At 30.1% G+C, this 57,671-nt stretch carries 53 protein-coding genes and 1 pseudogene (2 of these 54 only partly in view); 24 read left to right on the top strand and 30 right to left on the bottom strand.

Annotation, left to right across the window (positions count from 1 at the left end; translation table 11 throughout):
* The 3 genes from JL193_RS08925 to JL193_RS08915 all read left to right on the top strand — a co-directional run.
* Positions 1 to 851: the end of a tetratricopeptide repeat protein gene (locus JL193_RS08925; RefSeq protein WP_207970477.1), read on the top strand. 961 nt of this gene lie to the left of the window's left edge; the window shows 851 of its 1,812 coding nt (coding positions 962-1,812); the start codon falls outside the window, past its left edge; it ends in the stop codon at positions 849 to 851.
* A gap of 178 nt (positions 852 to 1,029) precedes the next feature.
* A complete protein-coding gene (locus tag JL193_RS08920) occupies positions 1,030 to 1,356 on the top strand; it encodes a DUF4286 family protein (RefSeq protein WP_207970476.1) in 327 nt (108 codons plus the stop codon).
* A gap of 6 nt (positions 1,357 to 1,362) precedes the next feature.
* On the top strand, positions 1,363 to 1,578 hold the full coding sequence (locus JL193_RS08915) for a hypothetical protein (RefSeq protein WP_207970475.1): 216 nt from the start codon (positions 1,363 to 1,365) through the stop codon (positions 1,576 to 1,578).
* A 12-nt stretch (positions 1,579 to 1,590) separates the two neighbouring features.
* Here the strand turns inward: JL193_RS08915 and JL193_RS08910 are convergent, their stop codons facing one another.
* Genes JL193_RS08910 through JL193_RS08895 form a run of 4 tightly spaced genes read right to left on the bottom strand, consistent with a single transcriptional unit; the run spans position 1,591 to position 3,582 of the window.
* Positions 1,591 to 1,905 (bottom strand): hypothetical protein, encoded by a 315-nt coding sequence (locus JL193_RS08910; RefSeq protein WP_207970474.1) that lies wholly within the window; start codon positions 1,903 to 1,905, stop codon positions 1,591 to 1,593.
* Positions 1,898 to 2,518 (bottom strand): IS630 family transposase, encoded by a 621-nt coding sequence (locus tag JL193_RS08905; protein ID WP_243456886.1) that lies wholly within the window; start codon positions 2,516 to 2,518, stop codon positions 1,898 to 1,900. Before JL193_RS08905 ends, JL193_RS08910 begins: the two co-directional genes overlap by 8 nt.
* Positions 2,463 to 2,966: a helix-turn-helix domain-containing protein gene (locus tag JL193_RS08900; RefSeq protein WP_207970473.1), complete on the bottom strand. Its 504-nt coding sequence runs from the start codon at positions 2,964 to 2,966 to the stop codon at positions 2,463 to 2,465. The genes JL193_RS08905 and JL193_RS08900 overlap by 56 nt, the downstream gene beginning before the upstream one ends.
* 58 nt (positions 2,967 to 3,024) lie before the next feature.
* Positions 3,025 to 3,582 (bottom strand): hypothetical protein, encoded by a 558-nt coding sequence (locus JL193_RS08895; protein WP_207970472.1) that lies wholly within the window; start codon positions 3,580 to 3,582, stop codon positions 3,025 to 3,027.
* 85 nt (positions 3,583 to 3,667) lie between these two features.
* On the opposite strand from JL193_RS08895, the gene rsmA reads away from it, so the two are divergent.
* Together rsmA and mgtE are read left to right on the top strand one after the other, a co-directional pair.
* The gene (gene rsmA / locus JL193_RS08890) at positions 3,668 to 4,477 is read left to right on the top strand and encodes a 16S rRNA (adenine(1518)-N(6)/adenine(1519)-N(6))-dimethyltransferase RsmA (protein WP_207970471.1); all 810 of its coding nucleotides are present in this window, start codon (positions 3,668 to 3,670) and stop codon (positions 4,475 to 4,477) included.
* Positions 4,461 to 5,813 carry a magnesium transporter gene (gene mgtE / locus JL193_RS08885; protein WP_207970470.1) on the top strand — a complete coding sequence of 451 codons (1,353 nt, stop codon included), beginning with the start codon at positions 4,461 to 4,463 and terminating at the stop codon, positions 5,811 to 5,813. The genes rsmA and mgtE overlap by 17 nt, the downstream gene beginning before the upstream one ends.
* A gap of 304 nt (positions 5,814 to 6,117) precedes the next feature.
* Here mgtE and JL193_RS08880 read toward each other — a convergent pair whose 3' ends face one another.
* The 3 genes from JL193_RS08880 to JL193_RS08870 all read right to left on the bottom strand — a co-directional run bounded on the left by JL193_RS08880 (position 6,118) and on the right by JL193_RS08870 (position 9,533).
* On the bottom strand, positions 6,118 to 6,795 hold the full coding sequence (locus JL193_RS08880; RefSeq protein ID WP_207970469.1) for a response regulator transcription factor: 678 nt from the start codon (positions 6,793 to 6,795) through the stop codon (positions 6,118 to 6,120).
* Positions 6,780 to 8,546, bottom strand: coding sequence for a tetratricopeptide repeat-containing sensor histidine kinase (locus JL193_RS08875; protein WP_207970468.1), 1,767 nt, complete (start codon positions 8,544 to 8,546; stop codon positions 6,780 to 6,782). Before JL193_RS08875 ends, JL193_RS08880 begins: the two co-directional genes overlap by 16 nt.
* Positions 8,547 to 9,005: 459 nt before the next feature.
* On the bottom strand, positions 9,006 to 9,533 hold the full coding sequence (locus tag JL193_RS08870) for an RNA methyltransferase (protein WP_207970467.1): 528 nt from the start codon (positions 9,531 to 9,533) through the stop codon (positions 9,006 to 9,008).
* 266 nt (positions 9,534 to 9,799) lie between these two features.
* On the opposite strand from JL193_RS08870, the gene mutS reads away from it, so the two are divergent.
* A complete protein-coding gene (mutS, locus tag JL193_RS08865) occupies positions 9,800 to 12,409 on the top strand; it encodes a DNA mismatch repair protein MutS (protein ID WP_207970466.1) in 2,610 nt (869 codons plus the stop codon).
* Between the two features lie 228 nt (positions 12,410 to 12,637).
* On the opposite strand, the gene JL193_RS08860 is transcribed toward mutS, so the two are convergent.
* From JL193_RS08860 to JL193_RS08845, 4 genes and pseudogenes are all read right to left on the bottom strand, one after another.
* On the bottom strand, positions 12,638 to 15,286 hold the full coding sequence (locus JL193_RS08860; protein ID WP_207970465.1) for a carboxypeptidase-like regulatory domain-containing protein: 2,649 nt from the start codon (positions 15,284 to 15,286) through the stop codon (positions 12,638 to 12,640).
* 15 nt (positions 15,287 to 15,301) lie between these two features.
* Positions 15,302 to 15,880 (bottom strand): annotated as a pseudogene (locus JL193_RS08855) (GLPGLI family protein); the annotation flags it as partial.
* A gap of 223 nt (positions 15,881 to 16,103) precedes the next feature.
* A complete protein-coding gene (locus tag JL193_RS08850; RefSeq protein WP_207970463.1) occupies positions 16,104 to 16,301 on the bottom strand; it encodes a hypothetical protein in 198 nt (65 codons plus the stop codon).
* A gap of 339 nt (positions 16,302 to 16,640) precedes the next feature.
* A complete protein-coding gene (locus tag JL193_RS08845; RefSeq protein ID WP_207970462.1) occupies positions 16,641 to 16,946 on the bottom strand; it encodes a hypothetical protein in 306 nt (101 codons plus the stop codon).
* Positions 16,947 to 17,153: 207 nt separating this feature from the next.
* Between JL193_RS08845 and JL193_RS08840 the strand changes: the two genes are divergently transcribed.
* Together JL193_RS08840 and JL193_RS08835 are read left to right on the top strand one after the other, a co-directional pair.
* Positions 17,154 to 17,465, top strand: a complete 312-nt coding sequence (locus JL193_RS08840) for a transposase (protein ID WP_207970461.1) — start codon at positions 17,154 to 17,156, stop codon at positions 17,463 to 17,465.
* 8 nt (positions 17,466 to 17,473) lie between these two features.
* Complete coding sequence (locus tag JL193_RS08835) at positions 17,474 to 18,361, top strand: IS3 family transposase (RefSeq protein WP_207973345.1); 888 nt, start codon at positions 17,474 to 17,476, stop codon at positions 18,359 to 18,361.
* A 445-nt stretch (positions 18,362 to 18,806) separates the two neighbouring features.
* Here the strand turns inward: JL193_RS08835 and JL193_RS08830 are convergent, their stop codons facing one another.
* From JL193_RS08830 to JL193_RS08800, 7 genes are all read right to left on the bottom strand, one after another.
* Entirely contained in the window at positions 18,807 to 19,559 is a 753-nt protein-coding gene (locus JL193_RS08830; RefSeq protein ID WP_207970460.1) for a hypothetical protein, read from the bottom strand.
* Between the two features lie 657 nt (positions 19,560 to 20,216).
* Positions 20,217 to 20,612 (bottom strand): hypothetical protein, encoded by a 396-nt coding sequence (locus JL193_RS08825; RefSeq protein WP_207970459.1) that lies wholly within the window; start codon positions 20,610 to 20,612, stop codon positions 20,217 to 20,219.
* A gap of 16 nt (positions 20,613 to 20,628) precedes the next feature.
* Positions 20,629 to 22,194 (bottom strand): hypothetical protein, encoded by a 1,566-nt coding sequence (locus JL193_RS08820; protein ID WP_207970458.1) that lies wholly within the window; start codon positions 22,192 to 22,194, stop codon positions 20,629 to 20,631.
* A gap of 498 nt (positions 22,195 to 22,692) precedes the next feature.
* Positions 22,693 to 24,537 (bottom strand): PLP-dependent aminotransferase family protein, encoded by a 1,845-nt coding sequence (locus JL193_RS08815; protein WP_207970457.1) that lies wholly within the window; start codon positions 24,535 to 24,537, stop codon positions 22,693 to 22,695.
* Positions 24,538 to 24,630: 93 nt separating this feature from the next.
* Positions 24,631 to 25,524, bottom strand: a complete 894-nt coding sequence (locus JL193_RS08810; RefSeq protein ID WP_207970412.1) for an IS982 family transposase — start codon at positions 25,522 to 25,524, stop codon at positions 24,631 to 24,633.
* 225 nt (positions 25,525 to 25,749) lie between these two features.
* Positions 25,750 to 26,382 carry a hypothetical protein gene (locus tag JL193_RS08805; protein WP_207970456.1) on the bottom strand — a complete coding sequence of 211 codons (633 nt, stop codon included), beginning with the start codon at positions 26,380 to 26,382 and terminating at the stop codon, positions 25,750 to 25,752.
* 117 nt (positions 26,383 to 26,499) lie between these two features.
* Positions 26,500 to 27,285, bottom strand: a complete 786-nt coding sequence (locus JL193_RS08800; RefSeq protein ID WP_207970455.1) for an alpha/beta fold hydrolase — start codon at positions 27,283 to 27,285, stop codon at positions 26,500 to 26,502.
* A 127-nt stretch (positions 27,286 to 27,412) separates the two neighbouring features.
* On the opposite strand from JL193_RS08800, the gene JL193_RS08795 reads away from it, so the two are divergent.
* Both JL193_RS08795 and brnQ read left to right on the top strand, forming a co-directional pair.
* Positions 27,413 to 28,963 (top strand): serine hydrolase, encoded by a 1,551-nt coding sequence (locus JL193_RS08795; protein ID WP_207970454.1) that lies wholly within the window; start codon positions 27,413 to 27,415, stop codon positions 28,961 to 28,963.
* A 1-nt stretch (position 28,964) separates the two neighbouring features.
* Positions 28,965 to 30,245 (top strand): branched-chain amino acid transport system II carrier protein, encoded by a 1,281-nt coding sequence (gene brnQ, locus JL193_RS08790; RefSeq protein ID WP_207970453.1) that lies wholly within the window; start codon positions 28,965 to 28,967, stop codon positions 30,243 to 30,245.
* Here the strand turns inward: brnQ and JL193_RS08785 are convergent.
* Positions 30,234 to 30,716: a PIN domain-containing protein gene (locus JL193_RS08785; protein WP_207973427.1), complete on the bottom strand. Its 483-nt coding sequence runs from the start codon at positions 30,714 to 30,716 to the stop codon at positions 30,234 to 30,236. The two genes, brnQ and JL193_RS08785, sit on opposite strands and share 12 nt — an antisense overlap.
* Positions 30,706 to 31,485, bottom strand: a complete 780-nt coding sequence (locus tag JL193_RS08780) for a hypothetical protein (protein WP_207970452.1) — start codon at positions 31,483 to 31,485, stop codon at positions 30,706 to 30,708. Before JL193_RS08780 ends, JL193_RS08785 begins: the two co-directional genes overlap by 11 nt.
* 101 nt (positions 31,486 to 31,586) lie before the next feature.
* Here JL193_RS08780 and JL193_RS08775 point away from each other — a divergent pair, with 101 nt between their 5' ends.
* The 4 genes from JL193_RS08775 (at position 31,587) to JL193_RS08760 (ending at position 34,470) form a co-directional block, all read left to right on the top strand.
* On the top strand, positions 31,587 to 32,426 hold the full coding sequence (locus tag JL193_RS08775; protein ID WP_207970451.1) for a helix-turn-helix domain-containing protein: 840 nt from the start codon (positions 31,587 to 31,589) through the stop codon (positions 32,424 to 32,426).
* A gap of 358 nt (positions 32,427 to 32,784) precedes the next feature.
* Complete coding sequence (gene trxA, locus JL193_RS08770; RefSeq protein ID WP_207970450.1) at positions 32,785 to 33,099, top strand: thioredoxin; 315 nt, start codon at positions 32,785 to 32,787, stop codon at positions 33,097 to 33,099.
* Positions 33,100 to 33,502: 403 nt separating this feature from the next.
* On the top strand, positions 33,503 to 34,048 hold the full coding sequence (locus JL193_RS08765) for a carboxymuconolactone decarboxylase family protein (protein WP_207970449.1): 546 nt from the start codon (positions 33,503 to 33,505) through the stop codon (positions 34,046 to 34,048).
* 38 nt (positions 34,049 to 34,086) lie between these two features.
* Positions 34,087 to 34,470, top strand: a complete 384-nt coding sequence (locus tag JL193_RS08760) for a cupredoxin domain-containing protein (protein WP_207970448.1) — start codon at positions 34,087 to 34,089, stop codon at positions 34,468 to 34,470.
* Positions 34,471 to 34,559: 89 nt separating this feature from the next.
* Here the strand turns inward: JL193_RS08760 and JL193_RS08755 are convergent, their stop codons facing one another.
* The 4 genes from JL193_RS08755 to JL193_RS08740 form a co-directional block, all read right to left on the bottom strand.
* Positions 34,560 to 35,492, bottom strand: a complete 933-nt coding sequence (locus JL193_RS08755) for an Abi family protein (RefSeq protein ID WP_207970447.1) — start codon at positions 35,490 to 35,492, stop codon at positions 34,560 to 34,562.
* A gap of 264 nt (positions 35,493 to 35,756) precedes the next feature.
* Complete coding sequence (locus JL193_RS08750) at positions 35,757 to 36,353, bottom strand: hypothetical protein (protein WP_207970446.1); 597 nt, start codon at positions 36,351 to 36,353, stop codon at positions 35,757 to 35,759.
* Between the two features lie 11 nt (positions 36,354 to 36,364).
* Entirely contained in the window at positions 36,365 to 36,835 is a 471-nt protein-coding gene (locus JL193_RS08745) for a hypothetical protein (protein WP_207970445.1), read from the bottom strand.
* Positions 36,836 to 36,961: 126 nt separating this feature from the next.
* Positions 36,962 to 37,528 (bottom strand): YceI family protein, encoded by a 567-nt coding sequence (locus JL193_RS08740; RefSeq protein ID WP_207970444.1) that lies wholly within the window; start codon positions 37,526 to 37,528, stop codon positions 36,962 to 36,964.
* 205 nt (positions 37,529 to 37,733) lie between these two features.
* Between JL193_RS08740 and JL193_RS08735 the strand changes: the two genes are divergently transcribed.
* From JL193_RS08735 to JL193_RS08725, 3 genes are all read left to right on the top strand, one after another.
* Positions 37,734 to 38,294, top strand: a complete 561-nt coding sequence (locus tag JL193_RS08735; protein WP_207970443.1) for a hypothetical protein — start codon at positions 37,734 to 37,736, stop codon at positions 38,292 to 38,294.
* Between the two features lie 20 nt (positions 38,295 to 38,314).
* Positions 38,315 to 38,608, top strand: coding sequence for a winged helix-turn-helix domain-containing protein (locus JL193_RS08730; protein WP_207970442.1), 294 nt, complete (start codon positions 38,315 to 38,317; stop codon positions 38,606 to 38,608).
* Between the two features lie 338 nt (positions 38,609 to 38,946).
* Positions 38,947 to 39,732 carry an alpha/beta fold hydrolase gene (locus tag JL193_RS08725; RefSeq protein WP_207970441.1) on the top strand — a complete coding sequence of 262 codons (786 nt, stop codon included), beginning with the start codon at positions 38,947 to 38,949 and terminating at the stop codon, positions 39,730 to 39,732.
* Here JL193_RS08725 and JL193_RS08720 read toward each other — a convergent pair.
* The 4 genes from JL193_RS08720 to JL193_RS17175 all read right to left on the bottom strand — a co-directional run bounded on the left by JL193_RS08720 (position 39,729) and on the right by JL193_RS17175 (position 42,413).
* Complete coding sequence (locus JL193_RS08720; protein WP_207970440.1) at positions 39,729 to 40,817, bottom strand: acyltransferase family protein; 1,089 nt, start codon at positions 40,815 to 40,817, stop codon at positions 39,729 to 39,731. The genes JL193_RS08725 and JL193_RS08720 overlap by 4 nt on opposite strands.
* A gap of 126 nt (positions 40,818 to 40,943) precedes the next feature.
* Positions 40,944 to 41,657 (bottom strand): LytR/AlgR family response regulator transcription factor, encoded by a 714-nt coding sequence (locus JL193_RS08715; protein ID WP_207970439.1) that lies wholly within the window; start codon positions 41,655 to 41,657, stop codon positions 40,944 to 40,946.
* 106 nt (positions 41,658 to 41,763) lie between these two features.
* Entirely contained in the window at positions 41,764 to 42,222 is a 459-nt protein-coding gene (locus JL193_RS17180; protein WP_243456894.1) for a sensor histidine kinase, read from the bottom strand.
* Entirely contained in the window at positions 42,177 to 42,413 is a 237-nt protein-coding gene (locus tag JL193_RS17175) for a histidine kinase (protein ID WP_243456711.1), read from the bottom strand. The genes JL193_RS17180 and JL193_RS17175 overlap by 46 nt, the downstream gene beginning before the upstream one ends.
* A gap of 480 nt (positions 42,414 to 42,893) precedes the next feature.
* On the opposite strand from JL193_RS17175, the gene JL193_RS08705 reads away from it, so the two are divergent.
* The 6 genes from JL193_RS08705 to JL193_RS08680 all read left to right on the top strand — a co-directional run bounded on the left by JL193_RS08705 (position 42,894) and on the right by JL193_RS08680 (position 52,323).
* Positions 42,894 to 43,787, top strand: a complete 894-nt coding sequence (locus tag JL193_RS08705) for an IS982 family transposase (RefSeq protein ID WP_207970412.1) — start codon at positions 42,894 to 42,896, stop codon at positions 43,785 to 43,787.
* 131 nt (positions 43,788 to 43,918) lie between these two features.
* Positions 43,919 to 47,011 (top strand): SusC/RagA family TonB-linked outer membrane protein, encoded by a 3,093-nt coding sequence (locus tag JL193_RS08700; RefSeq protein ID WP_207970438.1) that lies wholly within the window; start codon positions 43,919 to 43,921, stop codon positions 47,009 to 47,011.
* 11 nt (positions 47,012 to 47,022) lie between these two features.
* Positions 47,023 to 48,687: a SusD/RagB family nutrient-binding outer membrane lipoprotein gene (locus tag JL193_RS08695; RefSeq protein ID WP_207970437.1), complete on the top strand. Its 1,665-nt coding sequence runs from the start codon at positions 47,023 to 47,025 to the stop codon at positions 48,685 to 48,687.
* Positions 48,688 to 48,838: 151 nt separating this feature from the next.
* The gene (locus JL193_RS08690; RefSeq protein ID WP_207970436.1) at positions 48,839 to 50,872 is read left to right on the top strand and encodes a beta-N-acetylhexosaminidase; all 2,034 of its coding nucleotides are present in this window, start codon (positions 48,839 to 48,841) and stop codon (positions 50,870 to 50,872) included.
* A 2-nt stretch (positions 50,873 to 50,874) separates the two neighbouring features.
* Positions 50,875 to 51,762 (top strand): SMP-30/gluconolactonase/LRE family protein, encoded by an 888-nt coding sequence (locus JL193_RS08685; protein ID WP_207970435.1) that lies wholly within the window; start codon positions 50,875 to 50,877, stop codon positions 51,760 to 51,762.
* Between the two features lie 183 nt (positions 51,763 to 51,945).
* Positions 51,946 to 52,323: a DoxX family membrane protein gene (locus tag JL193_RS08680; RefSeq protein ID WP_207970434.1), complete on the top strand. Its 378-nt coding sequence runs from the start codon at positions 51,946 to 51,948 to the stop codon at positions 52,321 to 52,323.
* Between the two features lie 77 nt (positions 52,324 to 52,400).
* On the opposite strand, the gene JL193_RS08675 is transcribed toward JL193_RS08680, so the two are convergent.
* Together JL193_RS08675 and JL193_RS08670 are read right to left on the bottom strand one after the other, a co-directional pair.
* The gene (locus tag JL193_RS08675; RefSeq protein ID WP_207970433.1) at positions 52,401 to 53,693 is read right to left on the bottom strand and encodes an aminopeptidase P family protein; all 1,293 of its coding nucleotides are present in this window, start codon (positions 53,691 to 53,693) and stop codon (positions 52,401 to 52,403) included.
* Between the two features lie 209 nt (positions 53,694 to 53,902).
* Positions 53,903 to 55,240, bottom strand: coding sequence for a DEAD/DEAH box helicase (locus JL193_RS08670; RefSeq protein WP_207970432.1), 1,338 nt, complete (start codon positions 55,238 to 55,240; stop codon positions 53,903 to 53,905).
* 315 nt (positions 55,241 to 55,555) lie between these two features.
* On the opposite strand from JL193_RS08670, the gene JL193_RS08665 reads away from it, so the two are divergent.
* Positions 55,556 to 57,671, top strand: the 5' portion of a protein-coding gene (locus JL193_RS08665; RefSeq protein WP_207970431.1) for a VPS10 domain-containing protein. The gene runs 713 nt beyond the window's last position; only the first 2,116 of its 2,829 coding nucleotides appear in the window; it begins with the start codon at positions 55,556 to 55,558; its stop codon lies off the right edge, out of view.

Below are 57,671 nucleotides of genomic sequence, written 5' to 3'. Positions count from 1 at the left end.
AAGCGTTATTTCAATCTCTTTTTAAAGAATTTGGTAAAAACACTTCTACCATAAAATTACAAGTAGCCTATGCCGATTTTTTAACATTTTCTGCCAACAAACCAGAAGAAGCAAAAAAAGTTTTACAAGAAGCAATTGGGTATGCTAGTTCTAAATTCGACAAAGCAAGAATTAAATTAAAATTAGGCGACGTTTTAGTATTTACAGGTAAATTCAACAAAGCATTAATTTATTTTTCACAAATTCAAACACAGTTAAAAAACCACGAATTGGCGCAAGAAGCTCGTTTTAAAGTGGCGCAAACCAGTTATTTTAAAGGCGATTTTACCTGGGCAAAAGCACAATTAAAAGTTTTAAAAGGTTCTACCACACAGTTAATTGCCAATGATGCTGTAGATTTATTTTTAATAATTTCCGATAACGAACCTTTAGATTCTATTCCTTCTGGATTAAAAGAATATGCGCAAGCGGAATTGTTAGCCTATCAAAACAAAGACAACGAAGCGATAAAAGTCTTAAATTCTGTCTTAGAAAACCAAACTTTAAAAGAATTAAATGGCGGTTTTTTACCAATTACAAATAACATATATTTTAAGATTGCGAAACTGCAGATAAAACAAAAGAAATACGAAGAAGCCATTTTAAATTTTGCCAAAATTATAGCAACAGACAATCAAGGTTTTTTAACAGATGATGTTTATTACGAAATGGCAGAATTGTACAATTTTCTAGGAAATACAGAGAAAGCACAGGAGTATTATCAAAAAATAATTTTCGAACAGCCTTCTAGTATTTATTTGGTAGAAGCTAGGAAAAAATATAGAAAATTAAGAGGAGACAAAGTTCAATAACTCTCTGCAAGGTTTAATAGTTTCCTGCAAGGTTTTTAAAACCTTTTAGGTATTAAATAATTACCTTCTTGTAGGTATCAAACTACTATCTTGTAGATAATAACAACATTAAATATACACCTAAAAGGTCTTGGAAACCTTGCAGGAAAAGCTAAAAAAAAAACAAATCTAAACAAAAATGTACATATACAACGTAACAATAAATATCGATGAAAGTGTTCACGAAGAGTGGTTAACTTGGATGGAAACACACATTTTAGAGGTTTTAAATACAGGTAAATTTATATCTGCGAAACTTACCGAAGTTTTGGTTAACGAAGAAATGGGCGGAAAAACCTATTCTGTACAATATACTGCAAATACGAGAGAAGATTTAGACAATTACTATCAATTCGATGCAGATAAATTACGAAAAAAAGGTTTAAAATTTGCTGATAAAATGGTTGCTTTTAGAACAGAATTGCGTGTGGTAAATGAATTTTATCCTACAGTTACAAGTAATTAGAGCCAAATGAATTTAATTAAAGAACTTTTAGAATTCAAAAAGAAAAATAAATTTCAGTTATCAGACTGGAATAATAGAGGTTTAAATTTTTCTAAAAATTATATTATCGAAAAAATAACTGAAACAATTGACTCATTTTTATCTGAACTTATAAAGATTTTAAAAACCAATTCTGTAAACTTCAAAAACCAATTTTTAATCTTACTCAATGGAATTCATTAAGAAAAACAGCAACTAAAAACTTGCCCCAACACCCATCGAAAAAGCTTTTATTTTAGAAACACCAATCTTAAAATGCTCGTAACCAGAAGAAATATGGTAGTTTTTAAGATGATATTTTAAGAGCACTTTTGTTTTATGAACCTCTTTGTAATTGATAACTGCCCATTTATGCGAAAAATCGACACTAATTGGTTTTGCGATAAATAATTCTGCACCAAAACCCAATCCAAAACGAGTTTCGTTTACATCACTTCCTGCATGCATCATTCCCAAACCGAACCAAGCATCAAAACGTTGTGTTCGAACTCTGTAATACCATTTAAACATTAAAAACGTTATAAAAAGATTTTAGATAAAATTCATATCCGGTTATAGACTTAATGGTCTTATTATCCATTTGATAAACTAGGTGCTCTATTTTGGATTCTAGTATATCTAAAGTGTCATAAATTTTCATTGCAATTTTACTTTTAAGGTATTGCCAAACTTTTTCAGCTGGATTTAGTTCAGGGCAATATGCAGGGATAGGTAATAAGATAATATTATCAGGCAATTTTACATCTTTAGTAGAGTGGAAAGCTGCATTGTCAATAATTACAATTTTTAGTTCCAAAGGATTACAGGCACTTAAGTCTCTTAAATACTCAATAAAAAAGTCTTTACACACAGTATCTGTTAGCATGCAGAAACTCTCACCTGTAATGGGTGAAAAACTTCCCCATAGCCATTTACTCTGATAACTATGTTTGTACTTTGCTATAGGTTTAACGCCTTTAGCTGTAATGACTCTTTTTTGTTTGGTGATTAATCCAAAACGAGATTCATCTTGAAAAAATAAATTGACCGATTCAAAGTTATTTTTATTTAGTTTTGTTCTAAATAATTTAAAAGTGTTTTCTAGGTTTTTTAAAAACCATTTCGGCTTTCGGGTCTTTTTTATAATGTGACTTTCTTGATACTTTTAGCTTAGACTTATGTTTTCGCCTACAATGTGCATAAAGTGCACCATAATTTATCATCTCTGATAAATCTTCGGCTATATGAGCTTGTAACTCTATATAGGAAGTTATGGTGGTATCGCTGTTAGATAATGTCTTGGAGATATAGGCTTTTGCTCTATCAGAAATATGAACGGTATTATTACCTCCGCTATGTATTTCTAATAAATTTGAAAGGCCTCCTGTTTCATAGTCTTTAATCCAATTGCCTATGGTGGTTGGACGTCTGCCAAGCTTCTTTGCGATTGCATTACGATAGATATACTTCCCGGACTTTATGTAGTATAACATTTTTAAACGATCTCTTCGTAATTCTGTAGTGGTAGACTCATATAGTTTTCGCAATTCAACAGATTCTTCTTTAATCGATAAGGTAATTTTCTTTGGCATATTGAAAGATAATAAATTTTACCCCGAAAGATAATAAATATTATCTTGAATTCAAAGTTTAAATGGTATAATACTTTAATAAAGCCGAATATAAAGAAAATGAATCTCGGTTTCCGTTTACGTTCTCAAAAAGATATAAATAATCTACATCCAAAGCAAAACGTTTTAAAAATCGGAAATTTACCCCAAAATTATTTCCATATAAATTTTTACTTTCTCGCACAAAATTGTTGGTAATATCGAAACGAGTAATGTTGTAATTGGTAGAATCTGTATAAATAAAATTACCATATCTAGCTTCTTTATACGGGTAATTAGAAATTTCTGCATCGTGCATTCTTCCATTTATTTCCCATGGAGATTCGATTAAAACACCATAAAAAGTGTAGGCTGCAATGCCCCAAACGATACTTGCAAAAAGGTTTCTAGCAGGGTTGTCGTCGTTAATATTACTTCTTCTTGAAGCAGATTTTTTTGAAGTAACCGTGCCAGAATTTCTAGAAGATGTAGAGGTTTTAATACTTTCTTTCCCTTTTTTTAACTTTCCTTCTTGAGAAAAAGTGGTTATTTGAAAGCTGAAAAGTAGAACGATAATTAGCAGTAAATTTTTATTCATTTTGGTTGATTTTAATCATACAACGAACCAAAAATTATGCCGAATTTTAACTGTACATTTGTGGTAGAAGTAAAAAACGAGCAAAATGTCTGTAAAAGCAAAAAAACATTTAGGTCAGCATTTCTTAACAGATGAAACAATTGCAAAAAACATTGCAGATGCGTTAACAGAAAATGGGTATAAAAATGTCTTGGAAATTGGTCCAGGAATGGGTGTTTTAACCAAATACTTATTGCAGAAAAAACCAAAAATTACGGTTTTAGAATTAGATCGAGAATCTGTTGGGTATTTAAAAAATGTTTTTCCTGTAGAACACCTCAACTTAGATACTTCCAAAGAAAAATTCGAAATTATAGAAGGCGATTTTTTAAAGAAAAACCTCTCGGAAATTTTTAATAAAAAACAAGTCGCAATTATTGGAAATTTCCCTTATAACATTTCTACACAAATTGTTTTTAAAGCCATAGAAAACAGAGAATTTGTACCTGAATTTGCAGGCATGTTTCAAAAAGAAGTTGCCAAAAGAATTGCAGAAAAAAAAGGTTCTAAAGTGTACGGAATTTTATCTGTTTTAACACAAGCTTTTTTTAATGTCGAATATCTTTTTACAGTACCACCAACCGTTTTTAACCCACCACCCAAGGTAGATTCTGGTGTAATTCGCCTTATTAGAAAAAAAGATTATTCGCTTCCTGTGAACGAAAAATTGTTTTTTAGAGTTGTAAAAACAGCCTTTAATCAACGCAGAAAAATGCTGCGTTCTAGTTTAAAATCTTTTAATCTTTCGGATTCTTTAAAAGAAGAACCTATATTTGCGAAACGTCCAGAACAATTATCTGTACAAGACTTTATCTCACTCACGCAAAAATTAGCAGAAAATGAACTTAGAAATTAACAACGAATTTCTAGACAAACTAACAGAACTTATTGCTTCTAAAAGCGATAAAGAAATTTCTGCGCTGTTTGCTGAAGTCCATTTTGCAGACATTGCAGAGGTGCTAGACGAGTTAGATTTCGACGAAGCCATTTACATTATTAAGCTTTTAGACAGCGAAAAAACATCCGAAATTCTTACAGAATTAGACGAAGATACGCGTGAGAAAATTCTCGAAAACTTATCTGCACAAGAAATTGCAGACGAAATTGGAGAAATGGACACAGATGATGCTGCAGATATTATTGGAGAACTTTCTGTAGAACGCCAAAGACGTGTAATTAATGCGTTAGAAGACGACGATTTAGCTGCAGATATTAAAGAATTATTGTCTTACGACGATAATACTGCTGGTGCTTTAATGGCAAAAGAATTGGTAAAAGTGTACGAAACTTGGACTGTTGCAGGTTGTATGCGAAGAATTCGCGGCCAAGCAAAAGAAGTAACCCGAGTACATTCTATTTACGTAGTAGATAAAGAAGAAAAATTAGTGGGCAGACTGTCTTTAAAAGACTTAATTACCTCTAAATCTGACCAAAAAATAGCCGATATTTTAAAGCCAAAAGTAGATGCTGTAAATGTGCATGAAGACGATGAAGAAGTGGCAAAAATTATGGCAAAATACGATTTAGAAGCCATTCCTGTGGTAGATGATAATAACGTTTTGTTGGGTAGAATTACGATTGATGATATTGTAGATGTTATTAGAGACGAAGCCGATAAAGATTACCAAATGGCAGCAGGTTTTTCGCAAGATGTAGAAGTAAATGATTCTATTTTAGAAATTACAAAAGCACGACTACCTTGGTTAATTTTAGCATTGTTTGGTGGTTTTATCTCAGTTTCGGTTTTAGGAAGTTTCGATAGTGCTATGGACCAATACCCAGAATTGTTTTTTTTTACACCATTAATTGCTGCAATGGCTGGGAATGTTGGTGTACAATCTTCTGCAATTATTGTGCAAGGTTTGGCTAATGATAGCTTAAAAGGCTCACTTTTTAAAAGATTGTTAAAAGAAATTTTACAAGGGCTATTAAATGGCTTTGTTTTGGCAGCCTTACTAATGTCTGCAGGAATGTTATTTTTAGGCTTTAAAATAGATTTAGGAATTACTGTTGCAGCTTCTTTAATTTCTGTAATTGTAATTGCTTCGATTATTGGAACATTTATTCCTATTATTTTGGCGAGAAGAGGTATAGATCCTGCCTTGGCAACAGGTCCTTTTATTACAACCAGTAACGATATTTTAGGAATTCTAATTTACTTTTCTATTGCAAAATTAATTTTAGGGTTTTAATGTTTTCTAAAACATAAAAAACCTTTCTGTTTTCACAGAAAGGTTTTTCCCTTTTCTATCAATTTTAGATATAAGCCCCTAATCTCATATCTGCAATTAATCCCTTTTTTAGTTATTAAATTAATAATATCTACACTACAAATGTACGTTTGCTTTTAAAAAGAAGACTGTGTAAAACCGTAAATAAAAATGTGGATTTCCGCAAAACAGCTATTTTTATACATCTATACCGCTTACAAATTGAATTTACCGTAATAAAACGTCTTTTTTTATTTACAGTAAATCTAAAAACAAAATGGTATTATCAATCTATTATGCCTAATTCTTTTGCTTTTAAAACCAAATCTGTGTTATTATTTGCATTTAGGTCTGTTCTTAAATTTGCCAATTTTGTTTCAATAGAACGCTGTTTTAATAAAGCTCCATCGCTTTTTGTAATAATGCCTTCTAAATTACTAATTTTTGCATGATTGGGAAGTTCCTTTAGTATTTGAAGAGCAACATCGTCCATTTGAATTTGAATGATATTTCTGCGCATTATTTTTTGATGAATTTCGTGTGTATAATAGTAATCGTTTGCTAACATTTTATTTATGGCAAAACCAATTTCTATAGCATCGCACTTGCTTTTTAATAAATATGCATTGGGGTTTAAATTGCGAATTACATTAAACACTCTATTGGTTTCTGTATGGCCTGTAATTACAGCAATTTTTAGATCAAACTCGTTATTTCTAATGGCTTTAATCAATTCTTCTCCACCATCTAAATTGGTTTCTTCGGTAGAATTATCGAAACTTAAATCTGTAAGAAGAATATGAAAAGGATTCGTTTTTTGATGTGTTTTTATCAATTGAAAAGCCTTATCACAATTATTGGCAGTAACAACATCGAAGTCTCCTACTTCTTTTAGCGAACATAAAATACCCTGTATTACTAATTGATGATCATCTACAATTAAAATTCTTATACGCTCTTCCATTTTTTAGGGGTTTCTATTGTGGTGGTAGTACCTTTATTTTCTATACTTTCAATAGAGAAAGTACCCTGAATTTCTTCTATGCGTTCTTGCATATTTTTAATACCAATTCCTGTTTTTTTCTCTAAGGTATTAAAACCTTTTCCGTTATCTGAAATAATTAATATAATTGTTTTTTTGGTATCGCTAAAACGAATGTTTATTTTTGTTGCTTCTGCATATTTTCTTGTATTTTGAATACTTTCTCTAATGGCTAAATATAAAGTTCTTTTAATAGAATTATTTATTTCTTTCCAAGAGATATCGTCTATATTTTTTACTGAAATTTTAAAATCGATCTCAAAATAATCTGCAATTAGGTTTATTATTTGATTTTTAAAAGAAACCTCCTCGAAACTTTCACTACTTAGTTGGTGCGATAAATTTCTTACGTTTTCTTTAATAACCTCTAAATTTTTTGCAGCTTCTTGTTGGTTTGCTTTTGCTAATTTTAAATGTAACATTCTTATGTCTCCAGCAACCTCGTCATGCAAAGATTTTGCTATTTGCTGGCGTTCTTTTTCTCGTGCTTCTACTTGTTGTAATTTGGCTTCGAAAAGCAGTTTTCTTCTTCTTATTTTGGTTATTGTAATTATAAAAAGAATCAAAAGAAAACTTCCTAATGCTACTAACCAGCCAATAATTTTTTGTTGCTTTTCGCTTTCTAAAGCCAACTGTTTTCGTTCGTTTTCTAATTTTAAATTTGAGTTCTCTTTTTCTTTTTTATCGGTCTCGTATCTAATTTTTGCAAACTGATTTTTCATCAATCTTTCTCTATTGTATAGACTGTCATTTAATTGAATATATGCTTGTAAATATTTTTTTGAAGTTTCTCCTTTTGTTAACTCAGATAATAATTTTAATGCTTCTAAAGTTCTAGTATTTTCATTAGACTGTTTCGAATATTTTAATCCCTTATTTGCATAAAACAATGCTTTCTCTTTATTCCCTTTATCTTTATAGTAAAAAGCTAATAAATTATTAGTAATGCTAATACCTTTTATATGTTTTGCTTTTTCTCTTATACTTAAAACTTTTTTATAATTGTACAATAAGTTTTTTTCATTATTTAATTTATAGTTGTTTAGTGTCATGTTTTCTAAAATAAAAGCATAGCTCAATGAAAACTTTTCTTTAATACGATCTATTTTTAGCGCTTTTTTTAAAAAAAAATTCGACTTTTTATAGTTTTTTTTCATTTGATATATTAAAGCTACATTATTATAATAGTTCAATTTAGACTTAATTACTCTATCATTAACTTCACATTTATTCAAATAATTTAAGCTTAAGTTAAAATAATTCAAAGCTTCTTCATATTCATTTCTTCTTTTAGCAATAAGACCTAAATTATTATACAAGTCTGCCTTTATTCTATTTAAATTAGATTTTTCTAAATATTTTAAAGAGGTTATTGTTGTAGTTTCTGCGCCTAACAAATCTTTTTCATTCATTTGAATAACAGCAAAATTTAACATTCTTCTTCCAGCTGTAATAGTATCGCCAAGCTTTAGCAAAAAGTTTTTAGAAGTATTATAATGGTAATATGCACTATCTGGAACCTCTTTGTATTTATAATAAGTGGCTAAATAGAAATGAAATTTTTGTATGCGGCTTAAATCGTTTGATGCCTCTACATTTTTCTTTGCAATAAAACAGTACTTTTTAAGAGAATCTAACTTTTTTTGTCTAAAATACATTAATGCAATTTGCATGTTTGCATCAAATTTTAAACTATCATTTAAATTTTTTGAAAAAACAACTAATTTTTTTGCATACTTTTCTTTTACTTTTAGTGAAAGTTGTTTATTTTTTATTTTTTTGATATAAAAATGAAGCGAGTCTTTATTTTTCTCTATTCTCTCTTGAGAAAAAAAGGAAACAGAAATACATAAAGAAAGAAGAAAATATTTTTTTTTCAAAAAAATAGTACTTAAAATTTAAAAGCCTTAATAGAGAATAATTAAGGCCTTTACTAATAATAAATATTTTTTATTTACTCTGGATCATCCCCTCCAGTTCCTTCTTCTCCAGTTGTCTCTCCCTCAGTGACTTCTCCACCAGGATTTAAACTCATTTCGAACTCTTCTAAATTGTTTTCTTGTAAATTCATTTTTAAAATCTTTAATGTTTAACTCTCCAAAATAAGAAATTTTTTATAGTAAACCATATTTTTATTGTATTTTTTGAAACAAATCCCATAAAACAACACCTGTGGTAACAGAAATATTTAAAGAATGTTTGGTGCCTAATTGTGGTATTTCTATACACAAATTAGATGCATTTACCACCTCTTGTTGCACCCCTTTTACTTCATTTCCCATTACAATTGCATATTTTTCGCCTTTTTTAGGCTGAAAATCATTCAGTTTTGTGCTGTTTTCTGCTTGTTCAATAGACAAAACTTTTACACTTTCTGCTTTCAATTTTTTAACTAATTCTAAAGTATCTTTAGCATATTCCCAATCTACAGATTCAGTAGCACCCAAAGCTGTTTTATGAATATCTTTATTGGGAGGTGTTGCAGAAATACCACATAAATAGATTTTTTCAATCAAAAAAGCATCTGAAGTTCTAAACACAGAACCAATGTTATTTAAGCTTCTAACATTGTCTAAAACTACAATTAAAGGTGTTTTTTTAACAGATTTGAATTCATCAACCGTAATTCTATTTAATTCGTTGTTCTTTAATTTCCTCATATTTCTATCTAAATATAGAATTTGGCTAAAGCCAATTTATTGTTAATTCTCTTAACAATGGGTTGAAACCCATTGCAGTTGATATGCTACGTTGCTCTGAATCCAGTTGAATTAAATCCTGCTTTAGCTAGATGTTCATAATTATAAACATCTAAATGACTTTAGCCAAATCTAACTTTATTTTGTGGATAAGTTCACTGCAAACTGCTACTGAAAACTGCTTACTATTTTTATCTTCGCAAAACTAACTGAAAATTTCTAAAAAATTGGCAAAACCAAAAGCAAAAAAGGTAACCCCTTTAATGAAACAGTACAATGCTATCAAGAATAAATATCCTGATGCGATGTTGCTTTTTCGCGTGGGAGATTTTTACGAAACTTTTGGTGAAGATGCGATAAAAGCAGCAGGTGTTTTAGGAATTACCTTAACAAAAAGAGGTGCAGGAAGCGACTCTGAAACAGCTTTGGCAGGTTTTCCACATCATTCTTTAAACACCTATTTACCAAAATTGGTAAAAGCGGGAATGCGCGTGGCCATTTGCGATCAGTTAGAAGACCCAAAAATGACCAAAACCATCGTAAAACGTGGTGTTACAGAATTGGTTACACCTGGAGTTTCTTTAAATGACGAGGTTTTACAAACCAAAACCAATAACTTTTTAGCGGCAGTTCATTTTAATAAAAAACAACTCGGAATTTCCTTTTTAGATGTTTCTACAGGCGAATATTTAGTAGCAGAAGGAAATGCGGAATACATCGATAAATTGTTACAAAACTTCTCGCCAAGTGAAGTTTTGGTTCAAAAACAACACAAACAGCAATTTTTAGAGTTGTTTGAAAACAAATATTATACGTTTTATTTAGACGATTGGGTTTTTCAAACAGAGTATGCCAACGAAACTCTTCAAAATCATTTCGAGGTAAAAAACTTGAAAGGTTTTGGTGTTCAAGATTTAAAAAACGGAATTATTGCTGCTGGAGCTGTGTTATATTATTTATCGGAAACACAACACAATCAGTTAAAACACATTCAAAAAATTAGCAGAATTGCAGAAGACAATTATGTTTGGATGGATCGTTTTACAGTTCGTAATTTAGAGTTGTATAATCCGAATTCTGTAAACGCAGTTACACTTTTAGATGTTATTGACAAAACCATTTCGCCAATGGGAGGAAGGTTGTTAAAACGTTGGTTGGCATTGCCTTTAAAAAATATCGACGAGATTAAAAACAGGCATGAATTGGTAAAGTTTTTTATCAATTCTAATGATTTTTCGAAAACAGTAACCTATCAACTAAAACAAATATCTGACTTAGAACGATTGATTTCTAAAGTAGCCACAGGCAAAGCTTCGCCAAGAGAAATTGTGTTGTTAAAAGATTCTTTAAAAGCCATTTTACCGATAAAAACGGCATCACAAAAAAGTAAAAATAAAGCAGTTAAAGAACTCGGAAATCAATTACATACTTGCGAAGTTTTAATTGAAAAAATTACCGAAACTTTGTTTGATGATGCTCCTGTAAACATCAATAAAGGAAATGCAATTGCTTCTGGCGTGCACAAAGAATTAGACGATTTACGTGCCATTTCTAGTTCTGGGAAAGAATATTTAGACAATATGTTGGCTCGTGAAACAGAACGCACAGGAATCAATAGTTTAAAAATTGCGTTTAACAACGTTTTTGGGTATTATATCGAAGTGAGAAATACGCATAAAGACAAAGTTCCTGATACATGGATTCGTAAGCAAACCTTGGTAAATGCAGAGCGTTACATTACCGAAGAATTAAAAGAATACGAAACGAAAATTTTAGGAGCAGAAGAAAAAATTCAGGTTTTAGAACAAGAAATTTTTTCTAAATTATTGCAATATGTCATCGGTTTTGTACAAAAAGTGCAAGAAAATGCACAAATTATTGCAAAAATTGATTGTTTACTCTCATTTTCTGTTTTAGCGATTGATAACAATTATGTGCGCCCTATTATGGATGAAAGCACCGATTTGGAAATAAAAAATGGACGTCATCCTGTTATTGAAAAACAGTTGCCAATCGACCAAACATATATTGCAAACGATGTTGTTTTGAATAGAAATCAGCAACAAATAATTATGATTACTGGTCCTAATATGTCTGGTAAGTCTGCCATTTTAAGACAAACAGCTTTAATTGTTTTACTCGCACAAATGGGAAGTTATGTGCCTGCACAAAATGCAAAAATTGGGATTATAGACAAAATTTTTACCAGAGTTGGTGCCAGTGATAATATTTCTATGGGCGAATCTACTTTTATGGTAGAAATGAATGAAACGGCTTCTATTTTGAATAATGTTTCAGACAGAAGTTTAATTTTATTGGATGAAATTGGACGAGGAACTTCTACCTATGATGGTATTTCGATTGCTTGGGCAATAGCAGAATTTTTGCACGAACACCCAACCAAAGCAAAAACACTGTTTGCTACCCATTATCACGAACTTAATGAAATGACGGCTACTTTCGAGCGTATTAAAAACTTTAATGTGTCTGTAAAAGAATTGGAAGACAACATTATTTTCTTGCGTAAGCTTGTTTCTGGCGGTTCTAACCACAGTTTTGGTATTCATGTAGCAAAATTGGCAGGAATGCCAAATATGGTAATTCGTAAAGCAAATAAAATATTGGCACAGTTAGAGAAAAATAATAAAAATGCAGAAGTAAAAGATGTTTTAAAACAAACGCAACACGAAGAAATGCAGTTGAGCTTTTTTCAGTTAGACGATCCTTTGTTAGAAAATATTCGTGATGAAATTTTATCAACAAATATTGACACTTTAACGCCTATTGAAGCGTTGATGAAGTTGAATGAGATTAAACGAATGTTGGTGAAGAAATAGCAAGAAAGTGTCTTATTCAAACGTTTAAACCTTATAACTTGAGTTCGATATAATATTCATACTATCTATTTAAAAACCAATATATTGTCATTTCGAACGAAACGCAGTGTAGTTGAGAAATCTTACCTTTAGCCTAAGATTTCTCCATTAGGTCGAAATGACAGTTATTTTAAAAAAAGAAAAACCCATAACTATTTGATAAACAGTATTTTTTAAATCGAACTCACGTTATAAATTATAACCAATCGAAAACATAAATACTCTCGGCAATATATAAGTTTTTGTGTCAGAAATCAAATAGTCTGTAAAACTATTGCTTTGTCTAAATTTAGTGTTGAATATATTTTGTGCTATAATTTTATATGACCAGGCACTGTCTTGTTTTTTATAAGACAATGTTCCATTCGCAATTTCATAGATATTTTTTTGCCCTAAAGTTTTGTTCTGATAATTACTACGACTATAATCGAAATTAAAAATAAAACCTTTGAGAAAGTCATAATCTATACTAACAAAAGGCTCTAAGGTTGCAAATTTAGAATTATTGTTGCTAGAAATAAATTTACCTATTTCTCTTTTTAAACCTATTTCTAAAGTTGGAAAATTATCAAACAAAGTTTCAATACCAACTTTATAATTGTAGTTGTTATTTTTATTAATTTGAATACTATTGTTTATTTCTTGTTTGTATATAGAATTATTAAATCCAACATTAAATTTGTATTTTATTTCTTTAATTCGTTTTTCTAATCTGATATTTCCGTTAATACTTTCTGAAGGATTATTAAATAATTTGACAGTTAAAAATTGATTGATGTTATCAAAATTTACTACATTTCTAATCCCTCTAATTTGTTTTGTGTAATTTAAACTTGCATTTAACAAAACACCTCTGTATAAACTAAATTTTCTATAATAAATTCTTGCATTATGAAATAAATTATTTTCTAAATTTTCATTTCCTCTAAAAACGGAATTGTAAGATTGTAAGTAAAAACGATTTGCAAATTTACTAGCATCAGAAAAAGAAGTTTTTAGATTATAATTGAACTGTATTTTTTTAGATTTTGTAAATTCTATTTTGGCTAAAAAATCTGGTAAAACTACCCATTTGTTTTTTGATAGGTTCGTTTGTTGGTTCGTTTTCCAATGATAGTTGTGTGCATAAAAACCTTGTTTAAATGTGAAAATACCTGTTCTAAATTTATAATGGATTCCTAAAAATAAATCGTTTAATTTAAAATTTAAGTCGTTACCAAATTCGCTAATAGAAAAATTATTGATATTCCCATTATCTAGTTCTTGGCTCTCCTTTGTCAAAAAGCTTTCATTTAAAAACATATTACCTAAAGTTGTATAAATATGATTGTTATTATTTAATTCCCAAAAATGTTTAAAAACAGCATCTATATTTTGTTTTTTGGTATTTTTTATTTGATTTATTTTAAAAGTTTCTTGTTCTTTTTCTATTGGAATTAAGTTGTTGAATATAGGGTCTTTTGTTTGCCAAAAATGATTCCTATTATTTTTATTGTAAACGTAATTTAAAACTGTAGAAAAAGTATGTTTGCTCGATTGTCTTTTGTGCCATTCTATATTTTGATTTATGTAAGTAGATTTTAGATTTCGATCAGTTGTAATTGTATTTGTGTTTGTATTGATTAACGATGTTATTGCATTTTGACTATAATTATTAGTTCTTTTAAATTGTGTTTTAATATGCCATTTTTCTAAATTATTAGGTGTATATTCTATATTAAAATTACCAATTCCTAATAAATTATCTGCATCCGTTTTGTTTGTTTTTTCTTCATTAAAGTTTGTGTATTCATTTAAATTCTCAATAAAACTACTCGTATTTGTGTTTGAAAAAATTGCGTATCCAGAAATATCTAATTTTGAATTTGTAGTTTTAGTAATATTTAAAGCTCCAAAATTTTGTTTGCTACTCTGTAAGTCGGCACTTTCTAAAAATTGAGAAAAATCTTGTCCAGTAAAATCAAAGTTTCCTTTAAACACTGCATTTACTCCACCAGAAAAATTTAGATAATCTTTAAAAGTAAACGTCTTTTCGTTAATATTATTCGTATTACCTATAAAATTAATATTTGTTTTTGGTGAGTAATAAAATAGATTTGCGTTCGTTTTATAAAAATCTTGATTTCCTTTCCCTGTCTCTACATCTCCAAAAATAAATTGTTTTTTATCTTCTTTTAGTTTGATATTCATTGCCATCTCATCGGAGTCTGATACGTTTTTTAAAAAGGCAATTTCATTATAATTATCAATTACTTCTACATTTCCAACAGCATCTGCTGGTATATTCTCTACTGCAAGTTTAGAATTACCGCCAAAAAATTTTTTACCATCTACCAACATTTGAGTTATTTTTTTACCTTGTACAGTAACATTTCCTTTTTTATCAACTTCAACTCCGGGTAATTTTTTTAGAACATTTTTTAGTTTTCGTTCTGAACCATCTACAAATTTTTCTGTTTTATAGGTAGTTGTATCTCCTTTAATCATTACAGGCATTTCTATAATAATTTCATCTAATTGTTCCGAGGATTGTTGTAAAATAAAATCTTTTTTAGTGTTTTTTGATGCAATAAATTCAAAGTTATTAGTTATGTAACCTATATAAGAAATATTTACAGTTAAGGTATCTCCTTTTTTTAGTTTTAATTTATAATAACCTTCTTCGTCAGTAATAGCAAATTTTAAATTTTTAGAAACGTCTTTAGGCTTTGCTAATACATTTGCATAAGGTAAAGGGTTTTGTAAACTGTCTTTTACAAAACCACTTAAAGTTATTTCTTGTGAACTTATTTTTAAGGTAATTAAAAAATAAAATATAAATTTTAATAATTTCTTCATTAAGTAAAATTGAATTTATCTATTTTTTCTATAATCTAAAACTATTTTTTTTATAGTTTCATTATATTTCTTTAAAGATAATTTTTTACCTTCTGTTGGTTTATTAATTTCAATTTTTTTATTTAAATTCAATTTTATTTTATCTACTGTAAAAGTTAGACGTCCTTCTTGTAGTTCTAAAATCAATCCAGGTAAATTACTAAATTCTTTGGGGCCAAATTTGTAAGGAATATCTAAAGTGTACCAAGCTGTAATTTTTTTGTTAATAATACCTCTTTTATTTTCTACTTTTTTGATAGTAGTTGCTTTATAGCAAATATAATTACCTATTTTCTTTTTTTCTTGTGTTAAAATCCATTCTATCTTTGGATATGATATTAAAAATTTATTACCAAAAGATTCTTTTTGATTTAGAATTTCATTTGTATTAATATTACTGTAATATATCCCTTTTCCTGATAGGGTTTCAGTCATATTTATTCCTTTATCAAAATCATTATTTAATTTTTCTTTTTTATAGAAAAAGGACTCGTTATTCTTTATTTTTAAAACGAAGAATACATCTTTTGAATTTTCAATAACTTTCAACATCTTTCTTTTAACGACATCAGATGTGTTTTTTTAATGATTTATTTAAATTGGTATTTAGAGAAGCTTTATAGGTTATCTCGCTAAAAAACATTTTATCTTGAGAATAAATATTATTTAATTGTGATAAGATGATTCCTATTAGTATAAATTTTTTCATTTTTTTAGTTTTAAATATTAAAGCCGACGTAACTAAATTTAATTGCGTCGGCTTATGTTAAATTAAATGTTACAAGTTATCCATACAATAAAGGAACCAATTATGTTCTTCCTCATAACTTAATTGAAATAATTTTCCTGCTACAGTTGCAAAAGTATCACATTCATCGAAATCACCAACAACTACTTCTTTTTCAATTGTAGAACTTGCATTTATCATTGTTCCTGTTGCAAAAACAAGAGCTAAAGTTAAAAATATTTTTTTCATAATTTTTAGTTTTTATGAAATTAACCAACTTTAAAAAAGTTGGGGTGGGAATTATTCCCGTTTTTGGTATTCATTCAATTTCTACATTTTGTTTACTCCTCTCGGTTCAATCTCTTTTAAGTGAGTGGCTTTAGTCATTTCATACTTAATGACTTTTTTTTCTGAACCGATAATTTTCTTCGTAATGTTTCTCTCAAATGGCTACGAACTCGTTTTGTATATGAAAAGTAGCAGGATAAAAATGCTTTTACTTTTAGTTTATAAATTAAAATAGCAGAGAAGCATAGACTTAGAAGTTTACACTTAAGTGCTGTTTTTTATATACCTTGTCGTGTGCTTTTAATAATAAAAAGCAAAGTGTGTGTTTATTGCAAAAGTTGAAATATTATAACCAGTTCCATTATTTGGTAAACTAAAATTTTGATCGTAATAATTAATAGGTACTTTACCTAATTCGACATCTTTTTCTGCTTCAATAGTTAAAGTTGTACTTGATGTTCTTGTAACAGAATTATTAAAATCTGCACCCGCTTCAAAAGCCTTTCCTAATTTTAATTTATTAGATATTTTAGTTGAATTGGTTATAGTTATTGAATTCGTTGTGCTCTGTTTTACTATACGATTATCATGTTCGTATATAGCCATGCTTATTGCATCTCCATAAGAATTTCCATCCCATGTACTTGAAGGGGTTAGTAGTAAAAATCTAGCTTGAGAATATATCTGTTCTGTAGAAGTTTCAACAGGAATGTCAAAATATTTTGGAATACTTTTAATATAGTAGTCTAATATACTTTAGCCCCTTATTAATTCGGAGTGATATTTTAAATTTCAAATAAATATATTTGAGATATGAAATACAAGAAATGGACATTAGCACAGAAGTTAGAAATACTATCAGTTTCAGAAGAAATCGGCATTGTTGAAGCCTGCCGAAAATACAGTGTAAGCACAGGTACTTTCTACAGTTGGCGGAAAAAGTTTGAGCACAAAGGTGAAGCTGGTTTAAAAGTTACCTATGACACTAAAAGCAAAGAACTTAAAGAAGCCGAACAAGAAAATCGTGTTTTAAGAAAATTACTAAGCGATAGAGAAATAGAACTTGAAGTGCAACGAGAACTTTTAAAAAAAAAGTTTGGAACGTCCGATCCAAGAAAGATCTAGTAGACGCTATATATAAAAAACATAAAATTAGCAAGAGTAAGATTATCAAAATGGTAGGTATTGTGTCAAGTAGCTATTATAGAAAGCCTAGTGGTGGTAAAAAAGGAAATAAGCCAACTAAAGAGACCTTTCACAAGACTAAAGGCCTGGTATTGCAGGATGACGTAGTTGCAGCTATTAAAGAGGTTTTAAAGGATGAATTTATAGATTGTGGCTATAGATTAATGACCAGTTATTTAAATAGAGACGGCTATACTATAAACCATAAAAAGCTATATAGAATTATGAAGGAAGAAGGTCTGTTGAAGCTTGACAATAGGATAGATAGAAGTGGTTCTGGACGTAAATTTGTAAAGTTTAGAAAGGTTTATACTTCTAGACCTTTGGAGTGTTTAGAGATGGATATAAAGATGGTTTGGATACCAAGTGTAGGTAAAAACGCTTATTTACTCTCGGTTATTGACGTTCACACACGTAGAATATTGAAAGACTATTTTTCCTTTAATATCAAACAAAATCACGTAATAGCGCTATTATCTGCATTGTTTGAAGATTGTGATTATCCCAATAATGTAGTTATTAGGAGTGATAATGGCAGTCAATTTATAGCAAAAAAAGTGCGTGAATATTTAGGATTAATCGGAGTACAACAAGAATTTACACACATTGCGACTCCAGAAGAGAATGCACATATTGAAGCATACCACGGAATATTAAAAAAAGAAGTATTCAAAAGGTTCGATTATCAATATTTTGGAGAAATAGAGCAAATACTAAAACGCTACGTGAAATTTTACAATAATAGAAGGATCCATGGTCTATTAGGACGAATAACTCCAATGGAAAAATGGAGTCAAGATAAACACCTTATTAGAAGAAATAAATTAACAGCTTAATTAATAATCGAAATTTAAAAGATTACTCTTGTTTTATAGGGGTCAAAACATAATAACCATACATGTTTTCCTCTAAAACTCACATTTTTTGAGTCTGTTGGTTTACCCCAATGAAATTGTGTTTCAAAAAAATCATCGAATGTACCTGATATGACAAGTTTCCAATCAGTAGGCGGACAAACTTGAGTTTTATCTAAATCACCGCACATAGAAGCTACAGAAAAGTTATAATGTAACACTATTTCATCTTCTCCACCTGGTTGATTATTAGTTGCGAGTAAAGTAGCATAATTTGCAAATTTAAAACCTTCAATAACATTTTTCTCCGTAACACAATCTCTTTCATAAACTTTATTACAATTTAAAGAACTATTTCCACCACTATTAATTAAATCTACTCCACATAATTTTGCATTTAATAAATCTTCATTTAAAGATATTTTATCTACGAAGTCATATTCGGAATTGCTATAAGTAATATATTCTTCTCTTTTAAACTCTGTACATCCTGCAAGTGGGGAAAATGATCATTAATTAAATTGTCATTCCAAATCGTCTCTTTACTATTCTTTTTTAAAGGAAGTAGTTTTTCACTTTCTTTTATTTGAATAGGAATGTAGTCTGCTAAAGTAGTAGCATTGTTAACTTTTTTCATTTTCTGCTGATTAAAATAAAAAGAGCTTTTGGTATTTAACCCTGGGTAAATAGAAAATTCTAAACCATCATAAGTCGAAACATTTTCAAAAATTATATTTGCCCAATCAGGGATTTTAATTACTAAATTAGGAATAACATTTTCAATTTGTTTTATCAAATTATACTTTTCACTATTTATTTGAAATTCGCTCAAAATAAGATTTTCTAGCGTTTTTCCATTTTCAAAAACTAGATTTTTATTTTGAATGTAAAGTAGTTCTTTTGCTTTCTTATCGTTGATAAGATGCTTAATAATTGTTTCTCTAAAGTCTTGAGAATTAATTAAAAGATTATTTAATGCCTCTCCTACAGCAATTTTTACTTTGTCTTGAACTTCATAATTGTTTAGATTGTAATTGAATTCTTGCGAAACCAATTTAAAATTATTGTTAGATTGGTTTTCCATTGGTATATTTTCTTTTTCACAACTCATAAATAAAACTGTAATTAAAAAAATAATGGTTACATTTTTCATTTCATTAATATTAAATATTTTACGCATTCAATTTTTTAGGAGTATTAAACACTTGCAATTTTGCCTTCTTTTTCAAAGAAACTCTGTTTTTTGGACAATTCATATTTTTTAACTCTTTTATTTTTTCTTCCAAGCAGAGTTCTTTCTTAGATATGGTTCTACTTCGTTTTAATAGCTACCAACCTGTTTTTTACGCATATAAATATTTTGGTTCCTTAATATTTTATCCTTTCGATTTTAAGAGTTAAGTTCGTTAAAGTATTTTTAATGGTTTTTAGCTTTACTATAATTTTTCCGCTATTAATTTTATGATATAAATATAAACCATAAAAAAGTACTTGTCAATCCCTGAAGACCGTATATTTTTTGCCTCCCTGAATTCAGGGAGGCTTATCCCTGAGCTCAGGGATAGCGAGTTTTTAATTATCTGATTATAAGTTATTTACAGCAATCGTTTTTTCAACCTAAATTATAATCAAAAAATGGTTTTAAAAACATTAAAAATTGTAAAAAGGCCGATTTTTGTTTTAAAGTGAAAAATTGTACCGGGTTTGTGAAGATATTTTAATACCAATTGAAAAGCTTTGGAATTGCCTAGTTTTATTGGTAAAAAAACAGCAGAAAAGTACAGGTTTTGTGATTTGTACTTTTCTGCTGTTTTTTTATGTGCGGTTTTGGTTTGTGTTATTTTTTTTCAATCCAAACAAAATCAACTATGCTGTCAAGGTTAACATCAATAAATGCAATATTATTATAAATATAAACATTTCCGAAATCACCAATCTCTTGAGATTCTTTTGATAATGTAATTTTACTTTCAGAAAAATCATTTTTCTTTTTAATTAGATTAATATCTGTACCAACTCCATATCCGTCATTAGTTTTATATCTTTTACTTTTACAAATTATTGATGTGATTTTATTATTATCATCAGTTTTAATGTCAAAGTTTTTTAAGTCGTATTTGTTGTCCAATTTATTTCCCAAAATAAATTCCCCAATTTTATTACTTGTTATCATATATTTTTGTTTTGAGCATGATATTAAAAGAAGCATACAAAATATTTTTATTATTTTCATAAACATAATGTTATTTTTAATTACAATTTCCTTTACTAGCAGGGGCACTACCACCAGATTTGTTATAAGTTAAGTTGTTGTTAGACATATTTCTAATATCCTGACCTAAATTACCTGGATTACTACCTCCACCACCTAGCCAAGTTCCGTTTGTATCAGGTAAACTCATACCTTGTGTATTACAAATTTGAATTGCTGCATCTGTACAATTCATAGAATTTAGATTATATGTAGGCATTCCTAAACTTTTAATACTATTTATAAGACTTTGGAATTCGTTTAAATTTAAGTTTATTTTTGCACTTACATCAAAACTATGCCCACCATCATCTACCCAAGCACCATTTTTTTGAGGATTCCTTGGAGAAACTCCTGACGCCGGATAAAATCCAAAAGTTTGTGTCGTATTAACACCATTTTCAGACATATTTAATGAAATAAAAGTATGACCTACATTTATGTCAGGATTTAAAAGAGTGCCATCGTTAGTCCATGTGTCTGTTTTATTTGGAATAGGCTGGTCTACGTATATAGTTAGGCTAAAAGAGGAACTTGATTTTGCATTTTCAAAGCATTTCAAATATTTATTTAAGTCAATAGTTTTCGAAGGAGTTTCAATTACAATAAAATCTTCATCTGTCCATTCAAATTCTTCCTCATCCACACAAAGCCCATCGTTGTTTTTAGTATATCCCTCAGGACACTTTCCGTTTTCATCAGGTTCAATAGGAGCCGCCATAAGAATTGCAGCAGCAGCAGAAGTTACTTGACTAGAAGATAAACTAGAGCTGCCACCTCCACCAATAGTACCTGTAGATGTTGCTCCATTAATGTAACTACCATAGCTTATACTTCCAGGACCATATGTGTAATACCAATTATAGCTATCACTATGGCCTGCTCCAGTACTACTACTTCCTCCACCTTCAGCAGTTATAACAACTTCGTTTAAAACACCACCTTCAAAATCATTTAAAACATCTGTATTCCAACAATCTCCTTCTTCAGTTATGTTGTGTTGTTGAATAAAAAAAAGAGGGAAAAAACTAGCTTTTTGAATTTGTGGTTTTACAACAAAACGTTTTGTGAAAATTCCATTTTCAACTCGATATCCATCAATGAACTTACCTTCTAAATCATTGAAATATATTCTTCCATTGATGAGATTACCTTTTTGATCAACTTCATCTTTCCAGATCGTAAAAATTACATTTCTAATATGGTTGTTAACATTAATAAAATATAGTTGACTAGAATATTGACCATTTCTATTTATTTGAGAATTAGCAGTAGTCAATTGAGCATTGGTATAGGCAATTTCATTATATTCTAGGGTGTTCCAATCAGGAGTAACTTCAAATTTATTTTCTGTACTTTTTGAATAATTCTTTTTTTGTTTAATTTTTTCTTTTTTAGCATTAAAATGTGCAATTGCATCTTTAAAGGATACAGTTTTTACGTTATTTAAATCGATATTTTCTGGTTCGTATGAATTATTCTCTAAAGTACAATTCCATAAGAATAAGGTAGCTACGAATAGAAAAAGTCCGAGTTTGATAAAGTTGATTTTTCTGTTTTTCATATGGGTTAAATTTAAAAATTAATATTCACATGTCTATTAAAAGCGAAATATTTTAGGGAATCTTTAAGCTTTAAATTTAGAGGGTAGTTAATACTTTATTGTTTCTACAATGAATTATGGTATAAATATAAACCATAAAAAAGTACTTGTCAATCCCTGAAGACCGTATATTTTTTGCCTCCCTGAATTCAGGGATGCTTATCCCTGAGCTCAGGGATAGCAGGCTTTTAATTACCTGATTACAAGTTGTTTATAAAATCGTTTTTTCAGCATAAATTATAATCAAAAAATGGTTTTAAAAATACCAAGAATTGTAAAAAGGCAGATTTTTGTTTTAAAGTGAAAAATTGATTAAGGTTTGTGAAGATATTTTAATACCAATTGAAAAGCTTTGGAATTGCCTAGTTTTATTGGTAAAGAAACAGCAGAAAAGTACAGGTTTTGTGGTTTGTACTTTTCTGTTGTTTTTCAAGAAAAAAATTAATTTGCGTAGATTTTTTAAATCGCTTCTACAAACTTTAAAAACACTTTTTTATGATGCTCTAAATCTAAATCTGGAGAAAGCGAAACTCTTGCAATATAATCTTTATCGCCTTCTTTAGTGGTTCCTTGTGTTGAGGTTGCAGGAATGGTCCAATAACAACCTTTTAACTGACCATAACTTACACAATACTTACTCTCATTAGGGATTTCAGTAATCATTAAATGGATTAATTTATGATTCAATTTTCTTTTATATGCTTCTTTTTCTTCAGCAGAATTTCCTTTTGTTGGTAAATCTAAAGAAAAAACAGAAGGGGTAAAACCTTGTTTTGCCAGTGTCGAGGAAACAAAATTTATTTTTGCTGCTGGTAATGTTTTGTGAATAAAATTTACAAATTCGCGCGTATTTTTATAAGCAGCTGCAATTCGTTGGTTCATGGAAGGCAGTTGTTTTGCCAAGATTTCCATTTGAAAATTTGTAGCTTCGTTATCACAAAGTTTTAGGTGGATTTCTATTTTCTCTATTAAATTGGCAGTTTTATTATTACCAACCATATAACCAGCAGTACAATTTCCGCCACTCGGAAATTTAGATCCACTTGCATAAGAAATTGTTTTAACTGTAGAAAGAATTTCGCCTTCGCCTAAAAAATGAACATTTGGGCAAAATGTTTGGTCTAAAATAAAAACAGGATCCATGGCAATTTCGCCATTTGCAGTTTTACGCTCTTTGCTTAAAGCATCTTTTAATTCGATTAAATCTGGAACTTCCACTCGTGGATTTGTAGGAATTTCTGCAATAATATACGGAATCGCATCTTCGTAGGCAATTTTTTCTAAAACGGTGTGTACGCTTTGTACCATATCATTATCGCCATCAACAGGTAAATCTACAATTTCTATATTTGCATTACAAGCAGCAACACGCCTTGCTTGGTCGTTTGTGCCTCCATAACAATTTGGCGGAACTATAAATTTAATGGCTTTTTTAGGATAATTTTCTTGTGCATGATGTACCAAACCCATCATAATTGCGTATTGAACAGACAAACCGCTTGAACCCACCAAAGGTTTTAAAGTGGTTTCTGTAATTTTTTTGATGGAATTTAAAACACTTTTTTTATTCGTTTCAAAATCATTATTTTTCTTTTTAAAAGAAGTATTTTCTACGAACGCTTCCAAAGCAATTAAGCAATCAAAAGGCGTCATTGCAATGGTTTCTCTTCTTCTTACATGTTGAATATCGGAAATGTAAGACTCGTTTTCTTCTCCATTTATCAATAAAATACTGCCCAAATTTTTATAAATATGGATGTGAAAATCGATGTTTGAATGTAGATTTTGCAAAGAAATTTTATTTTGTTCTTCAATAAAAATGGTACTTCCATCGAATTTAGAAATAGCTGAAACGTTTTCTACTTTTTTCAATTGAAATTGATACCCATAAACACTTTTTAAAATTTTAGTATTAAAAGATGCTGGTAACTTGTTAGAATACAAAATTCGAGTTTTTTTATTCGCCAATAAATTGGTTCTTAAAATTGCCAAAATAGGCATGGTTTCAGATGAAAAACTAATGATGTTTTCAAAATTTAACTTGTGTAAATTTCCAATAACCCATTCTAAAACACAAGATAAAGGATGCCCTAATCGAATATAATCGTACGCAGTTGGCAATTCTTCTAATGCAGATAATTTAAAATTATTATGGTCGAATAAAGCTTCAAATTGGTGCGTAAATTCGGTTTTTGCCAATTCTTCATTATAAATATCTAACCTGTGTGTTGTTAGGTTTAGCCAATCTTTTGGCATATTTTCTAACACGTTTTTTATGTAATTCTGTAATTTACTATTATGCATAATTTTTATCTTCTAAAGATCGATTTGCAAGATACATTAATTAGAGTTTTTCCTTGTATTTGTAGTCTTAAAAACCGATTAACCTGAGTTCGATTAATAAATTGTCAACTGATTAGACTTTACAGTCTGATATTTTATAGCAGGTTTTTTTGGTAAAAAGCTATATGCAATAAGACCTGCGATTATGTTTGACAAGAAATTAGTAAAACTTCTATGTCTAGAATGTTCAATTTGACAAATATTTTTGAGTTCGTCATTTACGGTTTCAATAACAGAGCGTTTACGCAGTAAAATTTTATCACTCATTGTCATTAAAGAATTCTTCATATTGTTTTTAATATGAGTAATTAAATGCAATCCATCAGCAAAAAGTAACTGCATTAAATCTTTTCCAACATAACCTTTGTCCGCATATAACTTACCATAAATTTTATCTAAAAAAGACTTCTTTTTTAATGGCGTTCTATCATCAACATTAGCTTGGGTTATGCAGAAGTTTAGGATTTCACCTTTATCATTTATAACGATATGCAATTTAAAGCCATGGAACCATCCTATAGTGGATTTTCCAGTGGTTGCAATGCCTTTAAATACTTTATTATTCTTAATTCGTTTGGGGCTGCAAACTCTAACAGGTGTAGAATCTACAAAAGAAATACCCGTAGAATTACCTAAACAACATGTCTTTAAAAATAAAGTCATTGGCATGAGGTTTTGCTGCATGAGTTCTGTAAATCTATTGTATGAAACTGTAGCTGGGAAATCATCTTGCATATGCTTTTGCAAGTAATACACGTAAAAGTGTTTAAAGGTCCTAAAACCACTAAGCTGAAACAAAATGGTAATGGTAATTACCTCGCTATTTGACATAACACTGGGACGTTTTGATGGATTGCCTAAAAGGTGTTTACTGACTATTTGGTCATATTCTTTACAAAATTCATCAACAAGACAGAAAATTTCAGTAATTTTAGAGTAGATTATCATAGATAGATTTTTAGATTAATAAATTGAAATTCAATACTTTAATTTACTGAAAATCTATCTTTTTTACTAGAAAAAAATGCCTAAATTTTAATCGAACTCAGGTGATTAATTATTTTTGTGTTGGTCGTAAAAAAGAGGCTAAAATTAATTGTAAACAAAAATGCAGGGTTCTTTATTACCAAGAAACCTGCATTTTTTAAAAGTATTTTGAATATTTAAGACTTACTAACAACAATTAAATATTACAACTGCTCTTTTTTCTTTTTTAGAATAGATGTAAAAATCGTGCATTTCGTTAGAAAGTTTAAAGTCGTAAATAGGCAAATTACTTTTTTTAGAGTCTAGAAAAGTATTATAATTTAAAAATTCGCTTTTAGATGCTTTAGAGATTAAATCGCTTGTTTCTGCTTTAAAAATTCTATTAGAATCAAGGTTGTTTTTTACATTTTCTTTAATATGATTTATAACATCTTTGTAAGATTTCATGTTTTCTAAAGCATAGGTAGAAACAAACATTTCGGTTGCAAATTTACGTTTTAAAATGGTATTGCCTTCTGCATCTTTTATGGTAAGACTACTTTCTGTTTCGCTAATTTTTCCTTTAGGAATCGTTATTGTAAACTGGTCTTTTGTGTTTAAATTCGAAAAATTATAAGCTTTCGTTTCTGTGAAATCGGTTTCGAAAACTGTATTTTTATAATCGGTAGAATTTTTTAATAGTGATTCCGAAGAATCTTCTATTTTTTTCTCGATTTTTTTCTGATTCTTTGTACCAGCGTTTTCGAGCTTATTTTTTTTCTTATCATTTCCACAGCCTACAAATATTAAGAATGATAATGCACAGATAAATTTATTCATTTTTTTTTGATTTTTATATTTACTAAAATTTACTTCCTTTTAAAGGATAAAATGTTTTCTTATCCTTTAGAAAGAAGGTAATCAAAATTAATCGTTTTTTACCATAAAATAGTAAGTTTAACAAAGTTTTATAAAAATCTTTAAAGCATTTATTAACGCAGTTTTATTTTCAATATGGCTCATATGACCATCAGAAAAAACAATAATTTCTGCATTTGTTTTTTCAGCTTCAGCTAAAGACATTTCAAAATCTAAAACAGGATCTTTTTTTCCGGCAATTATCAACTTTTTAAAATCGTTTTCAACTAAAACATGATTTCTGTTTGGACGAATTCTCATACCTTCTTGTGCTGCAATATAACCTTGAATTGGCGTTTGCAATGCTTCATGTAAAGCCGATCTCATTTCTTCTTTAAATTCGGTTCTACTTTCTTCGCCAAACAAATTCAAAAAAGACATTCTTACCATATTTGTAAAGTTATGCTGAATCATTTTATTGGCCCGCAAACGTAATTTTTTGCGTTCATCATCATCTTCATTAGAGGTAGAATTCATCAAACACAAACCTTTTACTTTCTGCGGATTTTTTTCTGCAAAAGCCATCGCTACATAACCACCTAAAGAATGCCCAATTAAGATACATTTTCGAATTCTTAAATGTTTTAAAACGGCTGCTACAGTTTCTGCAAACAATTCCATAGCATGCACATACCCTAAACAATCTGTTTTTCCATGACCTAATAAATCAATGGTAATTACTCTATTTCTTTTAGAAATTTCAGGAATAATGTCTTTCCACATGGTAGAATTCTCCAAAAAACCATGAATAAGCACAACTGCTTTTCCTTTTCCTTGGTCAGAAAAAGAAATATTTGCGTTTTTAAAGGTAATATTTTGATTCATTATTATTTACGATTAAACCCCTAAAGGAGGTTGGCATTATTAAAACATATTTAATTCAAAAAAATATTTATTCCGTGAAATATACCTAAAATATGTATATTTCACGTTTAAAAATAATTCTACAATCATGAAATTTATAAAAAGATTCATTTTCGCTTTTCTGTTATCGTCAACCTTTCTTACTGCCCAAATAAAAGATAAAAAACTAGACAAATTAATTCAAGAAACTCTCACTACTTTCGATGTTCCTGGTATTTCTGTCGGAATTTTAAAAGATGGCGAAATTGTGTATGCCAAAGGTTTTGGCGTACGTTCTTTAACCACAAAAAAAGACATGAACGAAAATACTTTGGTTGGAGTTGCCTCTAACAGTAAAGGTTTTACGTGTTTTGCATTGGCGATGATGGTAGATGCAGGCAAATTAAATTGGGATGATAAAGTAAGAAAACACATTCCAGAATTTCAATTATATGATGCTTGGGTAACTCAAGAATTTACGGTTAGAGATTTGGTTACACACAGAAGTGGAATGGCTTTAGGTGCAGGAGATTTAATGTTTTTTCCTGAAGGAAACGATTTTACAGTTACAGATGTGATTGACAATGTAAAACACTTAAAACCAGAAAGTTCCTTTCGAAGTAAATTTGCTTATAACAACAATATGTTTATTATTGCTGGTGAAGTTTTAAAACGTGTAAGTGGGCTTTCTTGGGAAGAATTTATCGAACAAAAAATAATGAAACCTGTTGGAATGAACAACAGTAAAGCTTCTTACAACAGAGTTACAAACCGCACCAATATTATTGATGCACACACAAGAACTGAAGGAAAAGTAGTTCAAATTCCTCATGATTGGAGCGAAACAGCAAATGCTGCAGGAGGAATTGTAAGTAACGTAAAAGACATGCTTACTTGGGCAAAATTTTTAATGAATGATGCTGTTACAGAAGATGGAAAACGCTTGTTAAGTTCGAAGCAATTTCACGAACTTTGGCAATTGCAAACACCTTTAAAAGTGGGTAAAAACGACTGGTACGATTCCAATTTTAGAGGGTATGGTTTGGGTTGGTTTTTAACAGATGTAAAAGGCGGATACAAACAAGTCTATCACACAGGTGGTTTGTTAGGTACTGTAACACAATTTACGATGATTCCAGATTTAAATTTAGGAATTATAGTACTTACAAATCAAATGAATGGAAACGCATTTAACACCATTACAAATACCATAAAAGACAGTTATTTAGGCTATGAAGATAGAAATTGGCTACAAACCTATGGAAATAAAAATGCCCAATATTTAAAATACAACGATAGTATAAAAGCAAGTGTTTACAACAAAGTTGCTTTGGCTAAAACGAATAAAAGTTTACCAAAACCAAGCCAAATTGTGGGTACTTATAACGATGCTTGGTTTGGCGATGTAATCATTTCTTTTGATGGAACTACATACACCATAAAAAGCAAAAGATCTACAGATATTATTGGCGAATTATTACCTTATAATTACACAACCTACGTTGCAAAATGGAACAATAGAAGTTTTGATGCCGATGTTTTTGTAAATTTTATGTTTGATGAAAAAGGCAATGCAAAAAGTGCAACGATGAAGTTTATAGCACCAATTACCGATTTTAGTTTCGACTTTGAACATTTAAACCTAAAAAAAGTAAACTAATTTGAACCAAACAAAAGAAATTTGGATTGCCGGTTTTGCGCTTTTCTCGCTTTTTTTTGGCGCAGGAAACTTAATTTTACCTCCATCTCTAGGTGCAAATTCTGGTTCAGATTGGTGGATTGTTGTGTTGGGTTTTGCATTAACAGCAGTTGCCATTCCTATTTTGGCCATTTTTGCGCATGCAAAATTACAAGGTACTTTGTACGATTTTGGTAAAAAGGTTTCGCCACTTTTTAGCACTGTTTATTGTTTCTTTATTTATATAATTTCAATCGCAATTCCATCACCAAGAACAGCAGCAGTTACACACGAAATAACTGTGCAACCGTTTTTTGAAACTACACCACTTTTAACAAGTGTAATTTACTTTGTATTAGTCTTTATTTTTGCCATTAACAGGTCGAAAGTAATAGGTTTAATAGGTAAGTTTTTAACGCCAATTATTGTGTTGATTTTACTGATAATTATCGGAATTGCCTTTTTTACATCATCAGAAACTGTAAATTCTTCTACTTTTAAAACTCCTTTTGTAGAAGGAATTTTAGAAGGATACCAAACGTTTGATGCGATTGGTGGCGTTGTTGTAGGAGCCGTAATTATTATCTCTTTAAACTATAGTAGCCATACCACTTTCGATGCCAAAAGAAAACTCATTAGAAAAGCAGGTTTTATTGCAGGAGCAGGCTTATTACTAATTTACGGAGGTTTAATTTTAAGCGGATCTTTATTTTCATTTACATTTGCAAAAGAAGCTTCCAGAACTGAAATTTTATCGAGTTTAAGCACGCAAACTTTAGGACATTTAGGAACTACTTTTTTAAGTGTTTTGGTGGCTTTGGCTTGTTTTACAACAGCAGTTGGTATTGTAACAGGAACCGCAGATTACATCAAAGGAATATCTAACGATTCTAAAAAAGCGTATATTATTACAGCTGCAGTTGCTTCTATAATCGGTATTATTGTGGGAAGTTATCAGGTAGATTTTATCATTACATTAGCAGTACCAGCATTAATGTTTTTATATCCAATAACCATTGTGTTGATTTTACTAAACATGGTTCCAAACAAATATGCCTCGAAACTTGTTTTTAGAGGTGTTGTTTTAATAACATTTATTTTTAGTATTCCAGATTTTTTAGGATTTGTAGTTCCAAGAGAAAATTTAGTGGGCATTAAAAATATAATTCCATTGGCAAATTCTAATTTGGGTTGGGTGTTGCCTGCTATTTTGGTGTTTTTTGGATTGAATTTGAGGAGAAAAAAGGAAATGTTACAAATCTAAAATTCCAAAAGTTTCTGTGTAAGGAATATCTATACTAATTATATCAAATTTTGGTTGTATTCCATTTTTTAATAAAGCCAAAGTTTTCTTTGAACGAACATCAGAAGTAACAAAATGAGTGATTGTTTTATCAAAATCAGCTTGAGCAAAAAGTTTTGAATCGTTTGGAATTATCGCTCTTGGAGATAATGATTGTTCACTAACTCTATTTTCTCTAAAAAGAATCTTTGCAAATTCTCCAGTTTTTTCCGCTACTTTTAAATTGAAAGCAAGAATTTGAATGTTTTTTAAAGGTAAATCTTCAATTTTTCCAAGAACACAATACTCTGCAATTGTAATTGTTGAAACTTTTAAAACGATTTCATTTTCTAAGAAATATCTATAATATTCGACCGCATTTTTGTGAAGAAAATCTTCATCGTTTAATAAACGGATAAAGAAACTTGTATCAAGTAATACACTATGCCTCATATCCACCTCTTAAATTGCTCAGCCATTCATCTGTATTAATATTATTCCAACTTTTTTTAGCTTTATTAATTAATGAATTCAAATATTCAATATCAAATTTTGGTTGATAATCTATTAACTCTAATAAAGTAAGTCTTTTCGTGTCAATTTCTCCAGTTTCAATATTTTGTTTTCCTTTTGCTCTAACACCAAATCTTTTGAAAAGTAAGTTTTCTTCTTTTTCTTTTAAGAATGCTTCTCCAGTTTCTATTGTAAGATAACCATAGTCTTTGGTGTCTAAATGAATATTTATTTTATTTTTCCCTCCAGCATCTTTTAAAATTCCATAAAAGTAGAATTCTGCATCGACCCAAATATTTTCTGTTCTAAAGAATTTAGTAGAAGGGTTTATTGTTAATTCATAAGTTTCATTTAAAGAGGTTTTTATTTGAAATTCATAGTCTTTTTGAAGAGATAAATTTTGAATGTTCTCAATAGCTCTTGCTGTTTTTATTTCTAAAAAATCAATAGATTTATTTGTTTGAATCTGGGTTAAAATTGCACTAAACCCAATAACAGTTTGAATAGAGGTTTTAAATATATGTTTTACAGAACCTTCTTTAATATCGTATGTAATTAATGGTCTATCTTTTTTATTATTTGGGTACAATAAATCATCAACATTTTGCAAAATTGCTACAATATGCTTAATGTCATAATTATCGGGTTTTAAACCTTGATTTCCAGATTTTCCAACAACACGAATTTCTATGTCTCCTATTTTCTCCACAATCCAAAGATACAATTTATTTCATTTTCAAAATTATCATTTTTGCCAAAACGTTAAAGGTTTTATTTATTTTTACGACCAACAAATAAAAAAATTACAATTTGGCAGTTCAAGACATTATAAAATATTCGTTTAAAAACACTTTTTCATTAAGTAGCGTTCAGTTCGATAAGGCATGTACCATAGATCATAACGAGCAAGTAAATGCCTATACAATTTATTGGATTCAAGAAGGAAAAGGAACCTATAATATCGATTTTAAACAATATACTTTCGACGATAATGTGTTGTTTTTTCTCTCTCCAAATCAGGTTTTTACAGTCGATTCCGAAAAAATTAAAACCGCTTACAAACTTACCTTTGTACGAGATTTTTATTGCATACAAACACACGACAAAGAAGTAGCTTGTAACGGAATTCTCTTTAACAATATTTATGAAACTCCGTTTGTAAAACCTTGCGAAAAAGACACTAAAAAACTCAACTTTATTTTAGAGAGTTTGGTAGAAGAATTTCAGCAAAACGAAACGGCACAATACGATATGTTGCAGGCGTATTTAAAGCAATTTATCATTCACGCAGTTCGTGTAAAAAAGGAAAATCACGTTATCAAAGAAGACACAGAAACAAGGCTTTTTAAAGATTTTAGTTTGTTGGTAGAGCAAAATTTTAAAAAACTACACTCTGTAACAGATTATGCGAATAGGTTAGGAATTTCGCCAAAATCTGTTACAAAACACTTTCAGAAATTGGGTACAAAAACCCCTTCAGAATTTATTAAAAACCGCATTTTATTAGAAGCAAAACGCCTGCTAATTTATACCGATAAAACCGTAAAAGAAATCGCTTTCGAGCTCGGTTTTAACGATCCTGCCTATTTTACGCGCTTTTTTACCAAGGCAATTTCCAAGTCTCCACTTCAATTTAAAAAAGAATATTAATACTTAACTCGTTTTCGTATCTATTCTAAATTTGTAGGGCGTGCCTTTTTTCAGAAAAAGAAAAAAGTCAGGCTTTCCACTATATCTTTTTTATACCATTTTCTCGTTACGATTTTTCGTCCCTCAAAATCACTCGAACTGGTATAAAAAAGGATGCCGTTTCAATCCTTCACGCGTGCATTTTTGCCAACGATATTTCCTTGTCCAAATAGAAAGAACCTTTGTCCATTTTTAAAGACCAATGTTGGTTGCATCTTTGTAGTGTTAAAAAAGCTAAGCACGTTTTAGTATTCAACAAAACAAACAAATCGTTTTAAGAAAACCTTAAAAGAATCTTAAAATATAAAAAACAAAAAAGATGGAAACACAATTAGAACAAAACAATTTTACAAATGTTATCGAAAATAACAGCAACGTATTATTAGATTTTTATGCAGAGTGGTGTGGTCCTTGCCAAACCTTATTGCCAACGATTCACAAATTAGCAGACGAATTAAAAGACGAGGTGATCATTCAAAAAGTAAATGTAGATAAGCACCAAGAATTTGCCGCAAAATTCGGTATTAGAAACATACCAACCTTAATTTTCTTTAAAGACGGGCAAGCAACAGACAGGCACACAGGTTTAATTACCGAAAGAAATTTAAGAGATAAAATTAACAGTTTAAAATAAGTTTCTTTAAGCTGTCCAAAGCAAAGGAACTTTTGTCCATTTTTAAAAGTTAACATTGGTTGCATCTTTGCAGTATCAAAAAGTAATAACAGTAAAAACACAAGAATTATGAAAACACAAGAAAACACACAATGCCCAAACTGCTGGGGTTACCAAATGTACGACGAGCAAAACCCAGAGCAACAAGTTTGCACTTGCAAATAGCAATTTGTCATTTCGAATGAAACGCAGTGGAATTGAGAAATCTCGATTTTAATAAAAAAGATTTCTCCACAAGGTCGAAATGACAAAAGAATAAATAAAAAAACAATAGTAACAAGATGCTGAAACAAGTTTAGCATAAAATAAATAAAGTTTAACACAAATAAAAAGAGGCTGAACTCAATTCGGCACAAAGAAAATTATGAGCACATTTAACATACCAACAAAAAACGAAGTATCAGAAAACAATCAAGCAATTTTTAATCAGTTAGAAAAAGGATTAGGTTTTGTACCTAACTTATATGCAACCTTCGCACACAGCGAAACTGCTTTGGCTAACTTTTTAGCAATTGGAAACGGTAAAACAAGCTTTTCTGCAAAAGAAAAAGAAGTAATTAATTTGGCTGTAAGCCAAGTAAACGAATGCGTATATTGTTTATCTGCGCACACTGCAATTGGTAAAATGAATGGTTTTACAGAAGACCAAATTTTAGAATTAAGAGCAGGAAGAGCTTCTTTCGACCCAAAATTAGACGCTTTGGCAAAATTTGCAAGAAACATCGCTTTAAATAAAGGTGCCACAGAGGCTGCAGTTTTAGAAAACTTTTTCGAGCAAGGGTACACAAAAGGAAACGTTGCAGATGCAGTTATTTTAGTAGGAGAAATTACCATTACAAACTATTTCCATAGAACAACAGAAGTAGCTGTAGATTTTCCAGTAGCAGATGTTGAAGTAGCAACAATTTAATAAATAAAAATTTTTAAAATAACAAATAAGTAACAATTATGAAAAAAATAATCGCAATTTTAGTATTAGTTTTAGGTTTCGCATTTACTGGAAATGCACAAGTAGTAAAGAATGACGCTGTAAAAACAGTTTCATTAGAGCAAACAAAAGGAGAGTTTACACAAAAGCAAATTACCTTATCTGAAGGAACCTATGTCTTTAAAGTATCGAACAACAATGCTGCTTCAGAAGTAGGGTTGGTTTTAATTGAAGATGGTAAAGATGGAAAAAACCCAGAAAACCATATTAAAAACGCATATGTTTCTCAAATGGTTAAGCATGGTAAAACAGAATCTTCTAAAGAAGTAACATTAAAAAAAGGAACCTATAAATATTTTTGTCCTTTTAATAAAACACCACAATATACTTTAGTAGTAGAGTAGTTTTTAAATTTAGTTAGTTAGTAAGTTAGTTAGTAAAAAAGACGAGCAGAAATGTTCGTCTTTTTTTCTAAATTTTATTGCTTTATGTTTTAAACCCAAATAGGCTCATCTTGCCAATTTTCAGGAAAACCTAAAGCTTTTTTATCAACAAAAGGATATTTAATAAATAATGTATTTAACTTTTCTTTAAATTTATGTTTTGGGTGTATTGTGTTTGATAAATACAAAATCATTGTTAAAATAAAATACGAACGGTCATTTATTCTCCAAGTTTTACCTGACTGATTTGGATTTGGAAGTTGATGAATATTTATAAACTTATTTGATGGGGTTAAAGGAATTTGAGGTTGAATACTCATTCTCTTATTCCAAAGTCTCGAATGATGAGCACAAATATTTCTAACATAAGTTAATGTATGAAGCCAAGATTCAAAGGTTGAAACATCTAAACCATAATAATTTGCAACATTTCTTTTAGCTCTTTTAGGCTTAAGATTCTTGTATAAACTAGATAATGTACCCAAAGATGAGATTTCTAAAATCATCCAACTTGGGGGAAGTGTATTAGAGTAGTTCTTATTAAACGCCTTAATAAATTCTTCATCAGATCGGTTTTTTTCACTTCTTAATTTTTTTAAGGTAATACTTAATTTTTCAGAGTTAATAAATAAATTAGCGTTAGAATACCAAAAAGGACCATTTGAATGTGAAAGAATATAAATCATTTTTGCTCTGATTGAAACTTCAATTTTTTCAATTTCTAATGATATTAGTTTTCTAAACTCTCTATCAAAACAGTATAATTTAAAGGCTTTATTAAAAGAAGAGTCAATTTTAAATCTATGTGCATTCTTTGGGGTCTCTAACATTGGATACCAATATGCACTCAATCTATAGTAACTTAAATTTTCAAGTAGATGTAAAGCCTTTATCTCATTTTCTATTATAAGTCCTCTATCTTTTAACTGTTGAAGTTGTTCTGAATATGTTAAAGAAGGCTTTTGGTAAGGAATCCTTGGCATAAAAACTCTTATAAACAAAAAAAGTCCACCTTAAGCGCCCTGTTCAAATGGGAAGGGAGGTGGACACGTTGCCACAAAGATACAAATCTTTCTATAAGAATGAAGAATTTTAAATAAATTTAACACTCGTAAAATGAATCTCTGATTTATTTTACAAGTGTTAAGCTTTTGTGAATGAAAAAGTTAGTTTGTGCAAAATTAAAGGTCAATAGGTATAAAAGTCAATAGGTATAAGTTTTATAAAATAGAATTTATCAACAAATGTTAACTTTCACAAAATCCATTTATCAACTCAATTTTATCTAAAGTATGCCAAACTTTATGTTTAAATTCTTTTGGAGAAAATTTGAATAAAATAACTGTTTTTTGAGTTTTTTTACAAAAATGACTTTCAATTTTTACGTTTAAGACCAACCTTTTATTGGTTGCAAAACGGTCGTAGGTAATTACTTTTCCTTGAAAAAATGTGGTTATATTTTTTTTATTAATTTTTTGAATCGTTGCAGAAGCTTTTTGGTTGAGGGTATGGTCTTTTCGAACATTATTTAAACCATCGAAATATTTTTCTAAATCTTGTTTTAATTGTTTTGCAGTAATTTTTTCATTAAAAGAAATCGACCAAACATAGGTATAGGACCAAAAAAAAGTGTGTTGTGGAGTTCGCCAGCCTTTTGGCGGAAAACGAACTTCTGCAGTTCCTGTATAATGGATGCTTTTTGCAAAAGGAATTGGAAAGGGAAATATTTCTTGCCCCCAAGAATCGTCTAATTGTATTAAATTTTTGGTTTCAGTTTCTTGCGAAAAAATAGATAAAGAACAAAATAATAGAATTAAAATAACTGCAATAATTTTAGGTTTCATTTTAATAAATTTTAATTACACGTATTATTTTTAAGGGTTATTTTATCTAAATCTTCCCAAGTTTTATGATAAAATGCCTTTGGAGCCATTTTAAAAAGAGGCATATAATTATTCGTTTTTGTACAATAGAAAACTTTAATTTTTACGTGCAAAGTAATTACCTTTTTGGTGGTAAAAGCATCATAGGTTTTTACAGTTCCAGTAAAATTTAATTTTCCTTTTTCTAATTTTTTCTCTACAATTAAAACTTCTGTTTTTGGAATGGTAATGGTTTCATTTTCATTCACGACTTTCATTAAACCATTAAAATAATGTTTAAGGTTTTCTTCAAAAAAAAGGATGGTTGGCTTTTTCTTTAAGCGAATGTCCCAAGCAAAAACAAGCTTCCAAAAACCATCGCTATCGATAGTCTCCCAACCTTTTGCAAATCGGATGTCTTCAACTCCTTCGTAATTTATTTCAGGAGCAAACCAAAAAGGCATTTTAATAATTTATTTACCCCAAGTTTTATCTGTTTGTAATAAATTTACGTCATTTTTAGCTTCTTGTGAAGATGCAGAAAAATGGAAACAGCATGTCAAAAATACAAGTATTGCTTTTTTCATTGCTTATAGTTTTATAAAAACCTCAAAACCAATGGCATCAGAAATTGCGCTGTCTTTTACCTTACTTTGATAATTAACTCCCCATTTTGTTCTATCAATTTTAAAACGCGTTTTTAGTTCTTTTTCTTTGTAATTAAAATGGGCATCAAAATAAATGGGTTTTGTAATTCCTTTTAAAGTTAAATCTGCATATATTCTTCCATTGTTGTTTTTCCAATATTCTACTTTTTTTATTTGTAAGGTTGCTGTAGGATGTTTTTCTACTTCAAAAAAATCTTCATTTTTTAAATGATCTATTAAATTGTCTTTTCCAACTTGTTCTTCGATATCAGAGTTTGTCATAGAATTCATGTCAATAATAAATTCGCCACCAGTAATAATATCGTTTTCTTTGATAAAATACCCTTCTTTAAAGTCGATAAAACCATCATGTCCTCCAAAATAAAAAGTATATTCTCCAATCCATTTGATGGTACTTTTTTGAAGATCGATGGGTAATTTTTCTTGCGCAATAGAAAAGTTGATAGACAAAATTGTGATTGCAATAAATAGAATGTTTTTTTTCATCATTTAATATTTAAGATTCCTGCTGGAGTTTATCTTGAGCGATAGTCGTAAGGCAGGAAAGAGATTATAAGTATTTTGAGACTTTCTCAAAACCATTTTTTATTTTTGGTAAAACTATTTCTAGATCAGAAAAAAAGTGTCAAAAAAATGTAAAAGAAGTGCAAACAGTTGCAAAAATTGATAAAAATGTAGGTTATTTGTACTACTTATGAAGCAAAAGAAAGGTTTACCAATTTTATTTTGGGCAATTGTTGTTTGTGGTTTTTGGAGTTTTACAAGTCCTCAAGAAAACGAAACAGATTTTACTGAACGTGCAAAAATCGCATTAAGGGAAGTTGGGCATCAATTATTACTAGCAAATAAAGATTCGCTTTCTTTAATTTTACCAATCAAAAAAATAGAGGCTTTTAAATATCAAATTTCTTTCGAAAAACCACTTTCTTTCGAACCAAGTACATTAGTAAAAATTATAAAAGAGGTTTTTAAAAAGACTCATTTCCATAAAAATTACAGAGTAGAAGTTGTCGAAACTTCTTTAAAAGAAGTAGTTTATAGTTACGAGATAAATATCGAAGAAGAGAAAACAATAATACCTTGTGCAGGAAGATTTTTACCAGAAAAAGAGTATAAAATTGAAGTCAAATTTTTGGATATAGAAACTTCTTCTAACTATATGTGGTGGTACATTCTTATTCCTTTGATTTTAGGAATTCTTTATAGAAGATTTTTTTTAGATAAAAACCTTCAGAAAATAAAGAATCGGTATTAGAAAATGGAACGCATTTAGGCATGTTTCAGTTTTTTCCAGAGCAACATAAATTGGTTAAAAAATCAGCAGAAATTAGCTTGTCTAAAAAAGAATGTGAGCTGTTAAAAATCTTTGTGGCGAATTCTAATAAAGTTATAAAACGCGAAGAACTCACTAAAAAAGTGTGGGAAGACAATGGTGTTTTTGTCGGTAGAAGTTTAGACACGTATGTTTCTAAACTCCGAAAAATTTTAAAAGAAGACGAATCTATAAAGTTGATAAACGTACATGGAGTTGGTTATAAATTGGAAATGAAGCTGTCTCGAAAGTATTAAAATTTGTCATTTCGACTGTAATGGATTTGTCATTTCGACTGTAATGGAGAAATCTTATTTATTGAATTTTATATTTTTCGACAATTTCGTTAGCTACTTTCAATCAAAAATATATTTTAATTTTAGTAATGCTCAAAAATACAGTTAAATTTACTTTTGCAACAGCTTTAATGGTTATTTTTTCTTTGTTTTTAAAAGAGTTAACGCCAATCTTACATAGGCAAGAATTAAAAATGTCTTTTTCATAATTTTTATTTTAGGCCGATAAACAAATGTGGCTAAAAAACACGCTAAAATTTAAAAGTCTTATTTTTACAAATTAAATTTAAGAGAAAAGTTTGTTAAACTACTATTCATATCTTCATAAAACATCCACAGAATGGGTAACTTTTGTACATGGTGCAGGAGGTAGTAGTTCTATTTGGTACAAACAAATTCGTGATTTTAAAAAGCATTTTAACGTTTTAATTCTCGATTTGCGAGGTCATGGAAATAGCAAACCCAAGCTAAAAGATACATTTAACCCTAAATATACATTCGATTCTATTACCAACGATATTGTTGAAGTAATTGAACATTTAAAAATTAAAAAATCGCATTTTATAGGCATTTCTTTAGGAACTATTTTAATAAGAAACCTTGCCGAAAAAAAGCCAGATTTGGTAAAAAGTATGATTATGGGTGGCGCAATTATCAAGTTGAATTTTCGCTCTCAAGTACTAATGAAAGTGGGTAATATTTTTAAATCTGTGGTGCCTTATATGCTTTTATACAAACTCTTCGCATTTATTATTATGCCGAAGAAAAATCATAAAAAATCGAGGTTATTGTTTGTAAACGAGGCTAAGAAATTGTATCAGAAAGAGTTTTTACGTTGGTTTAAATTAACATCAGAAATAAATCCGCTTTTGCGATTTTTTAGAACAAAAGATATTAAGATTCCTACATTGTATGTAATGGGTTCAGAAGATCATTTGTTTTTGCCTTCCATTAAAAATATTGTTTCTAAGCATGTTACTTCTTCTCTATTTGTAATAAACAATTGCGGTCATGTAGTAAATGTAGAACAACCAGAAACGTTTAACAAACAAACCATTGGTTTTATTACTACTTTGCCTGTTTAAACTTTTATAAAAATTTTCTTTTTAAAAAGAATATAACCTAAAAGCACATAAAAAGCTACTACTGTAATGGCGTATAATAAAGACGAAAACTCGGCACTAAAAAAAGATTGAACGTAAATATTTTGAAACAGAAAAGAATGTATATTTTCTGTTTCGCCAACGCTGGTTAAATAGAATGTTTTAGAAATAAAGCTAGAGAGAAAGTAAATTGTAATTGCATTCATACCCACATATTTAAAGATACGACCAAATTTTATGCTTTTAATATCTACCAAATAATAAATTATAGCTAATATTAAACTTGCCCAACCACTTGTAACTAAAACAAAAGAACTACTCCAAATGGCTTTGTTTATTGGAAACCAAAAATTTAAAGTGTAGCCTAAAATTAAAAATGCTAAAGAAATAAGAAGTAGTGGTTGTACGTTTTTTAGCTGATCTAAAAGTGTTCCAATTAAAATACCTATAAGGCAAGAAGCAATAGATGGAATGCTGCTTATAAGCCCTTCTGGATCGTAATCTGGTTGCCACATATGTTTGCCTAAAACATTAGCATCTAAATACATTGCCCAATTATTTGCTGCTCTGTTAAAAGTAGGTAAGGTGCCATCTGGAAGCGGAATAAAACCTAACAAAAACCAATAGATTATAAGAATGGCAACAGTAATACCCGCTAAAACTCTCCAGTTAAAATGAAGATATAAAATTGCTGAAACAAAGAAAACAATTCCAATTCGTTGTAAAACACCTAAAAAACGAAGGGTTTCAAAATCTTTAAAGAAGGGGAAATAGGGAATAAAAATGTTTAAAAACAACCCTAAACCAATTAATTTAAAAGATCTTATGGCAATTTTTTTGTAAACATTTTTGGTAGGAGTTTTGTGCTTGTAAGCAAAGTAAATAGAGATTCCTACAATAAATAAAAAGAAAGGAAATATTAAATCTGTTGGGGTTAATCCATGCCATTTTGCATGTAATAATGGAGGGTAAACTGCACTCCAAGTTCCTGGAGTGTTTACTAAAATCATTGCGCAGATGGTAATACCCCTTAAAATATCTACAGATTCAATTCTTTTTTTTACCATATTGTGTACCACTTATATAAACGAAATGTAGCATTTAACTTTGTAAACATTAAATTAATTCTACGAGCAACAGCAAATAGATGCTAAACAAAACGATAAAGAAGATAAAAGTATTTTGTGCTCACTTTACTCTGTTTTTAGAATCATTTTTTTTGCATAATTTACATATTTTCTTCCGATAGGAATTCGTTTCGTGTTTATTTCAATTAAATTACCTTCAACAGATTTTACTTTATCAATGGCAATCGTAAAAGAACGGTGAATTCTTAAAAAGCGATCTTGTGGCAACTCTTCTGTAATACTGGTTAAAGATTTGTGTACCAAATAATTACCTATAGTTGTAAATACTTTTATATAATCTTTTAGGCTTTCGATATATAAAATGTCATCAAACTTAATTTTTACCAGTTTTTTTTCAACCTTTAAAAAAATGTAAGAATCGTTATGTGGCTCTTCTTCACTTATTTTAAGTCCTTTTTGAAGTTGCACTTTTTTTGTAATTTTATTAATTGTTTTTAAAAACCGACTAAATGGAATGGGTTTTACTAAATAATCTAAAACATTTAAATCGTAACTTTCTACTGCGTATTCTCTGTAGGCAGTTGTAATAATTACCTGAATATCTGGGTTTAAGGTTTTTGCAAAATCTAAACCAGACATTTTAGGCATATTAATATCTAGAAACAAAACATCAACCGCTTTGTTTTGTAAGGCAGGTAAAGCTTCGATAGGATTATTAAAAGTGGCTAAAATTTCAAAGTTTTGAAACTCTTTTAAGTGACTTTCTACGACTTTAATGGCAAGGGGTTCGTCATCTATAATTATACAGTTTATTTTCATGTGAACAGATGTTATAGTTGTATGGTTAAATTTACCATATATTTACCGTCTTTTTTTAATTTAGTGAATGTATATTTATTTTTAAAAAGAAGCTCTAATCTTCTTTTTACGTTTTTGTTTCCAATTCCGTGTTTCTTTGTTTTTTTACAGCAGTGTTGTAGTTGTTTGAAACAGAAAATTTTAATAAGTTATTGGGTGTTAATTCAAATTCAATTAAAATTTCTAAAGCCTCATTTTCTATAGATCCGTGTTTAAAACAATTTTCTATAAAAGGTAAAAAAAGCAAAGGGGGCACTTTTTGGGTATTAATGGCTCCTTGCATTGTAAATTCTACAATTAATTTATCATTGTACCTTAATTTTTCTAAGTCTATATAATTTTGAATGTAATTGATTTCTTTTAAAAGCCCAATCTTGGGTTCTTTTGCATCGTATAAAATATACTCCATTATTTCAGATAGTTTTAAAACAACATCAGAAGCTTGTTTATTATCTGTTAAGGTTAATGCATATAAGTTATTTAATGTATTAAAAAGAAGTGAGGTTGTATTTGTGCTTTTAAAAATTGCAATTCTGTTTTTAGTTGCATGGCCTGCAAATTATCTACCCTATTTTTTTCGTACATCCAATCTAACATCAATTTAATGGTAGAAGCAAATGCGATTACATAAATTTCACCTAATACAACTGCTAAAATATGGTTAAACGTAAACGGTTCTTGTATGCCTTCTGCTTCTGGCCAAATATTTTCAGACACCAATAAATAGTTAAAACCGGTTCTAACAAAATAAAGCAATATTAAAGAAGAAATAAAATACAAGAAAAAAGTATAGTATTTTTTTTGAGAATAAAATTTGGAAATAAATAATAGATATTAAAATAAACAATAATTATGTGCAGAGGAAACTCTACTAAATTCGATTTTATAGAATACCAGTAATCGTTAAAATAGCTTCCCCATCTAATAAGATTTAAAATAAAATAGCCGCCCCAAAATATAAAATGGTATTTAATAGGTATCTTATAGCTGGTATTTATTAAAGGTAATTTCAAGAAAAAAATAAGTTTTATTTTAAAGATATTGGGTAAAAGTAACAAAAAAGTATTGCTAAAGAAATCAATATTTTGTTTATAACCTGAGTTCGATTAAAATTTAGGCATTTTTTTCTAGTAAAAAAGATAGATTTTCAGTAAATTAAAGTATTGAATTTCAATTTATTAATCTAAAAATCTATCTATGATAATCTACTCTAAAATTACTGAAATTTTCTGTCTTGTTGATGAATTTTGTAAAGAATATGACCAAATAGTCAGTAAACACCTTTTAGGCAATCCATCAAAACGTCCCAGTGTTATGTCAAATAGCGAGGTAATTACCATTACCATTTTGTTTCAGCTTAGTGGTTTTAGGACCTTTAAACACTTTTACGTGTATTACTTGCAAAAGCATATGCAAGATGATTTCCCAGCTACAGTTTCATACAATAGATTTACAGAACTCATGCAGCAAAACCTCATGCCAATGACTTTATTTTTAAAGACATGTTGTTTAGGTAATTCTACGGGTATTTCTTTTGTAGATTCTACACCTGTTAGAGTTTGCAGCCCCAAACGAATTAAGAATAATAAAGTATTTAAAGGCATTGCAACCACTGGAAAATCCACTATAGGATGGTTCCATGGCTTTAAATTGCATATCGTTATAAATGATAAAGGTGAAATCCTAAACTTCTGCATAACCCAAGCTAATGTTGATGATAGAACGCCATTAAAAAAGAAGTCTTTTTTAGATAAAATTTATGGTAAGTTATATGCGGACAAAGGTTATGTTGGAAAAGATTTAATGCAGTTACTTTTTGCTGATGGATTGCATTTAATTACTCATATTAAAAACAATATGAAGAATTCTTTAATGACAATGAGTGATAAAATTTTACTGCGTAAACGCTCTGTTATTGAAACCGTAAATGACGAACTCAAAAATATTTGTCAAATTGAACATTCTAGACATAGAAGTTTTACTAATTTCTTGTCAAACATAATCGCAGGTCTTATTGCATATAGCTTTTTACCAAAAAAACCTGCTATAAAATATCAGACTGTAAAGTCTAATCAGTTGACAATTTATTAATCGAACTCAGGTTTATAGTTAAAATTATGTTATTCATTGTTAAATTAATGTTGTCTGCATATTATTTTTTTGCTTTAACATACTTTAACATATTTTTATTGACGATAACTTAAATTAATTCAAAATAATTCATGAGAAAAATTCACACACTACTTATCGTAATTTTTTCTTTGGCTTTTTCCAATTACGGATTTGCCCAAGAAAAAACAATTTCAGGTAAAGTAACATCTAAATCAGATGGGGCTACCTTACCAGGAGTAAGCGTTATTGTACAAGGTACAACAAAAGGAACAGAAACCAATTTCGATGGAGAGTACACCATTAAAGCTTCTGTAGGAGACGTATTAAGTTTTTCTTACTTAGGTATGAAAGAAAAAACAGTTACTGTAGCGAAATCGAACACAATTAATGTCGTTTTAGAAGATGCAGAAAATCAATTAGACGAAATTGTGGTAACTGCTTTAGGAATTAGCAGAGAGAAAAAATCTTTGGGTTATGCTGTTTCCGAGTTAAAAGGAGCTTCTGTTTCTTTAGCAAAAGAAGCAAATGTTGTTAATTCGTTAGCAGGTAAAGTAGCTGGTGTTGTAATTACACAATCTACATCTGGTGCAGCAGGTGGTACCAGAGTTGTTATTAGAGGAAATAACTCAATAACAGGAAACAACCAACCATTATATGTTGTAGATGGTGTTCCAATAGATAATTCTGGAAATGGTTCTGCAAATAGTGATGGAAAAGCAGAATTTTTCCGTGACGATTTAGGTACAGGTGTTTCAGATATTAATCCTGATGATATAGAATCTATGTCTATTTTAAAAGGACCTAATGCTGCTGCATTATATGGTTCAAGGGCAAGTAATGGTGTAATTCTTATTACTACTAAAAAAGGAGGTACTGGAAAAGGGTTAGGAATTTCTTTTACTTCGAACATCTCTATGCAAAACCCTTTATTATTACCAGAATATCAAAACGAATATGGAGGTGGAGTTAATGGCGCTTTTGCAGCAGATTTAAACCAGCTTAAAGGATCTGGTTCTTGGGGACCAAAATTCGATGGTTCTCAACAATTATATTACACTGGAGAAAATAGAGCATATACAGCACAACCAAATAATGTAAAAAACTTTTTTAGAACAGGTTCTAATATTGTAAACACAATAGCAATTAGTAAAAGCACAGAAAATTCTTCTCTACGTTTTTCGTATTCAAACTCTAGAATAAATGAAATTCTACCAAACTCTTCAGTAGATAGAAATAATTTTAATTTGAGAGGATTTTCTAAAATTACAGATAAGTTTACCTTAGACGCTAAGGTTACTTATTTTTTACAAAATGCTAAAAACCGTGCAAGGCAGGGTACAGAAGGTATTATGGCATATTTATATGGTTTAAGAAGAAATATAAACATTAATGATCTTAAAAACTACCAAGATTTATCACAAGGCTATGGTGTAATTGCTCCGACAAATAGCGGTGGAAACCCGTATTGGATTTTAAACCAAGATAATAATGAAGATACAAGAAAGAGGTTTACAGGTTTTGCAAAAGCACAATACGAATTTAACACTAATTTTAAAGCGTTTGTAAGAGTTGGAACAGATGTAATAGATCAACAAACAGAAAGATATGAAGCAACTGGGCATCATTTTAAACCATTAGGTACTTTAGGTTATAATACTTATGATACTTCTGAAACTAATTACGATTTCTTATTAATGTACAATAAAGATATTAATGACGATTTTAGTATAACTGCAAATTTTGGAGGAAATGCGCTACATGCAACTTCTAAAGTTTCTACAATTTATGGAGAAGAGTTTAAAATTCCTGGGAAACAATACATAACAAATACCAATCCAGAAAGATTAAGAGTAACACAATCGGAATTAGTTGAAAAGAAAGTACACTCTTTATACGGTTCTGCTTCTTTATCATACAAAGGAATGGCGTATTTAGATGTAACAGGAAGAAATGATTGGTCTTCTGCTTTAGCTGCAGAAAATAGATCTTACTTTTACAATTCTGCAAGTTTAAGCTTACTTTTAAACAAAATGTTTAATATCGAATCTGAAAAAGTAAACTTTACTAAGTTACGTTTTAGTTATGCAAAAGTTGGTAATGATACAGACGCGCATCAAATTGTAAATTTATTTGATGTTGCTTCCAATGGATATTTAGGTAACGTAACTGTTGCAGGTCCAACAACTAAGTTTAGTAAAAGCTTAAAGCCAGAAGATGTAACTTCAACAGAAGTTGGTTTTGAAATAAAAGCATTACAAAATAGACTTTTTGCAGATTTTACTTATTATTCTATAAACTCGAAAGATTTAATATTTAATGTTCCAGTAGATCCTGCAACAGGTTTTAGATTCTTTAGAGAAAACGTTGGTGAAATTACAAACAAAGGTTTCGAATTTATGGTTGGTGGAACTCCAATTAGAACGGATAATTTCGACTGGACTATTTCTGCAAACATGGCAGGAAATAAAAATAAACTAGTAAGCTTAATTGATGGACAAGATTTTTTCCAATTTACAACTAGTAATAATGGTGTAGTTGATGTAAGAGCACAAGTTGGTGAAGGTTTTGGAGATATTTATGGAACAGACTGGTTAAGAACAGATGATGGTAAACTTTTATTAACTGCTACTGGGCGTCCACAAGCAACTTCAGAAAGAGTTAAATTAGGAAATTATCAACCAGATTTTACTGGGGGTATTACAAATACATTTAATTACAAGAACTTTAGTTTAAATTTCTTAGTAGATTTTAGAATTGGCGGGCAAATATATTCTGCAACAGACGCAGCTTTAGATAACAGTGGTGCTTCTACAAGATCTTTAAAATATAGAGAAGGAGGCGTAACTCTAGATGGTGTTACCGACAATAATGGTACTTTAATACAAAACACAACAAATATTACAGCTCAAGAATATTGGGGAGCAGTATCTGGCATCGCATCAGAATATGTATATGACCAAACAAATGCTAGACTAAGAGAAGTAAGTGCCACTTATAGGTTATCATCTAAAACATTAGAGAATACATTTATAAATGCTGCATCTGTAAGTTTAACGGGAAGAAATTTATTCTTTTTCTTTAGAGATAGTAAAAACTTTGATCCTGAAAGTAGTTATTCTACCAGTAACTTTGCACAAGGTGTATTGTATTATAACCTACCTACAACAAGTAGTTTTGGACTTAGTTTAAATATTAAATTTTAAAAGCATATAAAATGAGAACAGTAAAAATAATTCTATATAGCGCTTTATTTCTTATAACGGTTTCTTGTACAGGAGATTTTGACGAAATAAACACAAAACAAAATGGTTTTGAATCAGATGAATTGAGTGCCAAATTTTTTATTACAGAAACACAATATCAATTATATGCACCTGGAAGATTTGAGTACTGGAGAGCACATTTAATTCATGCAGACCGTTATGCGGGGCATTTTACTTTTGGTCACGACCAATCGTGGTGGAGTGATGGATTAAGTTACACTTATAATGCAGGATATACAGATGCTTCTTGGGATTGGTTTTCCAACTATTTTGGGAAGGTTAAAAACTTCTTAGATTTAACAAAAGTTGGCGGGAATTTCGAAAATGAAAGAATGTATGCTACAGGGCTTATTATTAAGTCTTTATATTACCAAATGTATACAGATACTTTTGGAATGATACCTTATAGTGAAGCTGGTGTAGAAGGTAATTTAACACCAAAATATGATACTCAGAAAGAGATTTATACTGGTATTATTGCAGATTTAGATGAAGCAATGGCTATAATTGGTTCAGAAACAAGTACAGGAGGTTTAGTAGAAGACTTAGGAGATAATGATCTTTATTGTGGTGGTGATTTACAGAAATGGAAAAAATTAGCCAATACACTTAAATTAAGAATTGGTATGCGTGCTCTTGGAGCAACAGGTGAAAACTTTGCAACTAAAACAATAAACGAAGCTTTAGGTAGTCCTTTATTAGAAGTAAGTGTTATTATGGAGAAGGATACTAAAATCGGTCAATTTGGAAGTGCGGCTTATGGAGATGTTTGGAATAATTTTGGTGCAGGATCAGATTGGACAATGGGTGCAACTTTAATTAATACGTTAAAAGATAATAACGACCCAAGATTGGCTATTTATGCAGCTCCTGCTCCTGGTGGAGAGTTTGTTTTTGAAAAATCGGCTGCAAATCCAGATTATCAAGAGCAATTAGATTTTATTATTAACACTTTAGATGATGCAAATGCTACATACACAAAAACAATTGTGGGCGATAAAACTACCTTAGTAGTAGATGCAAACCAATATATTGGGCAACCCACAAGATTAAATGATTTAATAAAGCCAATGGTTAAATACGATATGTTTAGCAAACCAAGTAGCATTATTATCCAAGCAACAGGAAAAGGAGTTCCAGTATATTCAGAAATAATTATGTCAAGTGCAGAAGCATATTTTCTAAAAGCAGAAGCAGCTGTTAGAGGTATTGGAAATGGAAATGCACAAGATTTATTTGAATCTGGTATTAGAGAAGCAATGAAGCTTTGGGAGGTATCTAGTGGTCAAGTAGATACTTATGTGATGAATGAAGATGCAGCAGATATTTCTACTGGAACTTTAGAAGAAAAATTAGAAAAAATTGCGACTCAACGTTGGTTAGCAAGTTATACAGATGGGTTTGAAGCTTGGGCTGTAGTAAGAGACTACGGATATCCAAAAGAATTAGCAGACGGAGTTTCAGAACCTGCAATATTCGAATTAGGAACCTTAAATGGTAAATATCCCCAACGCATGCGTTATGGTAGTGGTGCACAATCGAACCCTAATTATACAAATGCTATTGCTACACAAGGGGCAGACAATCAAGGAACTAAATTGTGGTTTGCTAAATAACTTAGCGAAAATACTTGTGTAACAAAATTATATTTAGAATTGAATGAATTCAACCGGGAAATTTCTTTGTTTTCCGGTTGTTTTTTTAGGAAAATTCTTGTTTTTGTCAAAAAAAATTGAAGTAAAAAAATACCCAAAACTTAAATAATTTATGAAAAAAATTATTGCAATTATATTTCTTTACCTTTTAAATTATTCCTCTTTTTCACAGAATAAGCTATCAGACACATATCATTTAATGCCTTGGCCACAAGAAATTAGCTCAAATAATACTTCTTTTAAAATTGATGAAAAACTTACGATTTATATCAATGGAAAAGATGTAAAAAAAAGAGTAAACAAAGCTTCCGTACAATTTTTAAGAAGACTAGCCAATAGAACAGGTATTTTTATAGACGAAGGGTTTCCTACAAAAAATAAAAATGCATCCATAGAAATTAATTTCGATACAATTTCTAACTTAACCACAGAAAGCGATGAGTCTTATTCGTTAACTACAACTAAAAATAAAATTAACATCCATGCAAAAACAGACGTGGGTGCAATAAGAGCCTTAGAAACACTCTTACAATTGGTTCATTTTAATAAAAAAGGTTATTATTTTAAAGGAGTTTCTATAACAGACTCCCCAAGATTTGTTTGGCGAGGATTAATGATAGATGTTGCACGTCACTTTCAGCCAATTGCTGTTATTAAACGAAATTTAGATGCTATGGCTTCCGTAAAATTAAATGTTTTCCATTGGCATTTAACAGACGATCAGGGTTTTAGAGTAGAATCTAAAATATTTCCAAAGCTACAAGAAGTTGCAGCAGATGGGTTATTTTATACACAAGAACAAATAAAAGACGTTGTAAAATATGCATCAGATTTAGGAATAAGAGTTGTTCCAGAGTTTGATGTTCCTGGGCACGCATCTGCCATTTTAACAGCATACCCAGCACTAGGAAGCAAAGAAGGTTATAAGTATCATGTAGAACGTTTTTCAGGTGTTTTCGACCCAACTTTAAACCCAACCAAAGAAGTTACCTATCTTTTTTTAGAAACTTTGTTTAAAGAGATGGCACCATTATTTCCTGATGAATATTTTCATATAGGAGGAGATGAAAACGAAGGAAAACATTGGAATGAGAATCTAGAAATTCAAAAATTTAAACAAAAACACAACCTAAAAACGAATCACGATTTACAAACATACTTTAACATTAGGCTAGAGAAAATATTAAATAAATTAGGCAAAAAATTAATGGGCTGGGACGAGATTTTAACTCCATCTACCCCAAAAACAGCCGTAATTCATTCTTGGAGAGGAAAACAAGAAGGTTTGCAGCAAAGTACTTTAATAAAAGCCGCAAAAAAAGGGTATCAGACTGTACTTTCTAATGGTTATTATATAGATAGAGTACAGTCTGTAGAAAAACATTACACTGTAGATCCAATAGGAAATGCAGTTTTAACAAAAGAAGAACGCAAACGAATTTTAGGAGCAGAAGCAACCATGTGGAGTGAGTTGGTTACACCCTTAACCATAGATTCTCGAATTTGGCCAAGAACGGCAGCAATAGCTGAAAGGTTTTGGTCTAGTAAAGAGGTTACAGATGTAGATAACATGCATAAAAGATTAAAAGTTATTAATTTTCAATTAGAAAAATTAGGAATTACACATATTAAAAATAAAGATGTTATTTTAAGAAACATAAGCAATTACCAAGACATTACTGCTTTAAAAGTACTTACAGATATCTGCGAACCTCTAAAAATTTACTCAAGAAATAAAGGCGGTACAGAATACAAAACATTTTCTCCTTTTACGTTATTTGCAGATGCATGTACTCCAGATGCTCCAGATGCAAAACTTTTTAACAAAGCTGTCGATCGTTATTTAGCAAACAAATCGAACAAAAATCAAACAAAATTGGTTGCCTTTTTTAATATGTGGATAGATAATCATACAGATTTTCAAAAAATAAATAACAATCCAAAAACAATTGTTTTAGAACCTCTTTCAAAGAATTTAGCTTTGCTATCTTCAATTTTAAAAACGGGGTTAATTTCGAATGAAATATCAACAAATAATTATAAAAAAGCTTTAAAATTGATAGACGAGCTAAAAAAACCAATTGCAGATACAGAATTGGTAATTGTATCTAGTTTAAAAAAAATAGTAATAAACCATAAAAAATAAAAATGTTAAAGAAGACCTTTCTAAAAGCACTACCACTGCTACTTGTAGGAATTTTTTATTCTTGTAAAGAAGAAAAATTAAGCAATAAAAGTATCGATTTTACAAAAGAATTTCTTTTTACAAAAGGTATTGAAGGCCCAGCTGTAGATAGCCAAGGCAATTTATATGCAGTTAATTTTCAAAAAGAAGGAACTATTGGTAAAGTCGATAAAAACGGAAATACATCGTTATTTATACAACTTCCAAACAATAGTATTGGTAATGGAATTCGTTTTGATAAAAACGACAATATGTTTATTGCAGATTATGTAAATCATCATATTTTACAAGTAAGAAAAGGCGAAAAAAGTGTTCGCATTTTTGCGTCAGATGCTACAATGAATCAACCAAACGATTTAGCGATTGCCCCCAACGTAAATTTATATGCAAGCGACCCAAACTGGTCTAAAAATTCGGGTAATTTATGGTTGATAAAAGACGAAAAAATTACTTTATTGGAAAAAGATATGGGTACAACCAATGGTGTCGAGGTAAGCCCAGATGGAAAAAAATTATATGTAAACGAGTCTGTACAACGCAATATTTGGGTGTACGATATCAATTCAGATGGAACAGTAACAAATAAGAAACTATTCAAGAAATTTACTGATTTTGGTATGGATGGAATGCGATGTGATACCCAAGGAAACCTATACGTTTGTAGATACGGAAAAGGTACTGTGGTAATGCTTTCTCCAGAAGGAAAAATGTTGAGAGAAATTGAATTAAAAGGTAAAAATGTAACCAATATTGCCTTTGGTGGAAAAGATAAAAAACAATGTTTTGTAACAGTGTCAGATAGAGGTTGTTTTGAAACGTTTTTTGCTGAATTTCCAGGAAGAAGTTTTTAATAAAATTATAAAGTTAGTTGTATTTATAAACTCTTAAATGTAAAAAGAATATTATTACATAATTTTCCTCTTAATAAAGATTTTACAAGCATAAGGAACTTTTATCCAATTTTTAAACCTTGTATAGGTTGCATCTTTGCAATGTAAATAGAAATAATTATTAACCATTTAAAATTTAATATCATGAAAATTGGAAATTTATTAATACGTATTGGCTTCGGACTTTTATTTGTTTGGGGAGGTTTAGAAAAATTTATTGAAGGCTTTTTAGGAGGCGTAGGACTTCAAAATATGGCAGATTTTCTTAAAAGTAGCGGTCTTGCTTTTTTAGGAGATACTGGAACTTATATTCTAGGTGCAATTTTGGCTGCATTAGAATTAGCTGCTGGTATATTGTTACTAATTAATAAACGGCTTTTCGAAGCATATGCTTTTTTAGCATTTATTATGTTAATGGCTTTGGTTTTAGTGCACATTCCTTCAGGAAATTGGATGAATATTATGATTCATATTGCGCTTTTATTCTCTTTAGCAGGTTTGGCTATAGAAAATAAGCAATAAAAAAAATTTACAATTAAAATAAAAAACCAGAACATTTAATTATAATGCTCTGGTTTTTTTAATGTTTTCGAAGATTTTTACGAGTTCATAATCTCTTCGATTTCATCTGCTTCAATAGGAATATTTCTCATTAAATTAAAAGGTGCTCCTTTTTCTTGAATCACTACATCGTCTTCTAAGCGAATTCCAAAACCTTCATCAGGAATATAAATTCCAGGTTCTACAGTAAACACATTATTTGCTTGCATAGGCTCGTGTAAAAGGCCATAATCATGCGTATCTAAACCAATATGATGACTCGTACCATGCATAAAATATTTCTTATAAGCAGGCCAATTTTTGTCTTCATTTTGCACATCCGCTTTGTCTAATAAACCTAATTTTAATAACTCAGCAGTCATAATATCACCCACTTCAACATGATATTCTTTCCATAAAGTTCCAGGAACTAATAATTTGGTAGCTTCTTTTTTCACATGGTTTACTGCATTATATACTGCTTTTTGTCTGTCAGAAAAACGACCAGAAACGGGTACTGTTCTACTTAAATCACTCTTATAATTGGCATATTCTGCTGCAACATCAAACAAAATTAAATCGCCAGCTTTACACGCTTGATTATTTTCGATATAATGCAAAACATTCGCGTTATTTCCAGAAGCTATAATTGGTGTGTATGCAAATCCTTTAGATCTATTTCTCACAAATTCGTGCAACAATTCTGCTTCAATTTCATACTCCCAAACACCTGGTTTTATAAAATTTAAAATTCTACGAAACCCTTTTTCGGTAATATTACAAGCATGTTGCATTAAATCTAATTCAATAGGGTCTTTTACAGCACGCAAACGTTGTAAAATAGGATTACTTTTCGCCACAGAATGCGCAGGATATTTTGCCAATAACCATTTTGTAAAACGATCTTCGCGGGTTTCTGTTGTCACAGAAGCCCTATAGTGTTCGTTGGTATTAATATAAAAAGTATCTGCATAGGTAGCCATTTCAAACAAGATTTTTTCCAAATCTTGCAACCAATAAACCGTTTTAATGCCACTTGTTTTAAAAGCAGCTTCTTTGGTTAGTTTTTCTCCTTCCCAAACTGCAATATGGTCGTTGGTTTCTCTAACAAATAAAACCTCTCTTAAATTTTCATTTGGGCAATCTGGAAACAACATTAAAACACTTTCTTCTTGATCGACGCCAGATAAATAGAAGATGTCTCTGTGTTGTTCAAAAGGCATTGTGCTGTCTGCACTTATTGGGTAAATGTCATTAGAATTAAAAACAGCAATACTATTTTGCTTCATTTGCGAAGCGAAGTTTTTACGGTTTTTGATAAATAATTGTGAGTCTATAGGATTGTATTTCATGTTGAATAATATTTAGAACTCAAAGGTAAGAAATCTAAACACCAACATAAAATAAGAATAGAATAACACATTAATTTGTTACGCTGGAAGCGTCTTAAGCAAGCCTGAGAAAGAAATGTGTGAGAGGCTACCAGCGTGACAAACTATGTGAGAAAAAATTTTCCACAAAAGATTGGCTATGCTTTTTATCTTTCTACCTAGTTAAAAAATTAATAACGCTTCTTTTTAGGAGCGCCAGTTCTTCCACGAACAGAACTTGCAGGTTTATTGCCTTTAAAATGTGGTTTTCTTTTTCGTGCTGCACTTGTTTTAGGATCTGTTTTTTTATTAGCACCTCCATTAGAAAACTGTTGCTTTTTCTTTTTACCAAAAGAACCTTTGCTTTGAGTTGCAGCTCTTTTGGGTGGGGCAGTATCTGTAGGTTCAAAACCTTCTAAAACCAACGAATTTAATTTCTCATTTAATATTTTTTCAATTTCTTTTTGGTACTCGGTTTCTTCACTACAAACAAAAGAAATTGCTTCTCCAGCAGCACCAGCTCTTCCTGTTCTACCAATTCTATGTACATAATCTTCTGGTACATTTGGCAATTCAAAATTAATTACATGAGGCAATAAAGGAATATCTAAACCACGAGCAGCAATATCTGTGGCTACTAAAATTTTAATAGAATTGTCTTTAAAATTTCGCAGCGCTTTCGTTCTTGCACCTTGACTTTTATTTCCGTGAATGGCGGCTGCAGAAATTCCTGCTTTAATAAATTTCTCAGTTAATTTATTAGCACCGTGTTTTGTTCTTGTAAACACCAAAACCTGACTCCAATTGTTATCTTTTATCAGCTTAATAGCTAACGCAGTTTTTTGCTTTTTATCAACTTTATAAACCTTGTGTGTTACTTTTTTAGCTGTTGAGTTTTGCGGAGCAGTTTCCACAGAAACCGGGTTTTTTAAAATACCAGCGGCTAGTTTTTTAATATCGTTAGAAAATGTGGCAGAAAACAGTAAATTCTGACGCTTTTCTGGCATAAAACTAATAATTTTGTTAATGTCTCTAACAAAACCCATGTCTAACATTCTGTCTGCTTCATCTAAGATTAACACATCAACTCGTTTAAAAGAAACGGCTTTTTGGTCGTGTAAATCTAGTAATCTACCTGGTGTGGCTACTAAAATATCTACACCGTTTTTTAATGTTGCAATTTGTGGTTTGGCTTTTACACCACCAAAAACTACAGCAGATTTTATATTTACATATTTACTGTATTCTCTTACATTATCGTAAACCTGTGCCGCTAATTCTCTTGTTGGTGTTAAAACCAAAGCTCTTAACGGTCTGTATTTAGGATGTTTTGTTTCTGCTAAATATTGTAAAACAGGCAAGGTAAAACCTGCTGTTTTTCCTGTTCCTGTTTGTGCAGAAGCTAAAATATCTTTGCCTTCTAAAATATGCGGAATTGCTTTTTCTTGTATAGGTGATGGTTGGGTGTATCCTTTCTCTTCAACTGCTTTTACCAATGATGCAGACAAACCTAAGTCTTTAAATGTCATAAATTGTAGTTACAAAATGTGCTTTATGTAGCCATTTCTTTGGCAAAGATACGTTGTTTTAAGTTGAAGATGTTTTTCCTTCTTTTGGGCGTTTTAACGGGCTTTTCGCACTCGCTTTTTATTTGCCCAAAAAGGCAAACAAAAGAGCTCAAACATTTGCTACAATCCCTAACGCAAAATGGGTTGTTTATTAACCTTTTTGAAAAGTATGTAAGGTTGGTAAATATTTAGTATAAAAACTTAAAACCTGTTAATTTTTTTGATATTCGTTTTACAAGTAGTAATTTCATCAATTTAAACCAAATTTTACTTTTTATGAAATCCTTTTTTCAATTGCTTTTAATTTGTTTTTCAGCAACTTTATTTGCACAAACACCTACAAATTCAACTCAAATTCAACAATCTTTAGAGCAAAAATCGAAAATGATGAATGCTTCTTTAGTAAAAAATATAGAATTTACCAATATTGGTCCCACAGTAATGAGTGGACGTGTTGCAGATGTTGCTGTAAATCCAAAAAAGCCAACAGAATTTTATGTAGGTTATGCTTCTGGTGGTTTGTGGCACACCAACAATAACGGAACCTCTTTTACGCCAATTCTAGACAATTCTCCCACACAAAATATTGGAGATATTGCTGTAGATTGGAAAAGTGGTACAATTTGGGTAGGAACAGGAGAAAAAAACTCTTCTCGTTCTTCTTATGCAGGAATTGGAATGTTAAAATCTACAGACAAAGGCAAAACGTGGACGAATGTTGGTTTAACAGATTCTCATCACATCAGTAGAATTCTTATCAACCCAAATAATGCAGATGAAGTTGTAGTGGGCGTTATTGGGCATTTATATTCGCCAAACGAAGAAAGAGGAATTTTTAAAACCACAGATGGTGGAAAAACATGGAAAAAAACACTTTTTATAAATCAAAATACAGGAATTATAGATGTCGCAGTTGCACCAGAAAATTTTAACATTATGTATGCAGCCTCTTGGGAAAGAGAACGCAAAGCGTGGAATTTCGATGGAGATGGAAACCATTCTGCCATTTATAAAAGTACAAATGCAGGAAGTTCTTGGACAAAAATTGCAGACAATTCTGGTTTTCCAACAGGAGATGGAGTGGGTAGAATTGGTTTGGCGGTTTTTAATGAAAATACGGTGTATGCTTTGCATGATAGTCAGTTTCGAAGACCAAAAGAAAAAAATAAAAAGTCTTCAGATATTTTAACAAAAGAAGATTTTAAAACCATGTCTGCTAATGATTTCTTAAAATTATCAGATAAAAAGTTAAATACCTATTTAAAAAATAACGGATTTCAAGAAAAATACAGAGCACAAAACGTAAAACAAATGGTGCGTGTTGGTACTGTAAAACCTGTAGATTTAGCAAGTTATTTAGAAGATGCAAACGCTGTAATGTTCGATACACAAGTTGTAGGTGCAGAGGTTTTTAAAACGACTAATGGTGGTAAATCATGGAAAAAAACACACGATAATTATTTAGACGGCGTGTATAGTTCTTATGGATATTATTTTGGTGAAATTAGGGTAGATTTACAAGACGAAAACGGAATTTATGTGTTAGGAGTTCCAATTATAAAATCGAAAGACGGTGGAAAAACGTTCACCTCTATTAGTAGAGAAAATGTACATTCAGATCATCAAGCATTGTGGGTAAATCCAAAAAAATCGGGTCATTTATTAAATGGAAATGATGGTGGTTTAAACCTTTCTTACGACGATGGAGAAAATTGGATGAAACTAAACGATCCTGCAGTTGGGCAGTTTTATTCGGTTTTTGCAGACAATCAAAAAAACTACAAAGTATATGGAGGTTTGCAAGACAATGGAGTTTGGGTAGCAGACCATAATGCAAGAATTAACAAAAGTTGGCAACAAAGTGGTCAAAATCCATATGAATCTATTATGGGTGGAGATGGCATGCAGGTTCAGGTAGATAATAGAGATGCAAATATTGTATATACGGGTTATCAGTTTGGAAATTATTTCAGAATAAATAGAGAAAGAGGTAAAAATACATACATTCAACCAAAACATACTTTAGGTGAAACTCCTTATCGTTTTAATTGGCAAACTCCAATTCATTTATCGAAACACAACCAAGATATTATCTATTTAGGAGGAAATAAATTGCACAGGTCTTTAAACCAAGGAGACGATTGGGAAACCATTTCTGGCGATTTAACCACGGGAGGAAAAAAAGGAAATGTTGCTTATGGAACGTTAACCTCTATTTCAGAAAGTCCGTTTCAGTTTGGTTTAATTTATGTAGGTTCAGATGACGGATATATAAACGTAACCAAAAACGGAGGAGGCAATTGGACACGAATTTCTAATAATTTACCACAAAATTTATGGGTTTCTAGAGTTATTGCTTCTACACATAAAAAAGAACGTGTATATGCCACTT

This window comes from Polaribacter batillariae (genome assembly GCF_017498485.1).
Classification (GTDB): domain Bacteria; phylum Bacteroidota; class Bacteroidia; order Flavobacteriales; family Flavobacteriaceae; genus Polaribacter; species Polaribacter batillariae.
Note: the sequence above shows the minus strand (reverse complement) of the source record. Positions and strands in the feature narration are given on the sequence as shown.

What these genes read in the sequence shown, in the direction of transcription:
- JL193_RS08920 (WP_207970476.1), top strand. Translation starts at nt 1,030, where the DNA reads ATGTACATATACAACGTAACAATAAATATCGATGAAAGTGTTCACGAA.
- JL193_RS08915 (WP_207970475.1), top strand. Translation starts at nt 1,363, where the DNA reads ATGAATTTAATTAAAGAACTTTTAGAATTCAAAAAGAAAAATAAATTT.
- JL193_RS08910 (WP_207970474.1), bottom strand. Translation starts at nt 1,905, where the DNA reads ATGTTTAAATGGTATTACAGAGTTCGAACACAACGTTTTGATGCTTGG.
- JL193_RS08900 (WP_207970473.1), bottom strand. Translation starts at nt 2,966, where the DNA reads ATGCCAAAGAAAATTACCTTATCGATTAAAGAAGAATCTGTTGAATTG.
- JL193_RS08895 (WP_207970472.1), bottom strand. Translation starts at nt 3,582, where the DNA reads ATGAATAAAAATTTACTGCTAATTATCGTTCTACTTTTCAGCTTTCAA.
- rsmA (WP_207970471.1), top strand. Translation starts at nt 3,668, where the DNA reads ATGTCTGTAAAAGCAAAAAAACATTTAGGTCAGCATTTCTTAACAGAT.
- mgtE (WP_207970470.1), top strand. Translation starts at nt 4,461, where the DNA reads ATGAACTTAGAAATTAACAACGAATTTCTAGACAAACTAACAGAACTT.
- JL193_RS08880 (WP_207970469.1), bottom strand. Translation starts at nt 6,795, where the DNA reads ATGGAAGAGCGTATAAGAATTTTAATTGTAGATGATCATCAATTAGTA.
- JL193_RS08875 (WP_207970468.1), bottom strand. Translation starts at nt 8,546, where the DNA reads ATGCAAATTGCATTAATGTATTTTAGACAAAAAAAGTTAGATTCTCTT.
- JL193_RS08870 (WP_207970467.1), bottom strand. Translation starts at nt 9,533, where the DNA reads ATGAGGAAATTAAAGAACAACGAATTAAATAGAATTACGGTTGATGAA.
- JL193_RS08860 (WP_207970465.1), bottom strand. Translation starts at nt 15,286, where the DNA reads ATGAAGAAATTATTAAAATTTATATTTTATTTTTTAATTACCTTAAAA.
- JL193_RS08850 (WP_207970463.1), bottom strand. Translation starts at nt 16,301, where the DNA reads ATGAAAAAAATATTTTTAACTTTAGCTCTTGTTTTTGCAACAGGAACA.
- JL193_RS08845 (WP_207970462.1), bottom strand. Translation starts at nt 16,946, where the DNA reads ATGGCTATATACGAACATGATAATCGTATAGTAAAACAGAGCACAACG.
- JL193_RS08840 (WP_207970461.1), top strand. Translation starts at nt 17,154, where the DNA reads ATGAAATACAAGAAATGGACATTAGCACAGAAGTTAGAAATACTATCA.
- JL193_RS08830 (WP_207970460.1), bottom strand. Translation starts at nt 19,559, where the DNA reads ATGCGTAAAATATTTAATATTAATGAAATGAAAAATGTAACCATTATT.
- JL193_RS08825 (WP_207970459.1), bottom strand. Translation starts at nt 20,612, where the DNA reads ATGAAAATAATAAAAATATTTTGTATGCTTCTTTTAATATCATGCTCA.
- JL193_RS08820 (WP_207970458.1), bottom strand. Translation starts at nt 22,194, where the DNA reads ATGAAAAACAGAAAAATCAACTTTATCAAACTCGGACTTTTTCTATTC.
- JL193_RS08815 (WP_207970457.1), bottom strand. Translation starts at nt 24,537, where the DNA reads ATGCATAATAGTAAATTACAGAATTACATAAAAAACGTGTTAGAAAAT.
- JL193_RS08810 (WP_207970412.1), bottom strand. Translation starts at nt 25,524, where the DNA reads ATGATAATCTACTCTAAAATTACTGAAATTTTCTGTCTTGTTGATGAA.
- JL193_RS08805 (WP_207970456.1), bottom strand. Translation starts at nt 26,382, where the DNA reads ATGAATAAATTTATCTGTGCATTATCATTCTTAATATTTGTAGGCTGT.
- JL193_RS08800 (WP_207970455.1), bottom strand. Translation starts at nt 27,285, where the DNA reads ATGAATCAAAATATTACCTTTAAAAACGCAAATATTTCTTTTTCTGAC.
- JL193_RS08795 (WP_207970454.1), top strand. Translation starts at nt 27,413, where the DNA reads ATGAAATTTATAAAAAGATTCATTTTCGCTTTTCTGTTATCGTCAACC.
- JL193_RS08785 (WP_207973427.1), bottom strand. Translation starts at nt 30,716, where the DNA reads ATGAGGCATAGTGTATTACTTGATACAAGTTTCTTTATCCGTTTATTA.
- trxA (WP_207970450.1), top strand. Translation starts at nt 32,785, where the DNA reads ATGGAAACACAATTAGAACAAAACAATTTTACAAATGTTATCGAAAAT.
- JL193_RS08765 (WP_207970449.1), top strand. Translation starts at nt 33,503, where the DNA reads ATGAGCACATTTAACATACCAACAAAAAACGAAGTATCAGAAAACAAT.
- JL193_RS08760 (WP_207970448.1), top strand. Translation starts at nt 34,087, where the DNA reads ATGAAAAAAATAATCGCAATTTTAGTATTAGTTTTAGGTTTCGCATTT.
- JL193_RS08755 (WP_207970447.1), bottom strand. Translation starts at nt 35,492, where the DNA reads ATGCCAAGGATTCCTTACCAAAAGCCTTCTTTAACATATTCAGAACAA.
- JL193_RS08750 (WP_207970446.1), bottom strand. Translation starts at nt 36,353, where the DNA reads ATGAAACCTAAAATTATTGCAGTTATTTTAATTCTATTATTTTGTTCT.
- JL193_RS08745 (WP_207970445.1), bottom strand. Translation starts at nt 36,835, where the DNA reads ATGCCTTTTTGGTTTGCTCCTGAAATAAATTACGAAGGAGTTGAAGAC.
- JL193_RS08740 (WP_207970444.1), bottom strand. Translation starts at nt 37,528, where the DNA reads ATGATGAAAAAAAACATTCTATTTATTGCAATCACAATTTTGTCTATC.
- JL193_RS08735 (WP_207970443.1), top strand. Translation starts at nt 37,734, where the DNA reads ATGAAGCAAAAGAAAGGTTTACCAATTTTATTTTGGGCAATTGTTGTT.
- JL193_RS08730 (WP_207970442.1), top strand. Translation starts at nt 38,315, where the DNA reads ATGTTTCAGTTTTTTCCAGAGCAACATAAATTGGTTAAAAAATCAGCA.
- JL193_RS08720 (WP_207970440.1), bottom strand. Translation starts at nt 40,817, where the DNA reads ATGGTAAAAAAAAGAATTGAATCTGTAGATATTTTAAGGGGTATTACC.
- JL193_RS08715 (WP_207970439.1), bottom strand. Translation starts at nt 41,657, where the DNA reads ATGAAAATAAACTGTATAATTATAGATGACGAACCCCTTGCCATTAAA.
- JL193_RS08705 (WP_207970412.1), top strand. Translation starts at nt 42,894, where the DNA reads ATGATAATCTACTCTAAAATTACTGAAATTTTCTGTCTTGTTGATGAA.
- JL193_RS08700 (WP_207970438.1), top strand. Translation starts at nt 43,919, where the DNA reads ATGAGAAAAATTCACACACTACTTATCGTAATTTTTTCTTTGGCTTTT.
- JL193_RS08695 (WP_207970437.1), top strand. Translation starts at nt 47,023, where the DNA reads ATGAGAACAGTAAAAATAATTCTATATAGCGCTTTATTTCTTATAACG.
- JL193_RS08690 (WP_207970436.1), top strand. Translation starts at nt 48,839, where the DNA reads ATGAAAAAAATTATTGCAATTATATTTCTTTACCTTTTAAATTATTCC.
- JL193_RS08685 (WP_207970435.1), top strand. Translation starts at nt 50,875, where the DNA reads ATGTTAAAGAAGACCTTTCTAAAAGCACTACCACTGCTACTTGTAGGA.
- JL193_RS08680 (WP_207970434.1), top strand. Translation starts at nt 51,946, where the DNA reads ATGAAAATTGGAAATTTATTAATACGTATTGGCTTCGGACTTTTATTT.
- JL193_RS08675 (WP_207970433.1), bottom strand. Translation starts at nt 53,693, where the DNA reads ATGAAATACAATCCTATAGACTCACAATTATTTATCAAAAACCGTAAA.
- JL193_RS08670 (WP_207970432.1), bottom strand. Translation starts at nt 55,240, where the DNA reads ATGACATTTAAAGACTTAGGTTTGTCTGCATCATTGGTAAAAGCAGTT.